This window comes from Proteus terrae, assembly GCF_003144325.1.
GTDB classification, from domain to species: Bacteria; Pseudomonadota; Gammaproteobacteria; order Enterobacterales; family Enterobacteriaceae; genus Proteus; species Proteus terrae.
This window is the reverse complement of sequence record NZ_PENS01000004.1, coordinates 1-57,671: the sequence shown is the minus strand read 5'-3', so window position 1 is coordinate 57,671 and position 57,671 is coordinate 1. Positions and strand designations below refer to the sequence as shown.

Below are 57,671 nucleotides of genomic sequence, written 5' to 3'. Positions count from 1 at the left end.
TATACCAGCTAGACGCTTTTGAACAAGGGGCTGAGAAACCACCGGCACTGTTAGATGACATTGGCGAGAAGAAGGATGCTAGTTTACTCATTGAGTTTGCATTCGATATGCTTGATGTGGCTATTCCTGAATTAGGGATTATGGCTCATCAGGCAATCGTTGACCTGGCTAAAATTGAAGCAAATTGGCCAGAAATTCTTAGGCAAGTAGTTCATAGAATAGACAAAATTGGGTTGACACAGGTAAAAGTAGTATCTTTGTTAAGTAGCTTAGCAAAGGATTTCAAAGGGTTTGTTCTTCAATTTGAGCAGGAAATATCTTCACTCTGTGCGTCGGAAGACTTTAGTGTGAGGATGATTGCCTTGGATTTGTCTAGTAGGCTAGAAATAAAATGTCGGCTACCTCCATATGAACGCTCAAAGTTACCTTTGATATACGGATTGGAGTTACCAGAAATAAGTAATAAAAAGGAAGCTATTCCTTTTTCAGCTATCCGTCCTGGAGAAACACTTCCTGATGTTGATGACCCGATTGAGTTGCTTAGGCCTTTGATGACTGAAGCGAGGCTTGTGGCTGATATGTCAAACGTACCGTTTGAGAATTTAGCCTACAAAGTTTGTGAATTTATGAAAACTTTGATTCCAGAGAGTGAATGGAATAAGCAGGCTGAGGAAATTTATAGAAACTGGTTGGAAGGCGTTGGACTAAAGCTGAGCTATCATCGACTGAGACCAAAAGTGGCCAAGCTAGCTCTCTCATATGCGGTATGCGAGTTATTGGATGCAGGGCGAATACCTCCTCAAGGAGTTGATCTTCTGCGAGCTATTTTCAAACGTAGTGATGAATTGTTATTGGGGCTTGAGCCCGCTATTAGACCTGAGTGCATTGTTGTACCGAAAGCAAAAGATCGAGATGTATCTCATAATCACGATGAATGGTTGGGAAGTATTGAACAAGGTATTACACAATTTGTTGATCGTATAGACACTGGAAAACAAATTATTGGTGAGCTTACAACCTGGAGCTGGTTAGATTGGGATTTGCCGACGGAGGTTCGTATGTCTACAGTCTGTCATCCTGAATGGAATGACGATGTAGAAGTTACCTCACCTTATGCTTTCTTCCCAAGTATGAAGCATTGGTCTACAAGCGATTACCCCAAAATAACTTTTACTGATGAACCATCGTTGGTGATTTATGGTACAGGTGCTTACATTGATCATGGTGGCCTTGAATGGTTAGCGTTAAATCCAGCTATTGGCTTTTATCTAGGTTGGTCTGTTTCTGATGAAGGATTGTTTCGCTGGATTAATGAGAAAGGCGATGTAATGGTTGAAAGCATCTATTGGAAAGATGGTCCTGTTTCTAGACAACCACCTAAAATGGATGATATCTGTTCAAATGGATGGCTTGTCATCGCCTCACACTCGGCAACTGAAAAAATTCGGGAAATTACTGGCGAAGCGACAAAAGTAAATGCAGTTATACGTAGTTATGGTCGAGATACATATAATCCTATAACTCGCGCCATCCAACAGAGATTTAATTGGTAGTTACATTGGCATCATTGTCCATTGTTGTATAGAGATGCTAGGGGTAGCTATTACCCCTAGCCGAATTGTAGAGGCAGAAGTAATTTTGTTATATAAAACGATGAAATCTTTAGCATCCTTATCCTAATCTGATAGAAACGTTTTAGAGCATGCTTTTTTCCCGAAACGTGTTTCATTGGATCGTCAAAACAACCAGCATGATGCATTGTACCTCTCCCACCGGTTAATCCAGTTTTACTTGACCACTAACTTGAAAAACGCCGACTACAGGGGCTACTCCATCAGGCCTAGGATCTAACCTTACAAATATCCCAAAAAACTTTCACATGTGAAAGTTCTAACAGCATTCTCTAATCACAGCAAGCGCTCAAACTGCCCAAATTGGTACATTACAGGCCTTAGGATCTTGATAGCAGTAGCAGATACTGGATGAACCAACAGTTATTACAAAGTTCATCCCGTGGCTTACTTGATCAAATCAGACGACGTTCATATAGGTGGTGAAATCATCATTGAAACGGCCCCTATAGAGTTTCTGAATGGCCGAAATCTAGGGTCATTGCCTACTATTTATGACCAAAACTGGGGATATGTCGCACCAGTAAACCACTGGTTCATTCATCTTAAAGCGAACAAACGACTTGAAAATCTAAGTTCCTACGCAAGAGCGCTTTTGCATTATTGGAATTTTCTAGAATCAGAAAATTTAATCTGGGATGTCTTCCCATTAGCAAAAGGTTTAAAGCCTACATATCGATATAGAAATGACAAACTTCTCAAGAGTGTTAAAGCTGGTGAGCTCGCATACTCAACTGCCAACACGTATATGACACATGTCGTCCAGTTTTATTTATGGGCAGCACATGAACGTTATTACCACATCAACGAGAAACACAAACCCTTCGAAATCGAATTTGTAAGAATACAGAGAAGCGACATGCTGGCTCATATGATGCCTAAATTTCTGGTCCAAACTACAGACTTGCGCATCAGAACGCCGAGGGATGCAACCAGTAAGAATATTCGGGGGCTAAAGCCCTTAACTCAAATTGCACTCACTCATTTAGCTCTACATTTACGTAATGTGCCTTGCGAATTTAGGCTGATCTGTTTGCTCGCAGCTCAATCCGGCTTACGTATCCAAGAAGCGTCAGGATTGACTTTGGCCGCACTAGAACAATCGGTTCAACGCTCAGGTTCTATCACTCATTTCGAGCTAACAATAGGACCAAGTAATGGTGTACCTACAAAATACAATAAAACTCGAACTATTGAGATAACAAGCCGCCTTTTATCAGATTTGAAAACTTATGCCATTAGTGAGCGACGAATGTGCCGACTTGACAAACTTCTTAGCAGAATTGAGTTACACAAAGGCATCAATGACATAAAAAAATCCCACTCTGTTCATCTCTCAAAGGAAAAACTCGACGCCCTGACCACAGCCCAGCGATACGAACCATTATTTATTAGCCAACAAGGTAATCCATACGACCCAAACACAATAGGCTCTCGCTTTGGAGAAGTTCGCCGCTCAATAATTAAGTCAGGAATACAATTTGAGCATAAGTTTCATGATCTTAGATGTAGTTATGCAACCTACCGACTACATAGCCTACTTGAAGCAGGTATTGAGCCTGCGAATGCACTGAGCTTACTGATGGGGTGGATGGGACATAAGAATGAATCCACGACATGGAAGTACTTGCAGTACCTCAAAAGAAAAGAAGCGTTAAAAGAGAAGATATCTGTACTAGACAGCATTATGCACCAAGCATTAGAGGAAGCTAATGAGCAAGACGTTGAAATTAATAGTCCCCTGGGTTGAACATCTTTGTATTCCCATACGAAACGGGGCAAACGCACATACACTCTTAGACTTTAATCGATTCAGGTATCGTGGGGTTCCTAAAACACATGAAATAAAGCAGGGAAATGTTCAGCTATTAGACCGTGATGATATAGCACAGAGAATGTTCATCGCCATTACAGGCAAAGAAGATGCATCACCAGCGACTAAAGGCAACATATTTCTAGCCGCGAGAAGGCACTTTGCATTTTGTGATTCACAAACGCCACCACTTTCGCCGCTATCGGAAATGGCATATGTCAAAGAGTTAGAATATAACTCCATCCGTCAGCGACGAGGAGAAATAAAGGATAGTACTGAAAGCAGACTGCGCTCTGACTTATCTTCCTTATATCAGTGGCAACATCTATCAGTTAAAAATATCGAGCCTTTAAAACCACGACGTTCTAGATGCTCCCAAACAGAGCCGACTCGCGGATATAGTGATGCAGATTTGAAGCAGTTACTTCCTTTGCTAAGAAGTATTTTTAAGCAGTTGTATCAGCAATTTATTATCGATCCTGAGCTTCATATTCAAGCAAGTTCCAACGCTCAGACAATGGTATTCTCCTGGAAGGGAAAAGATTACCCCGTAGCCGGTGGCGCATCAAAAATTTTTTATGCTGCCACATTCCTCTTAAGTTATTACACATGGAGCAATAGCACCATTTTGTACAGCTTAAGACGTCCACAAACTAAAACCAATGCCATATCAAGTAATTGGTATCAAATGCCTGCATTTAAACGAAGGGCATTTAAAACTATTACTGTAGAGCTAGGGGATCATAACAAGCTAGAAATTCCTAAGTATGCAACCCAATTTTTTGACCAGTTAATGACCGCCTCAAAACTGGTCGATCCTAAACCTGATGGTTTGCTGTTACCAGCTTACAGCTACAGAAAAAGAAAAGTTCAGATGATGAGCGGATGTCTACTTAATGACTTCAAAGCTAAATGGTTAGCTAGGTACTTTCCGATGATCGATGAACAAGGAGAAATACTATGGCCTGTACCAAGACGCTTCCGCGCCACAGGCAGTCATTTAACTTTGGCACTAAAAGGTACACTGGAAGCTGCAATTCTTCTGGATAACACTCCTCAGACGGTTGCTCATGCATACTCAAGTGGAAACAAGTATGAAAACGATCTGATGAACCGAGATACAAGCCAAACTTTAGAACAGATCGTGCGTGACAGACAAAGTGTGGAGTCAGCGAAACAAAAGGTTAGAGAAGCACAAAAAGTGGAAGTACTTGCCTATGAAGCATACATCCGACGAGCATCTCCTCCCACTCGTAGCGCTCACGGCAGTTATTGCAAAGAGCCGATGGGAGCAATGGCTGAGAAGTTTACATCAAGAGCACGAGCACATGGGCTCATAACTGAAAGTGAAAATCTAGCATGTGCCGATTTAATCAAATGTTGGAGCTGCGGACATCAAGTGCTTGTCGAATCGGTAACTGATTTATGGTGTACTCTTAGTTTTCGCGAATGCATTGAAGAATCGGCATGCCTGCATATAGATAGTGCTCATTATCAGAAAAATTTTGGCGAAGCCTTAGCAAAGATTGACCTCCGCTTAAAACAATTAAATCCCAAAGTTGTACAGCAAGCCAGAAGAAAATTAGCAGATGAAGGCCGTCATCCCCTGTGGATGGATATAGATAGTGTCAATATTAGCTGAGGACAAAATGAAACCACTATTACATTTTCCAATTGAAACGCCTAGTTCACTCAATCTTTACACCCAAGATGTGGAACGATTAGTCAAAGAGCGTAACTGGGACAAATTGAACCAAGTAACTGTATGCATAGATCAACATCAAATATTAAGAGCGCACTTCGGCCAAAATCGCTGGGATTGTAGCCCATATGCCTCGGATAAAGGCAGTGATAAAAACCAAAGAGAATTTGATTTCTCTTATTTAGTTGACTCGCCTAACTTGCTTCTTGAAGCAAAACTTATAGCCTATGGCTGGCTATACGAACAAGGGCATTGTTTTGGACAAAAATGCAAACTATCCACTTTGACATCTAGGTTTAATATTGGTTTAAAAAGAGCGTTAGTCAGCTTAAAAAATAACGGAGCCAATAGTTTTAGTGAATTAAACAACCATGATATCTGGCAAAAATTTGAAATAGATTTGCAAAATGAGTCATTAAGCAAACGCACTCTTGAACTCGCTTTCACCGCTCTTCAATCTGTGGAAAGGCTGAATCCGTGGCTACCTTTTCAATTAACATTACCGAGCATCAACTATAGACAGTTGGCAAAAAAGCTTGCAGATCAAGAGAAATTAGAACATAAGCAATCACTTGCTATACCACAAGCATTGGTTAACGTATTGTACGGGCAAGCTGTCAGCTACGTGGAAAAAGCATGGCCACATAGAGAAAAACTCGCCCAACTCGAACGTGATTTACAATCAAACTATGATATTGGCCGTGCAGCCGTAGACTATAAGCTAGCCATCGGTAGATGGAAGTGGCTTTATGATGTGGAAGGCAGGCTTAATAGCAAAAAATACGTTGAGGAAATCAACAAAGCAACTCCTCGTTCTCAATCTGAGATCATCACGCAACATCTTAGGGGAACAGGCTTACTACCCAACCATAATGTTGACGGAAATTGGTTATTTACATGGAGAGCGAATCTTCAAGCCGCTTGTTTTATATGTTGCGGCGCATTCAGTGGAATGAGGGTCAGCGAACTATTTGAACTCCATGAGGATAGTTTTCGCACTTACACTATCAACGGACAATTATTTCACTCTGTATCAGCTGCAACACATAAGCTTGCAGCTGGTAGAAAAAAAGAAGAGTGGCTCACCAGCCCTATAGTAGAAAAAGCCATATCGCTCGCAATTTCATTGAGCGCATGTGCCCGTGAACAATTGGTAAAACTTGCAGCGCATAGTAACGATCCTGGACAAGTGGATAAGCTAATGGAAACATCCAGTAACTTGTGGCTTAGCCAAGCGCAAAGGAAAAACTTACCAATTCTCATATCTCGTGCTAAATGGAATGATCGGCTGAAAAACTTCGCGAAAAGTGTTGGTGCAATCGTTGATGAAAAAGCATTGTCTGAATGTCGTCAGCTTAATCCAAGAAATGGAGGAGCAATAGAGGACAAAGTTAAGTTAGGAGAACCTTGGCCTTTTCTCACCCATCAATTTCGACGCACTTTTGCCTGTTTTGCCGTCCGCAATGGACTGGGTCACCCTATATCCATTAAGCAGCAATTCAAACATATCCATGTTCGCATGAGCGAATGGTATGGCAATGGCGCAATCGAATCCCGCCTACAGGATATAAAGGTAGACAGTGAGCTAATTAACTTGCTCAACGAAGTAAAACTTGAACAAACAACGGCGCACTTTAATAAATGGTTCAATGGTGATGAAAAGCTAACGGGAAGCTTTGGTAAGGCTATTGTCGCCATGCGTGACGACAAACCTGTGATCTATAGCAACTGGGATAGCTTGTATCGATTGGTTAAAGAAAAACGATTAACTTTACATGGCACCCTACATAGCTATTGTAAAAATGGCTATGAATGTGACATGGATGGAGTAATAAATGCCGCATTCTGCGTCGATTGCCGTGGCGGCGGTAGCGTCGTGGATGATAAAAAGGCGCCATGGTGGCAAAAGAAACATCAAGCGTTGAGCAGCTATCTGAAGCAGCAATCCGATGTCAGCCATTCAGAGTATGCTCACTGTATTACACAAATTCGAGCTGCCGAGAAAGTATTGAATGATTTTGGACTGAAATTTGAAAAATATCAGCACCCATTACAGGTTATCGATTTATGAAAAAGTCAGAAAATACACTTCTCAAGCTTGAAGCAGCTTTGCAACGAATCATCGAACGAAAAACCAAACGAATACCCGATCACCGCAAATTATCGGTTCGAGCTGTAGAGGAAGAAGCCGGATTGGGAAATGGCAGTTGTTATTACTATCCAGATTTCAAGCTCAGAGTTCAATCAGAAGCACAAAAACTAAAGTGCCTTACGCCTGATACAGCAGTTCAGTCCGACGTCGAGATTTTGAGAGAAAAGCGCAACCAAGAAAGAAAGGTAAAAATTCAGTATCGTGAAAAAGTTGCTGTATTGAACCAAAGATTAACTTCAATGGCAGCAGAACATCATCAACTAAGTCATGCTCTAAGGAGTGCACTTTCACGTATTGAAGATCTTGAACTTCAGATAGTTGAGCTCAAACAGAGCCTGATTGTGAGAATCAAGTGATTGTATACCTGAGCTAGTTTTCCTGCTTAACCTCAAAGGCAGAGAAGATGGGTAGAAAACTTGAAGACATCATTGCAGAGCCAGGGCGAGAGCATGAACAGATCCCGATCACACTTTTGTGAACTTTATGCCGTGGGACATGAGCAATCTAGCTCGTTTAAACATCGTGCCACCTTAATAAATGTGATCTACATTCGTTCGTGATCTTGCCCTGATTGCAGAGCAGCCTCAAGAGGTCGTTTACGCAGCCGAAGAGATAGCGTCGAAGCAGTTGATTCAGCTTCGTCTGATGGAGCTACTCAAGCGTATCGGTGCTGATGCAAGTTACCAAATTGATAGCTGTACTATCGATAGCCTACAGCAGTTGAAACAAATTGTTGAATCAGGCGGAGGAAAAATCCGCCTTCATATTGAACTACAAGACGGCTTAAGTCATGGTGTTAAATTGTGATTATATTATATGTGTGAGTTTTTCAAGTAGATTCAATCATGTTATGAATGACATTAACAAGCTGAAATCAAAGGCTCCAGCATGAATAATTACAACTCATCTGAATTGTATTAATATCCAGTTTAGCGGTGACCATAAGGCTGTAAAAAATAATAGGAATTAAATTTTACCGAAGAAGGATATCAATTATGGGAAGCGTTCAAAGAAAAACAAACAAATATCTCGAGTTGTATCGTAAAAAATTTAGAAAAAAGGTAAGAACTGTTTTGTCATTCACGCCACCGGGAATTAAAAAGAACGATTTTATCAAGTTGTTCTCTGAAATATATCCTGATGACATTATTAGCATGGAGAAACACTTTAGATTTTATCAAGAAAAAAACAAACGACGGAGAAGAGGAAAGCCTCTTTTTTTTCCAAACCCATCAGAGCTATTGTATAGTTTAGCTAAACCCAAGTTAAATGATATTTGTGAGCGAGATTTTGATTTTTCCCAAGCTCAGATGGCAAAAAAAGAAGCTCTGGTAGAAGCCCAATTAGATAGCAATAGAAAGAAAATAAAGTACAGAAACAACAACATATCAACACAATTCGTCACTCCTAACTATATTAGTCTGCTTATTGAAAAATATTGGCACGAAAAAAATAAATTGCGTAGACTTTTAATAGTTATCGAATGCAGCAAGTACAAAAATGAAAGTACTATCTTTTTCTTTAGACAGGTGATGAGTGGCGAAAAGGATTGGTTTATACGAAATTATTGCTTAAGGATACTTCAACGATTTGATGAAGTTGTATATCTTCCACCAAAAGGAAAAGGGGCGCAAGAAAAATACAACACCTTGGTAAAGCATTTCGGTTGCGACTATAAGGAAGATATAGGAAGGACTCCTGAAGATATTGTGAAGGAGCTATATGAGAATGATTACATAGAACATGCAAAATATTTCGATGTATTCATATCTCATGCAGTTTCAAATGCAGACATGGTTGATGAATTTGTTTTTAAGTTAAATTCATTAGGGCTTGTCGCTTTCGTTGACTGGAAAAGCGATAGGCAAGATTTAAATAGGAGTAAATTTAGTCATTATACACCAACAATACTAGAACTTAGAATGAGACAATCACAAAACCTGATTCTAATTCGGACAAAGGAGTCAGATTTATCTAGTTGGGTAACTTGGGAAATTAATTACTTTTCTAAACTAGGAAAAAAAATCGCAGTTCTAAACTTAGACAATGAACATGGTAAATCAAATGAATTAATCAACACCTATCCAGCAGTACGAATTATAGATGGTAATATTCTTGTATTTAACAAAAGTAAACAGCACAAGTTGGTAGACTGGATAAATGAAAGTTAATCATACGCGCAAAATAATGTGTCAACTTATGCCTTAAACTTTATTTGTAGTGCATCTAAAAATCATCAGCACTACAAATTGTTCTCTTAAATTAGAACGATAAGCCTTAGTCAGGTTTCCAGTAGCGATCTTCCATCTCGACTGGTTGAATCTCAGGACTAGCAAATCTTTCTTCTTTTGTTGAGATGCCTAAACTATTATGGAAGAGTCTGACATAATCTAAATCATTATAAAGGTCACTATCTAGTGGTTCATTCATAAGCTCTGCAACTTTTAATGTAGCACCGCCTGTCGAGATAACTGGCACAATATCTTTATTTGGCTGAAGTTTCTGAAACAGGTTAAACTCATCAATAACCCCACCCATTCCACCAATAAAAACAGCAGCTTTGAAATTATTATCTGCGAACATTCGCTCTCTCATGTGAAGCAAGCTTTTCTCAAGATTGTTTTCTATGTTTTTTGTATATACTACATTTTTAAAATTTTTATTATCTTGAGGGAACTGATCTTTAAAATATAAGGACTGATATAGTTTTACCCATCTCTCGTAGTCAAAACCCATTTCCTCCGCTACAATTTTTATCATTGGAGTTATTGCTGGATGACCTCCCCATACCAAAACTCTACGTCCCAAGGTAACATGAATTAATGCTCTAACAGCTGAAGTAATCGCTACAGAATTAGACGAATTTGCAAACTCAGGAGCTCGTTTAGGATCTGGTACACTAGCAGATAAAAAAATAAAATCGTCCATTTTCAAAACTCCCAACCAGCCAGCGACCAAGCTGCCTGAGTAATTTTCAACCCTCGCACAGACTTGATATTCTCATCTAACCATTGCAAATGATCAGACCAAGCTTTTCTAATTCCTATATCGTCATATACAAGAACTGGGAATCCTTTATCTGGATTTGACCGAGCCTTAATTGCAATATCATTTAAAGTCTCAGCGGTTGGAATCCCTACGACAGGATATAACCAGAGTTTTCTATCATCAATTAAACGAATGGCAATTGCTCTATGAGCACCAACACCCTCGAAGCGAGCACCAATACGTTCAACATCAGCCCGAAGACGGCCTGTAATAGACATATATCTAGCCGCTATACTACGACTTCTAACACTTTCTACCTTAAGAGAAATTTCTTCTATTTTTTCAATAGTTAGCGGCCCACTATCGTTTTCTAAGTCTTCATTGTCTAAGTAGATAGTTTCTGACAAATCTGCCATTTTATTTGGCTCATGGTTAGGCCAAACTACGCGCAATACATGAATCTCCTTAGCTCGGGCACGACCGATTTCTTCACGAGTCCATCTACTTTCGAAATAAGTAGGTGTATCTAGCATGATTAACACATCGGAGTCACAAAGCTTGTGCCAAAGAACGTCCTGAAAAGGCTCTCCAGGACGTATATCATGCGTATCAAGGAATACATCAAATCCTTTTCTCATAAGAAGATCGTGTATCTGCAATGCAGCATCACGTGATTCAGTCCTGCGATAACTCACAAAAATTCGCCTTTGACGGCGCAGTAAGCCTACACACTCCATCATTAATGTTGCAAGCTCTTTTATTTCTGTATCTTGTCCATTTAGACAAAATCCATTTGTGGGCTGTAAAAATTCAGGAATACATATTGAAAACTGCTCCAAACTATTAACCACAGGAATTATTGGAACACTTTCAGTGAATATTGAGTTTGCAGCGTCTATATCAACCTGAGGTAGCCCTCCAAAATAAACAGCAGCAAAAGCTGAAGATCTATTTCTTTGTTTTACAGTCTCTGCATCATAGATTATGATTTGATTATCGATGTCAAGTTCAAACTCAGAGGCCATCTGCTGAATTGAATTTATTAAACTTTGTCTTTGCTTAGGAGTAACACTACCTAAAACAGCAAACTCATAAATCCCCATCATATTATCGACCTGCTGCTTTAGCTGCTTTCTCTATCCAAGTAGCGATATTTTTATATCCATCATCATTTACCCAATCATAGGTTTCATACATCTCTGAAAAATATGTTTTATTACCATTATTTTCGATGTACCAATAATCTAGAGGGTTTTTACCCTTGGTATCAGTGCCTTTTTGTGGGTCTTTAACACTATGAATGTCTATTGCCAATATACCTTTCTTTAGTTCATAGCTACGTTTGATTTCATGACGTACCCACTTTCTATCATAAGTCTCAGCGCCAAATAGAACTACTGTAACAGATGTCCCCTTGAGTTGCTCCTCAATCCACTGTTCTATGCCACCTGAACGCCTCTTTGCTTCTTCAAACTCAGCTTTATCATAGAAAGGTTGAGCCTCACCTCCAGGTCGGACAACCCAAGAGTTCCGAACCTGGACAACACGCCTAACATCACGCTCGTAATGAAAACTAAAGAATACTTTTCTAGCCATATATTACTCCCAAAACAATCATCACGTTAAAAGTGCTATTCTGTCATTCCACTTTAACTAAAATGGGAATGTGAGACCTTTATTTACGCACTAATAGCTATCAGGTGATTTACCATTTAACCAGTCTTTCATTGAACAATATCCAGATTTAACGCTATTAACCCAAATAGTAGTACCAACTACGTCTATATATGGATAAAGTCCTAAGTACTCTTGACCAGCAAAAGAGCTTTCATCGGATTTTGCAATGGGAAATATAGCAATTCTCCCATTAATTCCATCGAAATACCCGCACTCCCAAGGCATCCACTTGCTGATAGTAGAGTTCGATGATGTTAAAAAAAGTAAAGACTGGCACTGGGACATACGTTTTCGCAATGTTTCAGCTGTCTCAACATCCACCGAGGAACGGTCTAACTCTTGTTCATCAATCCAGTCCACATATACAGATAAATCATGGTCTTCCAAGTATTTTTTAACAGCAAAAACCAAGTCTTTATCTCGATAGCTATGGGATAAGAAGACATCAAATTTTTCATGATCAAGGCTCCGATTAGAAGCACTTTCACAAGCAAGACTACTTTTGCTTAGGTAAGACCTTAAGTCTGATTCTTTTAATAGAGCCACTGTTATCCTCTAACGGGAACTGTTTAATAAGAAAATATTAACAGCTGACATAACCAACTACACATAATGCAGTATGGTTAGATGCTGGTCAAATAGAAGACCCTAAGAACGCGATGAAAGGTGCATCCATCACTTTAAATGAGAAGCATTTGCTCACGTGAGATTCTGGAAAAATGTATTATAGGATCTACATTTTTAGGAAAAGGAGTGAAAAATCCCCATTTCCTTGGAAAAGGCTACTAAATCTTACCCCACAAGGCTTTCAAGATTTATTTCAGAATCGACTTGTGGGAGTAAGCCAATACGATGAGATAAGCTATATTTATACAGCTTACTTTTATAATCACATGAAAAGCTAGAGTTAATCCTCTGGCTTTTTTTATTGAAAATTTGTCGTTGCCCAGCTTTGTTTCGAACTCAAATATCCTCTTTTCTATGTATTTTCCAAAAAGCATATTCGTCTACTAACTGACCAATAAACCAGTTATTAGGTGAAACTACTCGCCTTGTAAAAAGTTATCACGAATCAGGGGCATCTTTTTATTTTATACAATCGTGCGATGAGTTTTGCTTACTTTGTAAACAAATGTTGACAGAGTTACATGTTGATTTGTATCTAAATGTTAATTAAATAAATAATTATATTTTTTATTAACAATTTTAAATCTTGTTGCTATCTCTTTGTTTATTATTAATTAATAAATAGTTCCTCAAAGAAAGAATGTCTTTAAATGCTATTTTTTTATGAGAAAAATCGATTAAATTGACCATGTTGTATCTGTGGATATTGTTGTTTAGAGAAATGATTAACAAATAATTATAATTATTAACAATATAATGAACTATGCTATTATTCAATTTTAAAGCAATAAACGAATAACATTATAAATATAAATGGTAAATCCATTACTGAGGTAGAAGATGAAAATTTCAAGGAGAAAGCTGCTTTTAGGTGTTGGTGCTGCGGGTGTTTTAGCTGGTGGCGCTACATTAGTTCCAATGATTCGCCGTGATGGCAAATTCGTTGAAACTAAATCTAGAGTATCATTTGTCGAAGGTACAGAGGGTGCTCTGCCTAAAGAGTCTGATGCAGTGATTATCGGTGCTGGTATCCAAGGTATCATGACCGCTATCAACCTTGCAGAACGTGGCATGAGTGTCACTATTTTAGAAAAAGGCGAGATTGGCGGTGAACAATCAGGCCGAGCATACAGCCAAATTATTAGTTATCAGACATCACCAGAAATTTTCCCATTACACCATTACGGGAAAATCTTATGGCGTGGAATGAACGAGAAAATTGGTGCCGATACTAGTTATCGCACACAAGGTCGTGTAGAAGCCCTTGCTGATGAAAAAGCGTTTGATAAAGCTCAAGCATGGATCAAAACAGCTAAAGAAACGGCTGGATTTGATACACCATTAAATACTCGCATTATTAAAGGTGAAGAGTTATCAAACCGTCTTGTTGGTGCCCAAACACCGTGGACTGTTGCCGCTTTTGAAGAAGACTCAGGTTCTGTTGATCCAGAAACAGGAACACCTGCATTAGCTCGTTACGCTAAACAAATTGGCGTAAAAATCTACACCAACTGCGCTGTAAGAGGCATCGAAACTGCGGGTGGTAAAATTTCTGATGTTGTAACAGAAAAAGGCGCAATTAGAACATCTCACGTTGTTCTTGCGGGTGGTATTTGGTCACGTTTATTTATGGGTAACATGGGCATTGATATTCCAACGCTGAATGTTTACTTATCACAGCAACGTGTATCAGGTGTTCCGGGCGCACCTCGTGGCAATGTGCATTTACCAAATGGTATTCACTTCCGTGAACAAGCCGATGGTACTTATGCTGTCGCACCACGTATTTTCACAAGTTCTATCGTGAAAGATAGCTTCTTGTTAGGGCCTAAGTTTATGCATCTGTTAGGTGGTGGTGAGCTGCCATTAGAATTCTCTATTGGTGAAGACTTATTTAATTCATTCAAGATGGCAACATCTTGGAAATTAGATGAAAAAACACCGTTTGAACAATATCGTACTGCAACAGCAACACAAAATACTGAGCATTTAGATGCTGTATTCCAAAGAATGAAAGCGGAATTCCCAGTATTTGAAAAATCACAAGTCGTTGAACGTTGGGGTGCTGTTGTTAGTCCAACATTTGATGAATTACCAATTATTTCTGAGGTCAAAGAATACCCTGGTCTGGTTATTAATACCGCGACAGTATGGGGTATGACCGAGGGCCCAGCAGCAGGTGAAGTTACTGCTGATATCGTAACGGGCAAAAAACCAGTTATTGATCCAACGCCATTTAGTATGGATCGTTTTAAGAAATAAGTAACCCCTTGTTTTACTGTAAATTAAACATATTAAGGAGTTTTCATGCGCTATAAAAGCTTACTTGTTGCCCTACCTTTTATTTTTGGTGTAGCAAGTGCGAATGCGGAGGGTGTTGTGCACCATAAATTAAACGGTATGCCTATTTCGGAGTCTGTTGAAGTTAGTGCAGGTAACAACCTTGTTTTCTTAAGTGGCAAAGTACCCGCTAAGAAATCAGCAGATGCGCCAGAAGGTGTATTGGCTTCTTATGGTAACACTGAAGAACAAACTATCAGTGTATTAGAGCAAATCAAAACTCACCTGAATGAACTTGGCTTAGACATGAAAGACGTTGTTAAAATGCAAGTCTTCTTAGTCGGTGGAGAAGAAACTAAAGGTGAGATGGACTTTAAAGGCTTTATGGACGGTTATTCTAAGTACTTTGATGCTTCGAAAACTGAACAACTGCCAGCTCGTTCAACGTTCCAAATCGCTAAACTGGCAAATCCAGCATGGCGTGTAGAAATTGAAGTTATTGCTGTTCGTCCTGCAAAATAAGAACGATAGCTTTTACTCAATTTCGAAGTAAAATATAATCAAATAAAACGCCAAAGACGGGCAACTTTCTTTGGCGTTTTTTATGGTATCGATATGTTATGTCGATAAAATGTATTTTTATAAACATATGAGTTGGTCTTCTAGAATACCTTATAACAATCTACCTTTATTAGCACCTGATCTATAATTCATTGAAATACGTAAATATTTATAAATTATGTCTTAACTACTTTCACCTTGAATAAACTTCACTGGAATAACAGAGACGTTATCTGCTATTTCTTTATTCTCAATTAATGCACTAATCACTTCTACACTTTTTTCAGCCAGTTGTTCAAAGGGCTGTTCAATACAAGTTAATTGGCGCAGTGTCTGATTTAACCAAGGGCTTCCATCGTAAGCAACGATTTTTAATTGTTCTGGAATGGCAATATTTCGTCTTGTTGCTTCATTAAATAATGCCATTGCGGGAATATCAGCGGCAAAAATGGCATCAATATCTGAATGCAAAGAAAGTATTTTTGTGGCAAAAGAGTGAAAATAATCTTTCTCCTCTTCTTTCCAATTTACTTTGCATAGAATAGGTTTAATACCTGCCTGAATAAGCGTTTTTTTAAAAGCTAAACAGCTTTGATATGAAGGTGTTGATGATAAATAACTTGAATTATCTTCAATGTAGAGGATTTTTTTGCAACCCTTTTGAATAAGGTGTTCCGCAGCTAATCGACCGCCAGTATGGTGATCCGAGCAAACTAATGGAATATCACGAAGATGACGATCTAGTGTTACCACAGGCTTTTGAATATGTTGATACTCACTATCATCCAATAATAGATATTCTGCAATAATACCGTCGATCTGACCACGTTTAAGCATATCAAAAAATATACGTTCGCGTACTTTGCTATTTTGTGTTGCACATAACATCATGCTATAGCCATTTTTAGCGAGCTTATTTTCAATAAAACGTGTCACTGTCGCAAAATAAGGGTATTCAAGGCTATTAATAATGACACCAACAACTGCACTTTTCTGTTGATATAAATTTCTTAGCCAAGTATCAGGAATATAATCTAATTCCTCTACCGCTTTCTTTATTTTTTCTCGTGCAGCTTGAGATACATAACCACTGTTATTTAATGCTCTAGAAACAGTACTTGCTGCGACATTGGCTTTTTTTGCGACATCACGGATCCCGGCCATTGAATATGCTGTTGCTCCTTTCAATTAGTTGATGACCTAATATATCTTAATATGATTATGACAAACCCATCTTTATTGAGGTAATTGTGTTTTTTTAGTATGAGCTATTTCACATTTTAGTATGTTAATTACCTTACCCTCTCTTTTAATGCTTATAGTATCTTATATTAATTATGGAACTGTTCCATATATACTAATTACCTTAGTGAGGCGAATATGTCTAATACTTGGTGGAAAGAAGCGGTGGTCTATCAAATTTATCCTAAGAGTTATTTTGATAGTAACGGGGATGGTGTTGGGGATTTAGCAGGGATCACAGAGAAATTAGATTATATTCAGTCACTCGGTACAAATGTTATTTGGTTATGCCCCATTTTTAAATCGCCAATGAAAGACAATGGTTATGATATTGCTGATTATTCTGTTGTCGATCCTATCTTTGGGGATAATAACGCGTTAGATAAGCTAATTAGCGAAGCTAAAAAACGTGATATTAAAATTCTATTAGATTTAGTATTAAATCACTCTTCTGATGAGCATCCATGGTTTAAAGCCGCAATTGAAGATCCTAATAGCCCATATGCCGATTATTATATATTTAAACAATGGGATAAGCCGACTCCTCCTAATAATTTACGCACTTATTTTGACTGCTCTGTTTGGAGTCGTGTTGGAAAAACAAATCGTTGGTATTTCAATTCATTTGGCCCTGAACAGCCGGACTTAAATTGGGAAAATCCACAATTACGTAAAGACATTATCAATATGATTAATGTCTGGATCAAAAAAGGTGTTGCTGGATTTCGTATTGATGCGATTGGTAATTTAAAAAAATCTCCTGAAGCCTTATCTGAACATCAATTTGAACCCGACAAAGATGATGGTTCTGCATCTTTAGTACCTTGGGTTTTAAATCAACCTGGCATTGATAAGTTCTTAACTGAATTAGCTGAGAACACTTTTAAGCCAGCAAATAGTATGACAGTTGCAGAAATTGACGTACCTGAAAAAGATTTATGTGCTTATGTTGGTGATAATGGTTATTTCTCGATGGTATTTGATTTTAGTATTGCTGATTTAGATATCCGCAATGAAAAGCCATTTACCATTAACCCTATTACAGGTGAAAGATTAAAACCGGTATTTATTAAAAGTCAATTAGATACTCAACGAGTAGGCTGGGGAGCGCCTTATTTAGAAAATCACGATCAACCTCGTTCATTAAATAAATTTCTCCCTAAAGGAGGCATTAACCCTATTAGTGCCAAAATGCTAGCGACATTTTTATTAACTCAACGAGGAACGCCTTTTATTTACCAAGGGCAAGAAATTGGCATGACAAATTGTCCGATGACATTAGAGGAACATGATGATTTACATGTTTTTAAATTGTATGAATGGGGCAATAAATTAGGTTATAGCGACGAGCAAATTATTGAGTACTTTAATGACCGTAGTCGTGATAATTCACGAACACCTTTCCAATGGAATAGCGAAATAAATGGTGGTTTTAGTACAGGTAAACCTTGGTTAAAAGTTAACCCTAACTATGTCGATATTAATGCGCAACAAGAAACGCAAGATAAGCACTCTCTTTTCGCTTATTACCAACAATTAATTGCATTAAGACGACATTCAGAGATCAGTGATATTCTGATTTACGGTGAGTTTTTGCCATTAGATTCACCAGAAAATGTGATTGCTTTTAAGCGTACTTATGAAGGCAACTCAGTCAATATTTACTGTAATTTTAGTGGTGAAGAAAAAACACTAACTATTAACGCTAAGAATATTTATTTGCATAACAGTCCAATAGTGGAAGATGGACAAGGCAACCTAATTCTTCAGCCTTATCAAGCAATTATTTTGAAATAAGAATAACTGATTTAATAGATAGGTTCTGATCTTTATTGGAACCTATTTTTATTAATCTCTCCATTAGCTACATTTTATTGGTGATATTGTTTAAATTAGAAATTAATATTAGACATAAACTAAATTACCTTATTTTTATTACTAGAAAAAAAATGGATATTTCCCCAGTTATTGTTCATAAAGTAATCCAGCGTATTACGACAGAACGAAAATCTTATGACAAAGCGAAAAAGCGCTACTATAAAAAGCTAAGTCCAGATTTTTCACCTTTATCTCTATTCAAGATAAATGAAAACACGATTTCAAAATGCTTAGCATTTCTTCTTGATCCAACGGAAACGCATGCTCAAGGTAAATTATTTACTCAAAATTTTTATCAACATTTTATTAAAAATAATAAATATCAGTCTGTAAAATCGGTTTGCCTTGAACAAGCAGTTGAGCAAGATGATAGCTATCGACGTTTAGATATTTTCGTTGAAACATCTGATTTATTGATTGGTATTGAAAATAAACCATGGGCTGAAGATGAAGAAAACCAGTTATATGATTATGGCTGCTGGTTGAAAAAAAGAGCAGGAAGAAGTCGAAAAAAATGGATCTTATTTTATTTAAGTAACACCGAATATAGTGAGTATTCTTTATCTAACGATGCAGATAAAGATATAAAAGATAATGTTCATCATATTACTTATTATGAAATTATTAAGTGGTTAGAAGAGTGTACCTATAAAATAGAATCAATTCAGGTAAAAATATTTATTGAATCTATTATGAAATTTATTAACTCAGAGATTAATTACGAGCTAAATATGGAATTGCAAGACGAAATAGTAGAAAAAATATTAGAAGATAATGATGCAATTAGCTCTGCTCTTTTAATTTCTAAAAGTATTGAAAATATTAAATTGTCAATAATGAATGAGTTTATAACTCATATTATAAATAAGACGGAAGACCTCTCTATAGAGTTTTATTTTGATGAGGAAAGCTTTAGAAAAGGGAAAAAAGATACTGGATTTTATGTCGATTTTAACGATGACTGCCTCTATTATCTGGTATTTCAATTTGAGAGCTCAAATTTAAGAAATTTCTTCTGGGGTTTTGAAAGAAAAGATGAAGCGCCAAAAAGAGATAAATATAAAAATCATAAAGAAATTGGAAATGAGATTGAAAGAATATTTCCTGATTTTTATATAGCAACGGAATATAAAAACGAAACCTACCCTTGGAGTGCATATTCAGAAGAGAGCCTAAATATTCCACATAATTGGAATGTTGATGATAATATTTGGCTAATGCTGAGAGATTTTGGAGAAGATAGTTTTGCAGAAACTGTGGTGACTATTATTAAAACAATCAGTGAAGAGTTTGATTTAGAATTATTAGAATAATATTTAAGAAACTGTTATTTAATGTGGGCTAATTTTATAGCCCACAACGATCATTTACTATTTTTCAGCCAATCTACAATAAATTCTGCAATAGCCTCGGGGGCGTTGATATCGAGTAATGGAAAATCGACGCTTAAATCACAATCACTGGCGACGGCAATAACGTGCTCATCAAGTAAATCATTAAAATCACGGTCGTTGATATGGCGATAAAGGGCAATTTTAGGAATAGTTTCGCCTTTAAATCCTTCCACTAAGATTAAATCCAGCTTACTCGCATCAAAGCGAGAAGCGAGGTAATACAAATTTAATTCTGGGAGTTCTGGAGTTTCTGTCATTAATGCCCAACGTTGTTGGCTTGCGACTAATGTTTGATCTGCTCCTGCTTTTCTAAGCTCGTAGCTGTCTTTTCCAGGTTTATCCACATCCATATCATGATGAGTGTGTTTGATCATACCTACACGAATTTCTCTTTTGCGTAATTGTGGAATAAGTTGTTTTAGGAGTGTCGTTTTACCTGTTCCACTCCACGCGGTTATCCCTAAAAGGGGTAAATCTACTTGTGCCATATTTTTCATTCCTATTTTTCTAATTTGTTGGCTTTTTCAATATCGTCAGGGGTATTTAAATTAATAAAAGCATTTGCTTGATTTGCAAACAAAACCGGGTGCGCATTTATCTGCTTCATAAACAACATTAATTTTCGATCACCTTGTGCTAAATAAGCTTCTAGCATAGGAATAATACGTCGATTTAACAGTGCTAAGGTAGGATGCTCTCTTTCACCATCATCAACATAAACGGCTAATGCATCTCCTCTTTGTTTATAGAGTTTTTCAACTAAATTAAGAGGAAAGTAGGGGACATCACAGGGTACAAAGGCAACCCAAGGTGTTGAGGCTTGTTTTAATAACGTAAGCATGCCAGCTAAAGGCCCTGAAAACCCCTCTATTTCATCGGTAATAACGGGATATTGGCTTTGGCGATATTGTTCTAAATTTCGGTTAGCACTAATCAGTATGCTATCAACTTGAGGTGCTAGTTTTTGGGCTATATGGTGGTATAAAGGCTGTCCATGTAGAATTTGAAGCCCTTTATCAGCACCTCCCATTCGTGTTGCTTGGCCACCCGCAAGTATACCACCTGTAATATTCTTCATTTTCATATTCAATATTTGTGAATAAATTGGCTAAAATTTCCGAACGATTTTTATCAAGTAAAGACGATATACTAATAAAGAATATCGACTTAATGAGATTTCATGTAAAGCGACAGCAATTTTTATCAAAAAAGCGTAATCTTTACGCATATTGACAGAGGTTTCCTTTTTCTATCAGATAATAATTGGTACTTTGTTGTTGTAATTAATAATAAGGATTTTTTGTATGAAATGTCACCGTCTTAATGAAGTTATGGAATTACTGCACCCAGTTTGGGAAGAAAATTCTGATTTAAACTTAGTTCAATTATTGCAGAAACTGGCTGATGAAGCGGGTTTTAAAGGTCAATTATCTGATCTGACTGATGATATTTTGATTTACCATCTGAAAATGCGCGGTTCAGCACCGACAGATGTGATACCAGGACTGAAAAAAGATTACGAAGAAGATTTTAAAACCGCCATTTTACGTGCTCGTGGCGTGATTAAAGATTAAGTTCAGGATAGAAAATGGAAATGTCTGCCTCATTTAATTTTCAGGGACTTTCACCTGATAACATTTGGGATGCGTTAGTTAAAATCGGTTTTTATCCTGAATCAGGGTTAACGGAATTAAATAGCTATGAAAATCGTGTTTTTCAATTTATGGATGAACATCGACAACGTTATGTGGTGAAATTTTATCGCCCACAACGTTGGTCGTATGAACAAATAAAAGAAGAACATGAATTTGTTTTAGCATTAAAGGAGGCAGAGGTATCCGTAGCTGCCCCTTTAATCATTAATAATGAGACAGTTCATCTTTCTGATGATGGCTTTTATTTTGCAATATTCCCCAGCATAGGGGGAAGAGCATATGAAACTGATAATTTATTTCAGCTAGAAGAAGTAGGACGCACATTAGGGCGCATTCATCAAATAGGCAGAAAAAAGAGTTATGAGTATCGACCAACAGTTTCTATTGCAGAATATCTGATAGCACCAAAATTGGAATTTGAAAGTAGTGCGTTAATTCCTAATAACCTCAAACCTAAATTTATAGAGGTTATAGATAAACTTATTTATGATGTGCATCCTAGAATTGAGGACTCTGCATGGCAAATATTACGGCTACATGGTGATTGCCATCCCGGTAATATATTGTGGCGTGATGAAGTTGTAATGGTTGATTTTGATGATTCCCGAATGGGACCTGCGGTACAAGACTTTTGGATGCTATTAAATGGCTCACGGCAAGAGCAGGTTATACAATTAGATACGATCCTTGAGTCTTATTATGAATACCAAGATTTTGATTTACGTGAATTGTCATTAATTGAACCACTAAGAGCGATGAGAATGGTGCATTACCTCGCATGGGTATTAAAACGCTGGAATGATCCTGCTTTCCCACGCGCTTTTGTTTGGTTTAAAGAGCAAGATTTTTGGTTTAAACAATTAGCCTTATTCAAGGGACAAGTGGAGCAATTAAATGAGCCTCCTTTACAGCTTAGTCCAATGTATTAATTCTTAGGAGACGATGAGAAATGAAAAAGATTTGGCTGGCGTTAGCAAGTATGGTATTGGCATTCAGTGTTTCTGCTGCTGATATTTCTGAAGGAAAACAGTACACTAACCTTTCTAAACCTGTTGCTTCGGCGCCTGATGTTGTTGAGTTTTTCTCTTTTTATTGCCCACACTGCTATCAATTCTCTGAAGTGTATAAAGTTAATAGCACTGTTGAAAAGAATGCGCCAGAAAATACCAACATTGTCCGCTATCACGTTGATTTCTTAGGACCTTTAGGTAAAGATTTAACACGTTCTTGGGCTGTTGCAATGGCATTAGGTGTTGAAGATCAAGTTTCTCCAGTTTTATTTAAAGGAATTCAAGAAACTCAATCTATCCGTTCTGTTGACGATATCCGTAATGCCTTTATTAACTCTGGTGTTAAAGGCGAAGATTATGATGCTGCAATGAATAGCTTTGTGGTGAATTCTTTAGTTAGCCAACAACAAAATGCTGTCGCTGATTTTCAAATCAATGGTGTTCCAGCTATGATAATTGGCGGTAAATATAAAATGAAAAATGATGGTATCAGCGCAAAATCACCAGAAGAGTATGCAAAAACATATTCTGATATTGTGAATCAGTTATTGCTGAAAAAATAATATAGGCTTAATCTTTTCCTATATGGACTAAGTAAAAGTATATAGATTTTTATATGAAAAATAGCACTCAAGAAATAGGAGTGCTATTTTTTTACTTTCATATTTTTGTCATAATATAACTATCCACATTAATAAAAAATACTACGATTAATTTATAATATCTTAATAAATTCTCTAAGTGATTGATTTTTTAATTGTGTTAATAAATTGAAAAGAAGCCTAACTTATTAATATAGAGAGGGTTACAAAACTACTCACAGAGTTATCCACAGGTTATTTTGATGTTGGTTAGAAAATAAAGTCTTAGTAGAAAAAGATGACACTAATATGACCGTTAATATTAATGATGAGTCAATGGCTTTATCTTAAATGCTTTCTAAATAAAGTCGTCAGTTTGCTGTTTAGTCTTTATTTCTAATTAGGATCAGATTAATGGGAGTAGTGTCTGGTAAAAAAGTACTTTAATTAATATTAATTTATTACTCATACTTATTTTTTCTGTTAAGTTCGGCTAATAATAGATAATTGAGTATTTAAGCCGAATTTCTACATTTAAGAACAGGTAATATTCGTCTATTGGGCTGTGATGTGGCATTCTAGTCATATCAACGAACCTCAGAACAATGATGAACAGATTATGGTCCAGATAGCAGAAAACCCCTTTATCCTTGTAGATGGCTCCTCATATCTTTACCGCGCCTATCATGCATTTCCACCGTTAACCAATAGCCAAGGTGAGCCAACGGGTGCGATGTATGGTGTGTTGAACATGTTACGTAGCCTGATAATACAGTATAAACCAAGCCATGTTGCGGTTGTGTTTGACGCTAAAGGTAAAACATTCCGTGATGAGTTGTATGAGGAATATAAATCTAATCGTCCTCCAATGCCGGATGATTTACGTGAGCAGATAGCGCCTTTACATGAGATGGTGCAAGCAATGGGTTTACCCTTGTTATCTATTTCAGGCGTGGAAGCAGATGACGTTATTGGAACATTGGCACTAAAAGCGGCGGCTGATGGACGTGATGTTTTAATAAGCACAGGTGATAAAGACATGGCGCAATTAGTGACGCCAAAGATCACGCTTATTAACACCATGACTAACGTTATTTTAGGTCCCGATGAAGTTAAAGAAAAATATGGTGTTCCTCCTGAACTGATTATTGATTTCCTCGCATTAATGGGTGATTCATCAGATAACATTCCTGGTGTTCCGGGCGTGGGTGAGAAAACCGCATTAGGCCTTTTACAGGGACTTGGTAGTTTAGATGATATCTATCAACAGCTTGATAATATCGCAACCTTGAGTTTCCGTGGTGCCAAAACACTTGGCGCAAAAATGGCGGAGCATGAGAAAGTGGCAAAACTTTCTTATAAGCTGGCAACGATTAAAACGGATGTTGAACTCGATAAAACGTTTGATGATTTAGTGGTTAATGAGCCAAATTTAGATCAACTATTAGATATGTTCACGCGTTATGAATTTAAACGCTGGATAAGTGATCTTCAGAATGGTGGATGGTTAGCACAACGTAGTACACACAAAATCGCAGTGCCTTACACCTCCGATGCTGTAAAATCCAAGGAAGTACCAACGTCAGCTAATTTCCCTGTTATTACACAGGAGAATTATGAAGCTGTCTTAACGCACGAAAGCTTAGCGCGATGGGTTGAACTTCTCAAAAAGGCATCAGCATTTGCATTCGATACAGAAACTGACAGCTTAAATAATATTGATGCTCGCTTAGTAGGATTATCATTTGCTATTGAGCCGGGTAAAGCCGCTTATATTCCACTGCGTCATGAGTATTTAGATGCACCAGATCAGCTTCCGGTTAATGATGTGCTCACGGCATTAAAACCCATTTTAGAAGATAAAAATATTTTAAAAATTGGGCAAAACTTGAAGTTTGACCGTGGCATTATGGAAAATGAAGGTATCGCATTAAACGGTATTCATTTTGATACGATGTTGGAATCTTACGTATTAAATAGCGTAGGTAATCGACATGATATGGATACGTTGGCTGAAAAACATTTAAACCATAAAACCACAACATTTGAAGAAATAGCGGGTAAAGGTAAAGGTCAACTGACTTTTAACCAAATTGAGGTTGAGCAAGCAACGTTATATGCTGCTGAAGATGCGGATATCACTTTATTACTTCATCAAGCGTTGTATCCTCAAATAGAAGCCATTGAGCCTCTTAAACATGTTTACCGCGATATCGAAATGCCGCTAGTTCCTGTGCTTTCTAGAATGGAACGCAAAGGGGTATTAATTGATGCTCAAGTGTTAGCGGTTCAATCTCAAGAGATTACACAACGTTTAGCTGAAATCGAAAAAGAGACATTTGCGTTAGCGGGGCAAGAGTTTAATCTCTCTTCACCTAAACAGTTACAAGAAATCTTATTTGATAAGCTGCAATTACCCGTTATCAAGAAAACCCCGAAAGGGGCACCGTCCACCAATGAAGAAGTATTGGAAGAATTAGCACACAGCCATGAATTACCTCGCTTAATTTTAGAGCATCGTGGCCTTGCGAAACTAAAATCAACCTATACTGATAAGTTGCCATTGATGGTGAATAGTAAGACGAAGCGTGTACATACTTCATATCATCAAGCGGTAACGGCAACGGGCCGTTTATCTTCTCGCGATCCGAATCTTCAAAATATTCCAGTGAGAAATGAAGAAGGACGTCGAATTCGCCAAGCATTTATTGCGCGTGAAGGTTTTAAAATTGTAGCTGCCGACTATTCACAAATTGAATTACGGATCATGGCGCATTTATCGCAAGATAAGGGTTTGTTAGATGCCTTTGCTCAAGGTAAAGATATTCACCGTGCAACTGCATCTGAAGTATTTGGCATACCTTTAGAGGAAGTGACCTCTGAACAACGTCGTAGTGCGAAAGCGATAAACTTTGGTCTTATTTATGGCATGAGTGCCTTTGGCTTATCTCAACAAATTGGTGTTGAGAGAAGAGAAGCTCAGCGTTATATGGATCTCTATTTTGAACGTTATCCGGGTGTTTTGGACTATATGGAGCGCACACGTAAGCAAGCTTCTGAACAAGGCTATGTTGAAACGTTAGATGGTCGTCGTCTCTATTTACCAGAAATTAATTCAAAGAATGCTATTCGTCGTAAAGCTTCAGAGCGTGAGGCAATCAATGCCCCAATGCAAGGTACTGCTGCTGATATCATCAAAAAAGCGATGATTGCTGTAGATAATTGGATTTGCAATGAATGCCCTGATGATGTGCATATGATTATGCAAGTACACGATGAATTGGTATTTGAAGTACGAGAGTCTTATTTGGAGAATGCAAATATCATGATCCACAAATTAATGGAAAGTAGTATGGAATTAGCTATTCCGTTAAAAGTTGAAGTGGGTGTCGGCAATAATTGGGATGAAGCACACTAGTTTTTAAATACTATTTTTAACTAGAAAAGGGCACAGGATTGTGCCCTTTTTGTTTATGCTTTGCTGTTTAGAGCAAGTTCAGACTCTTCAAATTCAAGAAAGTCTTCATGCAAACCTTGGATTAACCTATCTGTTGTGGTGCCTTCGTTATCGAGTTCCATCAAAGACCAACCCACATTACCATTCACGTCATAAAGATAGCCTTGATCAAGCATATCAATTACTTTTCCAATAATTGATTTACCATAGAAATGCAGTAATTTCTTAAGTTCTTGCTCATCAAATTGGGAAGCTAGCTTTTGATGTACTTCGGGTGCTTCATCAGAGTAAATATCCATTTCACTGAGATTTCCTTCAACATCACGATAGATATCGGTGAGCCCTTTTAACACAAGGAAGCGTGCAAATTGTGGAATGTTTTCTTGTAATTCACTATTTGCCCATGATTTTGGGTTCGTTGCGCCGGCGGCTTTGAGTTGTTCACATAAATCCTTAAATCGACTATTTTCCATTTTTTCCTCAAGTGATTTACTGATGAAATTTTAAATCTATTGTATAAGGGATGGAGAGAAAGACAGTGAGAATTTATCTGTATTAGGATAGAAAAAAGAAAAGCTCGGTTAATTGCCGAGCTTTTTTATGTCAAAACTTATCAAAATGTGAAAAAGAGATAAGTGAATAATTAAGCAACTTGTGAGTCGATCAGTTTGCTCAATTTCTTCTGTTTTTTCTCAATACGTTGACGTTTTAACGGAGATAAATGGTCAATAAAGAGTTTGCCATCAAGATGGTCTAACTCATGCTGAATGCAGCCTGCAAACAAATCAGAGGCTTCAAGTTCAATTTCATCACCATTTCTATCCAATGCCTTAACCTTTAAGAAGCGATAACGCTCTGTTGGGGCAAAAGAATCTGGAATAGATAGACACCCATCCATCATATCCATCACTTCATCTTCAGTGCTGATAATTTCAGGATTGATAAGTGCAATCGGTTGATCTCGGTTTTCAGAAACATCAATTACAACAATGCGTTTAGATACATTAACCTGAGGTGCCGCTAAGCCAATACCTCGTTCTGCATACATGGTTTCAATCATGTCATCGATTAATGTGCGTATTTCGTCATCTACTTTTTCCACTGGTACTGCGACTCTGCGCAGACGCTCATCTGGAAAACGCAGGAGCGTTAATACAGCCATGGATACCTCATTTTATCGCTAATTACATATTTACTACGGTCTCGCGATAAGCGTATCACAAAATCATTAAGGATAAACCGCACCTTTTGTGTGATTTGTTCTATTTTTAATCATATTCACGTGAGTGATTAAAGTCTCATAATTATGTAATTAAACTACATTTATTTATGGTTTGAATACATAAATACATTGCTGAATCGTGTCTGCATGTGAAAAAAAATTACAAAAGGGCTTTTATTAACCAATAAAATAGAGTACATTATCTCTTGTAGGGTACAGAGGTAAGATGTTCTATCTTTCAGACCTTTTACTTCACGTAATCGGATTTAGCTGAATATTAGCTGCCCCAGTCGACTTTATTTCGACTGGGGCATTTTTTTGCCTAAAATTCACAGGAGTGGTCTGTGCGAGAAGTGAAAGGGAAAAGTGATTTCCCCTTTTATCAATAGAAGAGCAGAACGCTATCGTTGAGAAAAAAGAAGATAATTAAGCGTTATGATCATTTGTAGGTTGTTCTTCTGAACCTGAAAACCATTCATTAAGTGTGTTACGTAGCTTATCAATGCCAATTTTTTTCAATGATGAAAAATATTCTACGCGGATATCGCCTACTTTATTTGCTAGCTCTTCACGCACGCTCATTAACTGCTTTTTACGCGCACCTGATGCGAGTTTATCTGCTTTAGTCAGTAAAACGAGAGTAGGAAGCTCTGAGCCTACAGCCCAGTCAATCATTTGCATATCGAGATCTTTTAATGGATGACGAATATCCATTAAAATAACGACACCTTTTAGGCATTCTCTTTTTTGTAGGTATTCACCTAAAGAGCGTTGCCATTTACGTTTCATTTCTTCAGGAACTTGAGCATAGCCGTAGCCGGGTAAATCGACTAAGCGTAAACCTTCTTCAATTTGGAAAAGGTTGATTAATTGAGTACGGCCAGGTGTTTTACTGGTTCTGGCTAATCCATTTTGTTGGGTTAATGCATTTAAAGCACTGGATTTACCGGCATTAGAGCGACCCGCAAAGGCAATTTCAATTCCTGTATCTAGTGGTAAATGACGGATATCAGGCGCACTGATAATGAAATGTGCTTTTTGGTAGTTAAATTGGGTCATTATGGTATAAACCTCTCTGAAATAATGCGGCTTTTCATGCATACTCATTTCGATTTCGCATGAAAATGAATATTTAAAATATTTATTTGCTCTATTTTGGCGCAATTTAATGACTTATAACAGTGCTTAAAAATTAAAATTTACCCTGTTATAACGTAATTAGGCTTATTGAGCGTAAATAAAGGTAAATGATTGGCACTATTTACCTCAGCGAATTAGAATCGCTGCATATTAAGTAAGTTGTAGACTATTAAAGTAAAGGATCCCTGCATGTTAAAACGTTTTCTTGTCACCTTCGTTACCGCTTGCACTTTAACAACAGCGACTTTTGCAATGGCAACGGGAGAAACCTTCGTTAAATTAGTCACCTCTGAAGGCAATATTGAAATATCACTGGATAATAAAAAAGCCCCAATTACAACGAAAAATTTTATTCAGTATGTCGAAGATGGGTACTATAACGGCACCACTTTTCATCGTGTTATTCCTGGTTTTATGGTTCAAGGCGGTGGCTTTACTGCTGATTTACAGCAAAAACAAACCAGAGCGCCAATTAAGAATGAAGCCGACAATGGATTACGCAATATAAAAGGTTCTATTGCCATGGCGCGCACGTCAGATAAAGACAGCGCCACCAGCCAATTCTTTATTAATGTGGCTGACAATGCATTTTTAGATCACGGCCAACGTGATTTTGGCTATGCCGTATTTGGTCAAGTTGTGAAAGGAATGGATGTAGTCGATAAAATTTCACAAACTCCAACTCGTAATATTGGGCCTTATCAAAATGTGCCAGTAAAAACAGTCACAATTTTATCTGCGGAAGTCGTAAAACAATAAACGCATTATTGGGATAGGATATCCACTTATTCTGATAAGATAAAATGCATATAAACCGGAATGAATGTTTTCATTCCGGGATTTTTAGTACGAAAAAAATATTTTTTATCCTTCCTTTTTTTGTGTGATCTCCTGTAATAAGTATTCACTGCGCTATTAATCACTCTATTCATCATCAATTACCGTCATTCTTGTTATTGCGCAATAAATCAGCAGGTCTTCTTGCTTACTATTCATATTTTATACCTGTGCTATGATAATCGGCTTTGTTGTACCCAAGTCGGTTAAACAACGAACTATTTTGGCAAATCTACACTCGCTTTAAAATAGTAATAAAATAGATAATGATAAGAAAATCAGTCGGATAGGCTAATATGCTGTTACTTATTGATAATTACGACTCGTTTACCTACAACCTCTATCAGTATTTCTGTGAATTGGGTGCTGAGGTTGTTGTTAAGCGTAATGATGAGATCGGACTTAAAGAGATAGAAAAGATGATGCCAGCACATCTTGTTATCTCGCCAGGACCTTGTACCCCTGATGAAGCTGGGATCTCTCTTGAGGCTATACAGCGGTTTGCCGGTGAAATTCCTATTCTTGGGGTTTGTCTTGGACATCAAGCGATAGGGCAAGCTTTTGGTGCATCGGTTATCAGAGCACGAGAAGTGATGCATGGTAAAAATTCATTAATACATCATAATCAACAAGGTGTTTTTAAGGGACTTAATCGACCTTTAAGTGTGACGCGTTACCACTCTTTAGTGATTGATGCGACAACATTACCAGTACCTTTTGAAGTGACGGCATGGAGCCAACATGATGGAAATGTTGATGAAATTATGGGAATTCGCCATCGTACACTGCCAATTGAAGGGGTTCAATTTCACCCGGAAAGTATTTTAAGTGAACAAGGGCATGAGCTATTAAATAATTTCCTTAAATATTAAATGGATAGCATTTAAATAGTGAAATAACGTCTTTTTATACAAAACCACATTTGATTTTTTATTCATATTTAGTGATTATATTTTCATATTGAATATGGATAACGATCAGGTGGGGTAATGACAAATCAAAGCATGAACAGGGCAACATACGATCAAGTAATGTTGCCAATTTATTCACCCGCAGAATTTATTCCTGTCAAAGGGATGGGTAGCCGTGTTTGGGATCAGCAAGGGAAATCGTATATCGATTTTGCTGGTGGTATTGCGGTTTTAGCACTAGGACATGCTCATCCAGCTCTAAATCAAGCCTTGAAAGAACAAAGTGAGCAACTTTGGCACGTCAGTAATATTTTTACGAATGAACCTGCATTACGTTTAGCTCAAAAATTAATAGATAACACATTTGCAGAACGTGTCTTTTTTGCCAATTCGGGTGCAGAAGCAAATGAAGCCGCATTTAAATTGGCTCGCCATTATGCCGTTACTCGTCATAGCCCTTATAAAACTAAAATTATTGCCTTTCACAATGCATTTCATGGCAGAACGCTGTTTACAGTATCGGTTGGTGGACAACCTAAATATGCGGATGGTTTTGGTCCTAAGCCTGCCGATATCGTGCATGTACCGTTTAATGATTTAGATGCCGTTAAAGCGGTTATGGATGACCACACTTGTGCCGTTGTTTTAGAGCCAGTTCAAGGTGAAGGTGGGGTAACAGCAGCAACACCTGAGTTTATGCGGGGGCTACGTGAGCTGTGCGATAAGCATCAAGCTCTGCTTGTTCTTGATGAAGTACAAACAGGTATGGGGCGTACAGGTAAACTGTTTGCCTATATGAACTATGATGTGACACCGGACATTATTACAACCGCCAAAGCGCTGGGAAGTGGTTTTCCACTCAGTGCGATGTTAACAACATATGAGATAGCTTCCGCAATGGGTGTTGGAACGCATGGTACAACCTATGGTGGCAATCCATTAGCTTGTGCAGTGGGCAATGTCGCATTTGATTTAATTAATACACCTGAGGTACTTGGGGGTGTAGAAAAGCGCTATCAATGGATTGTGGATGAACTGGCGGCAATCAATCAAACGTACCAGGTCTTTTCGCAAATCCGTGGACAAGGTTTATTGATAGGAGCGCAATTAGCGCCACAATATGAAGGTAAAGCCAAAGAGTTACTCGGTCTTGCTGCTAAACATGGCTTAATGATGTTAAACGCAGGGGCTGACGTGATGCGTTTTACACCGTCGTTAATTATTACTCAAGAAGAACTGCAAGAAGGCATGGTGGCATTGAAAGCGGCTATTGCAGAATTTGTAAAAGGATAGTATCAATTAAAAACCCCATCAATAAGGATGGGGTTTACACAAAAAGTATATCAATAGCCCTGTTATGGGCTATTGTTTGTTTCGAGTGGGGAAACTTAGCGAGTCCCGTAAACGACGATAGTTTTACCGTGTGCGGAGATCAAATTTTGATCTTCTAGCATTTTCAGAATACGACCTACAGTTTCGCGTGAACAACCAACGATTTGACCAATTTCCTGACGTGTAATTTTAATTTGCATGCCATCAGGATGCGTCATTGCATCGGGTTGTTTTGCTAAGTTTAATAAGGTTTGTGCAATACGACCTGTTACATCAAGGAAAGCAAGGTTGCCTACTTTTTCTGATGTTGTTTGTAATCTGTTCGCCATTTGAGCAGAAAGGCGCATCAGAATATCAGGGTTAACCTGAATTAATTGGCGGAATTTTTTATAGGAAATTTCTGCTACTTCACAGGCTGTTTTTGCTCGAACCCATGCACTACGTTCTTGATCTTCTTCAAATAATCCAAGTTCACCGATGAAATCCCCCTGATTTAGGTAGGAGAGGATCATTTCTTTTCCTTCTTCATCTTTAATAAGAACAGCCACGGAACCTTTAACAATATAATAAAGTGTTTCCGCTTTCTCACCTTGGTGGATCAGCGTGCTCTTGGATGGATATTTGTGAATATGGCAGTGTGACAAAAACCATTCAAGAGTCGGGTCTGTTTGCGGCTTGCCGAGAACCATTCGCGTTATCCTCTGTACGTTAAATGCAGCCTTTCAAAACGGATAGGTTCCCTTTTGAGACAGCGTGCTTAAAAATCCTATCTTTACCTATTAACTTCCTGAGAACACGGTAAGTTAATATGGAGTAGATTATAATAAATGAGAAAATAATGCATTGATCTTAACCACTATCATCAAGCAGATATTGTTTTTAACACAATTAGTGCATTAAGTCTCGTTTTACGCAGTCAGCATAATAAACCTATTTGCTAATTGCTAGTTGAATTATGAGAATGTACTCTTTTAGTTTCTGTTATCTTTAGGGGGAAAATAAATGGAAGCGCGAGTTAAGTGGGTTGAAGATTTATCTTTTGTCGGCGAATCTTCATCAGGCCATCAAATGATGATGGATGGGAATTCGGGTGATAAAGCCCCAAGCCCAATGGAAATGGTATTAATTGCTGCGGGTGGATGTAGCGCTATTGATGTCGTGAGTATTTTACGTAAAGGTCGTCACCAAGTGACTGATTGTGAAGTGAAATTAACATCAGAGCGACGCGAAGAAGCACCTCGTTTATTTACTGATATTAATTTACATTTTATTGTTTCAGGTAAAGAATTAACGGATAAAATCGTAGAACGAGCAGTTCAATTATCCGCAGAAAAATATTGTTCTGTTTCTCTAATGTTAGGAAAAGCAGCCAATATTACGCATTCATTTGAAATAAAAGATGCTGACTAAATTTGATATTTTAAAATAAAGTTTAATTTGAAAAATAATATCCCATTAATTAAGGGATATTATTTTTATAGAGATAAATTTTATTTTGGTTAACTTATCTTTTCGCCATTTAATAATTTTTTGACTAATGGTGCCATAATTAATTCCATCGCTAATCCTAATTTACCACCCGGTACAACAATAGTGTTTATTGTTGACATAAACGAGCCATGTAACATCGCAAGTAAATAGGGAAAATCAATATCAGTTAAGCCACGAAAACGAATAACAATAAAGCTTTCATCAAGAGTGGGAATTGCTTTGGCAGAAAAAGGGTTCGAAGTATCAACGGTCGGAACGCGTTGGAAGTTAATGTGAGTGCGTGAGAATTGAGGAATAATATAGTTAATATAATCATCCATTGAACGCACCACTGAATCTCTTACGGCTTCTTGTGAGTGGCCCCGTTCGGTTGTATCTCGGATAAGTTTTTGTATCCACTCAAGGTTAACGATAGGAACAACGCCCACTAATAAATCAACATGCTGTGCGACATCATGTTCATCAGTGACAACACCTCCGTGTAATCCTTCATAAAAGAGTACATCGGTATTATTAGGTAATGATTCCCATGGTGTAAAAGTCCCTGGCAATTGATTGTAGGGAGTTGCTTCATCATAAGAGTGTAAATATTTACGTGATTGGCCTTGTCCTGTTTCGCTATAGTGGCTGAATGTGGAACTCAGTAGGCTAAAATCATTTGCTTCAGGGCCAAAATAGCTAATATGTCGCCCTTGTTCTTTGGCTTTTCTTATCGCCATATCCATTTCAGGGCGAGTATAGCGATGAAAACTATCTCCATCAATTAAAGCAGAATGTGCATTAAGTTGTTGGAATATCTTACGAAAAGCTTGGCTCGTGGTAGTCGTTCCTGCTCCACTTGAGCCAGTAACCGCGATGATAGGATGTTTGACTGACATAGGTTATCCTTTTGCAAAATAAGGTTAGCCCTTATTGGTGGCAATATTGCGCTCTGGAGTGATTAATCAGAGCGAAATTGCGATGCAGGCATAATATTGACGCTTTCATGAAGTTCTGACCAAACTAACACGGCTTCACCAGATTTAAGTTGTTTTTTTACATCGGCGACTTTTTGTTCAAGCGTCTTTTCTTGGATACCATAATCAGTGCCTTCTCGTAAAACGAAACTTTCAATAAGATTGTCTAGGGTTTCTGTGGAAAGTTCGTTCCAAGGTATTATCATTTGGTTTTCTCCAAATAAGCGGATAACCAGTCAGGTATCCGATTTTCAAGCCACATCACGGGCTTAGAAAGCTTGCCACTGACAAAACCCACATGCCCGCCAAATTCAGTAAGTTGATACTCAATATTATTGGGTAGTGTTGTGATATCAGGAATAACATCTGCAGACATAAAAGGATCATCTTTAGCGTGAATGATCAGTGTCGTTTTCTTTATTTTATTTAATAAAGGCAAGGCACTGCATTGGCGATAGTAATCTAGGGCATCTTTAAATCCATGAATTTTAGAGGTAATTAGATCGTCAAATTGGCGTAGTTTTTTGATGGATTTTATTGTCAACAAACTAATTGGCAATGATTCAGGATAGCGGATCAGTTTACGTGTCGCGTTATTTTTTAGTCCTTTTAATAGATACCATTGATAAAAACGGGAAAAACCATGCTCAATTTTAGTTGAACAAGGCTCTAACATTAATGGTGCTGATACAATAACTGCTGCATCTACTACGGCATTTTCACCACTTTCAGCAAGGTAATAAGCGAGCATGTTACCTCCAAGAGAGTAGCCGACAGCAGCTGTTGGTTGTTCACCAAACTCCTTTTTTAGCCAATTTAAAAAGTAGCGAGCATCTTCGGTTTCACCTGAGTGATAGATGCGTTTTTGTCTATTGGGCTCGCCACTACATCCTCTAAAATGCATTACAACACTTAGCCAGCCTCTCTCTTTTGCTGCTGATAACATGCCATGAACATAAGGACTGCTAAAGCTTCCTTCTAAACCATGAAAGATCACTAACCTTGGTTTATCGAGAGCCATTTTAGGATCTTCACTCCATGCCAAATCGACAAAATCATTATCAGGAAGGTTTAGTCGTTGCCAATAAGGCGTTAATAGTGGTGTTCTACGCACTATTCTTGGTAAAAGCGTTTGTAAATGTGGATTTTTAGCCCAACGCATTGGATTAAAGTATTGAGACATATTTCCCGTCTATCAAAATGAATTAACACTTGTTTGCTAAATAACATACTGCTATTTTCGGTGAAAATAAAACATCTGTCACATCTTTGAGCTCTCGCCATGACAATTAGCCTTATTTTTTCTTTAACTATTTTCTTGTTTATTGCCGCTATCACACCTGGACCCAACAACTTATTACTGACTTCATCAGGTGCTAATGTCGGTTTTAAAGGCTCACTAAAGCTTATGGTGGGTATTATGCTGGGAATGCAATGTGTTTTACTTAGCTCGGCATTTGGTGTGGCTGCATTACTGATTATTTATCCTGCATTGCATATAGGATTAAAGATAATCGGGAGTGCATACTTACTTTGGCTTGCTTGGAAAACAGCGACATCATCTTATCAGCGTTTAGATATCCCAGCAAAAACGTCACAAGCAGTAAGTTGGTTTCAAGGCGGATTATTGCAATTTCTCAATCCTAAAGCGTGGATGATGGGATTAGGGGCTGTTGGGAGTTTTAGTTTATCTGGTGATGCCTATTTTAGTTCAATTATTGCGATGAGTATTGTGATGGTGATAGTGAATTTTGTTGCAGGCATTGTTTGGATTTTAGGGGGAACCTTAATCAGCTTATTTTTACAAAGCAGAAGGTCTTGGTTTATTTTTAATATTTCAATGGGATTATTAACGGCGCTCTGCGTCCCTTTGATTTGGATAGAGTAATTTCAGAAAATAGGTATAAATCAATGGTTAACCAAACTTTTTTGATTTAAATGATGTTTTTTTAAGATTTGTTGAAATGATCTCTCTTGATGTGTGTCAAAAAAAGAGTATTCCTCTATAAAAAGAGAGATCTACGACCGTCCACTGATACAATCATTCATGTTAAAGTACTCTCTTGTATAAAGTGATGACTGATTTTTTTAGTCATTATATAGATCTCTTTATTCAACTATTTGATTTTTTATTTCTCATTATTAACACTATTAAAATGGAAAAATAACTATTTTATATAGAAATTATTTATTCTTTTTACTGTTTCTATTAAAGTGATTTTTATTACGTTTATGTTTTTGAATTGTTATTAAATGAATGTAGGTGTTTGAAAATAAAAATTTATTAAGAATAAATAGATTAAGTCTATATCGTTCTATTGACCTAAAAGAATAAATTATTATTTAAAATAAAGAGAGGAATAAATTAAGTATTATAAATATAAGGACTGATGAGCATTGTTCCGATTGAAAAAATAATTATAAAACTATTATAAAAACAAGTATTCCAATAATAAGGTGATTTTTTCTATACTTTATTGTTGTTCATTATCTCTTTTTAATTGATTTTATTCTAAGAAATTAATTTTTTTAGGTATTAAATACTGTACCAAGAATTACTCCATATAACTATATAGTACTCGAAGTGGATATTGTCATTATGCCGACATTAACGAAAATTGCCTGGATAAAGCCGGGCATGGCTACAAATCAGCGAAAAATAGCAGACTACATTTTAGATAATCCAGAAAAAACAATCACTTTATCGTCACAGCAACTTGCTGAAACAATGGGGGTGAGTCAATCTGCTATTGTTAAATTTAGTCAAAAAATAGGATTCAAAGGCTTTCCTTCTTTGAAACTCGCCATTAGTGAAGAGCTAGGTCGAAAGAACGCGAATTCAGGGGCAAATCCTAGCCTATTACATAATCAAATAGGCTCTGAAGATAGCTTAGTGGTTATCGCACAAAAACTTGCTCAAGAGAAAAATAATTCAATTTGCGATACAACTCGCCAAATTAATTACCTCCATTTTGAAAAGGTGATCCAGCTTATTGATGAAGCTCAGCGAGTTCAGATTATTGGTATTGGTGGTTCAGGATTAGTCGCAAGAGATTTAAGCTATAAATTACAAAAAATAGGAATAACCACGCTGATTGAAACAGATCACCATGTTCAGATATCTGTTGCCCAAATGTTAAGTCCAAAAGATTTACAGATAGTTATTTCTTATAGTGGCAAAAGAAAAGATATGTTAGTTGCGGCTTCTGTAGCTAAAAAACAGGGAGCAAAAATCATTGCTATTACAGGAGAAAAACACTCTCCATTAGGAAGAATTTCTGATTATATATTAGAAACAATTGCGGATGAAGGTGAGTGGCGAAGCGCTTCAATCTCTTCACGCACAGCACAAAACACGATTACTGACCTTATTTTTATGGCGTTATTAAAGAAACGTGATGAGTGTGCGAAGACATTAGTGCTAAGCTCACAGGCATTAATTAATAGCCTAGATAATTAAAAAATTTGAACTGATTCAAAAAATTAATATTTAAACATAGGTATTTACACTTATTACTAAAGTTATTCTCCTAACGGCCGAAACGATAGTTATTTAGGCAGTCTTTTTTTGTTGAGATGTTTTAATTTCAATGTCGAGGAGAGTAACTAATGCGTAACAATCAACCGGTGACACAGCGAGAATACCCGGTATCTGAAAACGCAACACTGATGTCGACGACAGATCTTGATGGCAATATTATTTATGCCAACGAGGACTTTGTCGAAGCCAGTGGGTTTTCAGTGGAAGAACTAGTGGGACAACCCCACAATATTGTCCGACATCCAGATATCCCTTCAGCAGTTTTTAAGGATATGTGGAAAACGTTAAAACAAGGAGAGGTTTGGACTGGGATCGTGAAGAATCGGCGTAAAAATGGGGATTACTATTGGGTAAGAGCGAATATCACCCCTATTATACGTCAGGGTAAAATTCAAAGTTTTATGTCGGTAAGGACTTCTGCAAGAAAAGAGGAAATAGCACAAGCCTCAGCGCTTTACGCTGCGTTTAATCAAGGTAAGTATCCTTCACACATGTTTTTAAAAGGCGCTTTTGTTTATAAAGGATGGCAACGTTGGCGCTCATGGAATCAGACAATTTCATTAAAAAAACGGCTCCGTCTTTTAATACTCTTACCTCTACCTTTTATGTTGTTGAGTGCATGGTTTGCTGGTTTATCGGGTTATGCTCTTTTTATGCATATTGCGATTTTGTTGGTATTACTGATGGCAAATGAACGTATTCTCTATTTTCAGATTGTTAAGCCAATTAGACTACTGAATGAGCAAGCGAATCGAGTTGCAACTGGCGATGAGCATAACGTTACATATATAAATCGCATCGATGAAGTGGGTATGACACAGCGTTCAGTTAATCAATTAGGGCGTATGTTTCGTTGGTTAGTCAGTGATGTGAGTCATCAAATACATCAAGTAGACATCTCTTGTGATCAATTAGCAGCAGGTAATCGCGATCTGTATGTAAGAACAGAGCAAACTGCCAGCAATGTTGAAGCAACTGCCTCAACGATGAATGAATTAACGACAGCGGTAAGTAGTAATAGTGAAACGGCAGGGCAAGCAAACAACCTTTCTAATATCACTTGTGAGGCAGCGATAAAAGGAGGTAGTGCAATGGATAATATCGTTAATACAATGAATGATATTGCGAAGAGTTCTGATCGTATTAGTAATATCATTGGTGTTATTGATAGCATTGCCTTTCAAACTAATATCCTTGCACTTAATGCATCCGTAGAAGCTGCCAGAGCAGGGGAACAAGGTCGAGGTTTCTCAGTCGTTGCCACCGAAGTAAGAGAATTGGCGCAGCGCAGTGCAGAGGCTGCGAAAGAGATCAAAACACTGATCAGTGATTCAAGTAGCAATATCAAAGTTGGCTCAAAGCAAGTCAATGAAACTGTCGGAACTATGGAAGATATTGTAGTACATGTTAAAAATGTGACTGATTTAATTGGTGAAATCAGTCTTGCATCATCAGAGCAGAGTGCAGGTTTAAAAGAACTTGGTCGCGCTGTTGAAAAATTGGAATCGATTACGCATGAAAATGCGAATTATGTTTCTAAAGCCTCAATGATTTCAGGTGAAATGAAAGTACAAACTAATTACTTAGTTAGTGCAATCAATGTATTTCATTAATTTATCATTATTGAAGAAGTAAAAGAAAAAGACACCTACTAAAAATAGGTGTCTTTATGTTTATCTAAATCACGCTTTTATCCTGAGCAACTCAATGAGTTAAAAGCTTGTCCAATCATCATCTTCACCGTCATTTACAGTCGCTGTTCCTTTTGCTGATTTTCTCTCTTTCACGTCATCTTTGACTGTGTTTTTTATCTTCTCATCTTTTGTATGCAGTGATTTTTCAGATGAGAATTGTTTTTCTATTACTTTATGTTGTGTCTTTTTATTGAACTGTTCACTTTCAGCCGTTTTAAATTGCTCAACAATTTGTTCAAGATTACCCGCTTCTTCAGTCAATAAGCTGGCAACAGCAGAAGATTGTTCAACCATCGTCGCATTTTGCTGTGTTGCTTTATCCATTTCAGTGACCGCAAGAGAGACTTGGGTGATACCTCGGGTTTGCTCTTCTGACGCAGATAAAATTTCAGTCATTGAATCTTCAACATGTTTTACGGATGTTAGTATTTCGCCCATAGAAATGCTAACTTGCTCAACCAGATCATTGCCATGACGAACACGGCTAATAGAGGCATCAATTAACTCTTTAATTTCCTTTGCAGCTTCGGCACTGCGTTGTGCCAATTCTCTGACTTCGGTGGCAACGACTGAGAAACCTCGACCTTGTTCACCCGCTCTTGCGGCTTCAACCGCAGCATTTAACGAGAGAATATTGGTTTGGAAAGCGATGCTATTGATAACCGCGGTGATTTCACCAATTTTTTGTGAGCTATCGGCAATATCAGTCATCGTTTTCACCATTCTATTGGTGACATCGCCCCCTTTGCTGGCAATATTGGAGGTCTGACTAATCAGGTGTGAAACTTCACGAGCGCTTTCTGTATTATTTCTTACTGTTGCTGTGAGTTGTTCCATACTAGATGCGGTTTCTTCTAATGCGCTAGCTTGTTCTTCAGTACGGCAAGAAAGATCGGTATTGCCTGCTGATAACTCTTGAACACCCGTGTAAATATGATGACTTGTTCCTCGAATAGCATTCACAATTAATGACAGTTCAGTACGCATATATTGAATACCTGTAATTAATTGGTCAATTTCATTATTCCCTTTTGCTGTGATGTTTTTATTTTCTAATAAATTTCCTTGAGAAATATCTGACATATAATCCACGATTTGATTGATACGTAAAACAATATTTCGACGTATCCAAAGCACAACAAGGACAGTAAAAAGAATAAAAATAAACATAAAGACAAAAGTTAAAATCAAGGTACGTTCATAATTACCTTGAGCTGCTTTTATTGCATGAGTAACAACGTTATCACTGAGATAATCTGTTGCTTCATAAAGGGATTGAGTAAAGCGTTCATTGGTATTATGTGCATAAAGAGATTGAAAGCCGTAGTAATCACGAATTTCTAAACATGATACAAGTTGGTCAAGATCATAAAGTACACGTTTAAAGAGCTTTTTCATGCTCTCTATTTTTTCGGGCTCAAAATCTGCTTCTTCGGTAGCTGTGAAATATGCAGTAATAATACGTGTAATTTCTTGTTTTCTTTTTGGATAAGAGGAAATGAAATCAGAAATTTTACTTTCTGCAATATCGGGTGTGAGATGGGCTTCAAACATAACATTTAGCATATCTTCACGTAATTTATTTAACTCAGCATAACCATAATCCATCGTTTTTATCTGTTCAAAGCCATTCGCTAATTGTGAGATCCGCTTATTTGTTAAACTCGCATCACGGATACTCATTGCACCAGAAAAAAGTTGAATGGCGCAAAACAGTATTAAGATAAACATTAAGCCATTAGATATTTTTATTCGTTTCAGCATAGCCTTACCTATTTAATTGGTTTGTAGGACACACAGCAAGGAGCGATAACTATTTATCAATTAAACTTATTCGGCTAAATATTTAAAAACTTTAACTTTGCTACTCTGTTTTATAGTAAAGACGACTTATATTTCTTTTTTTAGCTTTGATTGTCAGCTAATGGCTAAAATTTTCTAATGATTTATAGAAAAACCTATAAGTATATTATCTTACTTATTTTTTGTGTTAATTGTTAAAATATAAATATTAATAATGTTTTGTTGGATATTAAAATAATAATAAGCAATATTTTATTTTTATTTATCTTTTTATCTTATGATAAGACAAATAAAATTGTCGCTTTCATAAACACTCTTAATTTTTCTCAAAAAATGCTTTTGTTTCGTATAAAAAACGATCTGTTTTTTTGTGTTTATGTGCGGTGGGATCAAAAATACTCCCAGAAAAATTACTGGGAGTATGGTAGGTAGAGGTTTTGTTATATGTTTTGGGCTATTTTCTACACAACTCTCTCACACGATATTGTATGAGAGCGTTGTATCATTAAAAGCTTTCCCAATTATCGTCTGTTTCGTGATTATTGGTTTTTATTGTTGGGGTTTTAAGTGTTTCTGTGTCTTGTGATTTAGCTGAGAATGTAGGCAATTCAGTTTTAGTTGGTGCAACTTTTTCGTGCTCAACTTTGAATGTATTCACAATCGTATCCAGCATACTTGCTTGTTCACTTAATGTGGCAGAGGCCGCCGTTGATTGTTCAACCATCGCCGCATTTTGCTGTGTTGCTTTATCCATTTCATTAACAGCAAGGCTGATCTGTGCAATACCGCGGGTTTGTTCTTCTGATGCAGATAAAATTTCTTTCATCGAACCCGAAACATGATTAACAGAAGTGACAATCTCACCCATTGATAAACTCACTTGTTCAACAAGATCATTACCTTGTCTAACACGTAATATTGTCGATTCAATTAGCTCTTTGATCTCTTTCGCCGCTTCCGCACTACGTTGTGCTAAGTTACGAACTTCACTTGCAACCACAGAGAAACCACGGCCTTGTTCGCCCGCTCTAGCCGCTTCAACAGCAGCGTTAAGGGCTAATATATTGGTTTGGAAAGCAATATCATCAATGACCGCAGTGATTTCACCAATTTTTTGTGAGCGATCGGCAATGTCTGTCATTGTCATTACCATCTTATTACTATGCTCACCACCCTGAACGGCAATATCAGCAGTACTCATAACGAGCTCTGTGACTTCACGAGCGCTTTCTGTGTTATTACGAATAGTTGCGGTCATCTGCTCCATGCTGGATGCCGTTTCTTCTAATGCACTGGCTTGCTCTTCAGTTCTACTAGATAAATCATTATTACCTGCAGCAATCTCTTGTACGCCAGTGTAAATAGTTGCACTAGTATTTCGAATTGAGCTTACCATCTCTTTTAATTGAGCACGCATTTGCTGCAAGCCGAGCATGAGTTGATCGATTTCAGTCTTACCTGAAACGTCGCTATCAATACGACTGACTAGATCACCTTTAGCAATTGCCTCTTGATAGATGATCATTTGGTTAATGCGCACAATGATGTATTTGCGGATCCAAATAAGTACTAAGGTGGTAAAGATGAGGAAGATACCCATAAAGAGTGATGCTATCCACAACATGCTGTGGTAGTTACCTTCTGCTTCAATCACTGAAGGATTCACAACTTCATCGGTAATAAAGTCGGTGGCTTCATATAATGAATTGGTGAAGTTAGTGTTTGCTGGGCTTTTTAAAATTAAACGAACTGCGTTAGTGTTACGTTCACTTAAATACTGCGCCAGTAAATCAAGATCAGCTCGGCTCTTTTGATAGAGTTGTTTGATCTGAGCCATACGTTGCTGATCGAAACCTGTTTGTGCTGATAGCTCAACATACTCATTCATCAATGCATCAACTTGTGCTTTACGTGCAGGCATGGTTTGCATAAATGTGGTGATGTTCGCATCCTCAGCTTGAGGATTTGAAATATAACTAAATGCTTGTGCAATAATATCAGTACGTAATGTATTCAACTCCGCATAGGTATTATCCATTGTGCGTAGTTGATCGAAACTGTATGAAATTTTTTTAAGAGTGTTTTGAGTCTGGTAGGCATCGTGAATGCTTTGTACTCCAGAAATGATCTGAATAATACAAAACAGAGTCAGGACACACATTAAACCTTGAGAGATTTTAATTCGTTTTAACATAACCCTACCTATTAGCTTTGCCTTTTCGTTGGTAAGTGGGAGGTCCACTTAGCAGAATGATTAATTCGGCTGGAATGTTAAAAACTTTAGCGTGAAAGAATTTATTTCCCTTACTTAATATAAATAGGTAGAAAATAAACGTTAGATAGTTATTTTTATTGGGTTATTGCTAGATAGAGTGAGATTATGTTTTGTGTAAATCGTGCTATTGTAAAATGATATAAATACCGTAAGTGAAATGAATTGTATAAATTTTCAGAATGAATTGAAGGGCAAAAATAAAGGAACTATTTCACTTTAAATAGTTCCTTTTTTAATGAATTGCCTTGTATTACTGGGCTTCAAATGTGTTTGTCATTTCTTCCAGTGTTTCTTGTAACTCCATCCACTCCATTTCCACTTCTTCTAGTGCGGATTTCGCAACACCTTGTCGGTTTAAGCAATCAGAAAGCTCATTTTTACGGCTAGTATCATAAATACTACTATCAGAAAGAGCTGTTTCGATATCACTAAGCTCTTGGCTTAATTTATCCATCTTACTTTCTAATGTTGTGAGTTTCTTGCGTAGAGGCTGGGTTTGTTGTCTAAACTCCGCTTCTTTGCGTTTTTGCTCTTTTTTATCTTGAGCACTTAAATTGGCGGTTGTTGTGGTATTGTCGTTATCTTGTTGGCTCTTATTTGTCTGTGTCTCTTGACGGTTTTGATCAACTAACCACTGTTGATAATCATCAAGATCACCATCAAATGGCTCAACTTGACCATCGTGCACCAGATAGAGATCGTCAGTGGTCGAGCGTAATAAATGCCTATCATGCGATACGACAACAATTGCGCCTTCAAAGCTAATTAAAGCTTGAGTCAGTGCTTGGCGCATATCTAGATCAAGGTGGTTTGTCGGTTCATCCATTAGTAGCAAGTTAGGACGTTGCCAAACTAAAAGTGATAAGACCAAACGCGCCTTTTCCCCCCCAGAGAATTGACCACAAGCATCTGTGACTTTATCGCCATGAAAGCCGAAACCACCCAAGTAATCACGTAATTTTTGTTCAGTCTCTTTAGGTGCTAAACGAGTTAAATGTTGTAGTGCCGATTCATCTGAGCGTAAAAACTCTAATTGATGCTGGGCAAAATAACCAAGCTTAATACCTTTAGAAAGTGCCAATTTTCCCTGTAACGGTTCAATCTCACCTGCAAGTAATTTAATCAGTGTCGATTTACCTGCACCATTGCGTCCTAATAATCCAATACGCGAGCCGGGAACTAAATTGAGTTTGATATCATTAAGAATAATTTTTTCACCATAACCCGCGCTGACTTTTTCCATTGATAAAAGTGGATTAGGCAAGCTTTCGGGTTGACGGAAACTAAAATGGAATGGGTTATCTGAATGCGCAGGAGCAACCTTTTCCATTCGCTCAAGCATTTTGACACGACTTTGAGCTTGTTTGGCTTTTGTCGCTTTTGCTTTAAATCTATCTATAAAACTCTGTAAGTGTGCAATTTTGGCTTGTTGATTTTCAAACAAAGCTTGTTGTTGTGCGAGTTTGGTGGCACGTTGCATTTCAAACGAAGAGTAGTTGCCTGAATATTCAAAGATTTTTTCTTGCTCGATATGCAAGATTTTATCCACGATAGGATCAAGAAAATCACGGTCATGGGAAATTAAAATAAGTGTGCCTGTGTAGCTTTTTAGCCATTTTTCTAGCCAAATAACGGCATCTAAATCTAAGTGGTTGGTTGGTTCATCGAGTAGCAGTAAATCAGATCGACAAATCAGCGCTTGTGCTAAGTTTAAACGCATTCTCCAGCCACCTGAAAATGATTTTACAGGTTCATTAAGCTGCTGTTGACTAAAACCTAAACCATTCAGTAAGGTTGCTGCACGGGATTGTATTGTCCATGCATTAATTGCATCTAATTGCCCGTGGATCAGTGCGATAGCATGACCGTCATTTATTTCGTTCGCTTTTTGTAATCGTTGTTCTAACTGGCGATATTCTCTATCGCCATCAATAACATAATCAATAGCAGGTACATCAAGTGCAGGTGTTTCTTGGTTAACCCATGCCATTGACCATGTACTAGGATAGGTAACATTGCCTGCTTCAGCTTGAAGTTCACCCTTCAATAAAGCAAGTAATGTGGTTTTGCCACAGCCATTTTTACCGACTAGACCAATCTTTTGCCCTGGATTAATGGTTGCACTGGCATTGTCCAGTAACACTCTGACACCACGGCGAATTTGCAAAGAAGAAAAAACAATCATAAATATCGTCTATTAAGAGTATGTAAATTAATATATAGAGTAAGTTGTTCGTAACAGTTGGTCACAATGCGTGCATGGTAACGGAAAAAACAGTTTCTGACACGTTTTGTAAGGAGGAATGATGTCAAACGCATCAAATGTATTGCTGGTGTATGTTCATCCCGAGCCGCGCCAATCAATCGCCAATAAAGCGTTATTAAAAGCGGTGAGGGATTTAGAGAATATAACTATCCATGATTTATATGCTACTTATCCTGATTTTTTTATTGATATACACCATGAACAATCCTTGTTGTGTAAGCACCAAGTGATCGTTTTTCAATTTCCATTGCAAACATATAGTTGCCCAGCGTTATTAAAAGAGTGGCAAGACAGAGTGTTAACTCGTCCATTTGCTAACAAAGCAGGTAGAGCACAATTAAAGGGTAAGTCATTTCGTTGTGTTATTACAACGGGAGAGCCTGAGCAGGCTTATCAACATGATGGGAAGAACCACTACACACTGACAGAGTTATTACGTCCTTTTGAATTAATGGCAGAAATGTGTGATATGCGCTGGCTATCACCAATGATTGTGTATTCAGCAAGACAACAGTCTAAAACAACACTGACTCATATCGGTGAGGCTTATCGCCATTGGTTAAGTGCGCCACTTGAAGGGGAGCAAGCCTAATGGAAGATAATTGGATGATTAAAGCTGTGCTCTTTTTCTTGTGTGCTGCCGTGATTATGGTGCCGATTGCACAACGCCTTAAAATTGGTGCAGTACTCGGTTATTTGATTGCGGGTATTGCTATTGGTCCTTGGGGATTAGGGCTGTTTAAAGATGTTGATGATATCTTACATTTTGCTGAATTAGGTGTGGTCTTTTTAATGTTTCTTATTGGTTTGGAATTAAATCCAGCCAAGTTATGGGAACTGAGACGTGCCATTTTTGGTGTTGGTTCAATGCAGGTGGTATTAACTGCTTCTATTTTTTCAGGGCTCATCCTCGTTTTTACTTCTTTTTCATGGCAGGCTGCCGTTATTGGAGGTTTAGGTATTGCGATGTCTTCAACGGCAATGGCATTGCAACTTATGAACGAGAAAGGAATGAACCATAATGAAGGCGGACAATTAGGTTTTGCTGTTTTACTTTTCCAAGATATGGCCGTTATTCCTATCCTTGCCGTTATTCCTTTGTTAGCTGGAGAAACGGCAAGCAGTGATTGGTATCGCATTGGCGTGAAAGTGGCTGCTTTTGCTGGATTGCTGATTTGTGGTCGTTATTTATTACGTCCACTCTTGCGCTTAGTGGTGAAATCGGGAGTAAGGGAAGTTTTTACTGCTGCTGCGCTACTTGTTGTGTTAGGTGCCGCTATTTTTATGGAAACTCTTGGCTTTTCAATGGCAATGGGGACCTTTATTGCGGGTGTGTTATTGGCAGATTCAGAGTATCGACATGAATTAGAGATCTCCATTGAGCCCTTTAAAGGCTTACTTTTAGGGCTCTTTTTTATCTCTGTCGGTATGTCTTTAGATATCGGTATCTTATGGCGTTATCTCCCACAAGTATTATTGGGCGTCTTAGTTCTGGTTATTGTAAAAGCATTAATACTTTATAGTATTGCGTGGTTAGCCAGATTACGTTTTTCCACACGATTACAATTCTCAGCTGTGTTAAGCCAAGGCGGGGAATTTGCGTTTGTTGTTTTCTCGACATCGATGGCAATGGGTGTATTAGATAGTCAGCAAATGGCGTTATTGTTGGTTGTTGTCACACTTTCTATGATGACAACGCCTCTTGTGATGCAAATGACAGACGCTGTGTTTGCTCGTCGCTATAATGACGCTAAAACGGACGAACAGCCCTTTGTTGAAAATAACCACCCAGAAGTCATACTTGTCGGATTTGGCCGGATGGGGCAGGTTGTCGGGCGTTTGTTAATGGCGAATAAGATTAACGTCACGGTATTAGAGCATGATGTTGGAAGCATAAGCACCATGCGTAAATATGGCTATAAAGTTTATTATGGTGATGCCACTGACCTCAATTTATTGCGTGCTGCCGGCGCTGAACATGCTAAAACTATTGTTATCACCTGTAATGAACCTGAAGCTACGATGGAAATTGTTCATCTCTGTCAGCATCATTTCCCTAACTTGCATATTATTGCAAGGGCAAGAGGGCGTGTTGAAGCTCATGAATTGCTCAAAGCAGGCGTGACAGATTTTAGCCGTGAAACATTTTCTAGTGCCTTAGAGTTAGGTCGTAAGACATTAATTGAATTAGGAATGCATCCTCACCAAGCTTATCGGGCACAACAGCATTTTCGTCGTCTCGATATCAACTTATTGAGAAAGCTGGTGGATGAATCACCTGAAGAAGTTTCTAACGTTTCACGAGTAAAAGAAGCGAGACGGGAACTTGAGGAGTTATTTAGTGAAGAAATTCGTCAAGAGCACCATCAGCCTGATATTTGGGATGAATCTTTAACAGAAGACATTCCTCAAATACATAAAGAAAAAAAATCTATTGATAAATAGGAGAACTGACCCCATGTCTGCAACCCGTAAACGCTTTATCGCAGGAGCTGTGTGTCCACACTGTCAAGCTCAAGATACACTCAAAATGTGGCGTGAAGATAAAGTGGATATTGTGGAATGTGCGAAATGTGGCCATCAACAACGGCAAACAGAGGGTGAAGTTAATTCCCTTGTTCGTGAAAATGAGCAGGTCATTGGGATCTTTACACCACAATAATTGTAGGTTTTTTGATATAACCCGATACAGAAGATTTATTTTTCGTTACAATCGGGAAAATTTTGCCCACGGGTATGTAGGAGATGTCATGAAAGTAGCAAACGACTTGGTAGTTAGTCTGGCTTATCAAGTAAGATCAGAAGACGGTGTTTTAGTTGATGAGTCCACGGTGAGCGCACCGTTAGACTATCTGCATGGCCGTGGTTCTTTAATCAGTGGTTTAGAAAATGCATTAACAGGTCGCGAAGTCGGTGAAAAATTCGATGTAGAAGTGGCTTCTGACGATGCATATGGTCAATACGACGAAAACTTAGTTCAACGCGTACCGAAAGATGTTTTTGTTGGTGTTGATGAGTTAGAAGTTGGTATGCGTTTTCTTGCTGATACCGATCAAGGTCCAGTACCAGTAGAAATTACAGGTATTGAAGGTGACGAAGTTATCGTTGATGGTAACCACATGTTAGCAGGTCAAAACCTGAAGTTTCATGTTGAAATCGTTGCAATTCGTGAAGCGACTGAAGAAGAATTAGCTCACGGTCACGTACACGGTGAAGAAGAGCACGAATGTTGTGGTGGCCACGGTCACGGTGAAGAAGGCGGATGTTGTGGCGGTGGTCACGGTCACGGTCATTCACACGGTGAAGAAGGTGGATGCTGCGGTGGCGGCGGTCATGGCCACGGTGGTCACGGCCACGGTAATGGCGGTTGTGGTTGCCAGCACTAATCTTTCGTTGAAAATATTAAAAGGAGCGACTAAACGCTCCTTTTTTGTTTTCGGTTTTGATATCAATAACAAACGAGAACTCAGTAGTGAGGTGGAGGTGTTTCGTCCTCAGGTCTAGCAAGTATTGATGTTTGAGAGTTCTTTAGGCGCTCAGAAACAATTTTTAAGGCTTCTTTAAAGCGGCTAATTTCGATTTGCTGCTGTGTGACCACCTGATTTAATTCTTCAATAGTCGCATCTTGGAAAGCAACTTTGCTTTCTAATTGAATGAGCAGTCGCTCTACTTCCTTAATATCCATTGTGTTTTTCCTCCTTTAAAATGTCCTATTACGACGAATATGATTAACAAAATCGCGAAATTTAATCTTATTTACTGATATATACACAGGAAGACATAAATCTGGTTTGAGATAAAAGACTATTTTGCTAATGTGATAGCACTCTGTGCTGACAAAAATCCTAACATTAACTGTTAAGAGTGTCGGCAAATTTTTTAAATTCATATAAAATTGCTACCCGCGGATGAAATCTATACCGCAACGACAGCAAGATGTGATGCAAAACGTTTAAGCAAAGATCTATGATGATCGTTTGCAAAACGTAGCGACTCACTAACATATACTGGAGAATGGGATGAAATCTTTATTAAAAACGACGTTGCTGGCAACCAGTTTAGCTTTCGCATTCAGTGCACCTCATGCATTCGCTGAAGAAGCTACAGCTAAAGTGCCAACATTAAATAGCGCATTTAAAACTCAAAATGAGCAAAATGCCTATGCGTTAGGCGCGTCGATGGGTCGCTATATGGAAGCTGCATTACAAGAACAAAAAAATATTGGTATTACTTTAGATTCCAAACAACTGTTAGCAGGTGTTCAGGATGCATTTAATAGTAAATCAAAATTATCAGACGCTGAAATTGAATTAACATTAGCGGCTTTTGAAGACCAAGTCCGTACTGCTGCAACAGCAAAAATGGAAAAAGAAGCGACTGAGAATAAAGCTGCGGGTGATAAATTCCGTACAGAGTTTGCCGCTGAGAAAGGTGTAGTAAAAACTAAATCAGGCTTACTGTATTTAGTTGAAAACCCAGGTAAAGGTAAAACACCAACAGATGCTGATCGTGTTACTGTAAACTACAAAGGCATGCTGATTGATGGTAAACAATTTGATAGCTCTTACGATCGTAACGAACCTCTGACAATCAGCCTGAAAAGCGTTATTCCTGGCTGGACTGAAGGTATGAAGTACATCAAAGAAGGCGGTAAAATCAAGTTAGTTATTCCACCAGAATTAGGCTACGGACAACGTGCAACAAGTGGTATTCCTGCTAACTCAACATTAGTATTTGAAGTGGAATTACTGAGTGTTGAAAGCGATAAGTAATTCACTTATCTCTAAATTTTACTAAAAAATGCTGACATTAATGTCAGCATTTTTGTTTTTAATATATACACGTCATTTATTAACACAATGCTAGTTTGTTTTCTCTTCAATAATAATCGCTTTGGGTTTTTTAAAAACAAACAATAAGCCAATAATAATTGCCCCCATCCCAATTAAGCTGAGCCAAGACATCTTGTTGCCTAAGAAGATGTAATCCATTAATGCTGTTACGCCAGGTACTAAATAAAATAAGCTAGTGACGTTAACTAAATTACCCGTCGTGAGTAAACGGTATAGTAGCAATTGGGCAACAACAGAAATGATCACAGCAAGCCAAAGTACAGGAATGATAAAGCCAATGTCGAATGAAGCATGAAAAGGCTGGAAGGGTACAAATAACAAACACAACACAAGGCTAACAACATATTGTAGCGGTAAGGCATCCATCGGTGCTAATTGCAGTTTTTTCTGTGAGATTGCACCAAAGCTCATACAGAGTAGTGCGATTAACGCATAAATCATTCCCGTCAATGAGAGAGCCGTATTAAATAAACTTTGGGCAACCACTAACACTAATCCAGCCAAGGCGATTAAAAGCCCTAATAGTCGTGTCGCTGTAAAATTACGTTCTATTATCCATAATGTAATAATTGGCTGAACGCCCATAATTGTGGCTAACATTCCCGGTGTAATGCTATTAGCAAGGGCTAAAAGATAACAGATAGAATAACCACCAATAATAAGTAAACCGATCCATGCTGTTTTTAAACGACTTCCTTTGGGTGGCAAAAAGCGATGGCGCTGAATACATAAAAAAGAGAGAAACGCTAAAGCGATAATAAAACGCCAAGTTAAAATTGCAAATGAGCTACCATTATCTAATCCCCAGCGAGAAAAGATAGCGCCACTACTCCACAATAAAACGAATAACGTTGTTGGGCCGAGCTTTGCCCAATATTGACGTAAGTACATGATGATATACCTGTAAAATAAGCAATAAGAGAGCTTGATTATTTTTAATGATTATTAGCTAATTGATAAAATATCAATGAATAAATGTAAGCAACATATCACTATATAGTGGTGATTAAGTACGTTCTTAAGCTAAGTAAACAAATCAAGCTACGCGAGTTGCAACAACAACCGTTGTATTGACTACAACCACTTTCACAGGCGGAGGTGGTGAAGAGAGAATCTCAATAGGCATAGAAGCAACAGAAATTAATCCTATTATTGATGAAGTTTGCTGAGATTGGCATATCATCAGTGTATTCATGGGATTAATCACTCGTTAAAATAACAATAATTTGGAATATAGGTAATCTATTCAGTAGTGTCAATCTTTATCCTGCCCACTCTGAAAAAGGAAAATTTTCAAAAATAAAAGGTAGGAATGAGTACAAAAGATAAAAAAAATGAAAAAAGCTGTGACCTATCACAAAGCTCTTATTCTAAGTTACTTGACGTAGATCTTCTGGCGATCTAACGTCAGAATCGTTCTTAATTCTGTTTTTATATTTAAATTTTTTTAATATTGAATTGATCCGCAATGACGAATCGTTATAAAAAATAGAACCTCAAGTCATTATCATAATTAAAGCCTTTAAGGATTATATAATCAAATGTCTAGCCCGTTATTTAATGGTGACAGCAGCGAGTTTGAAAAACTAGATAGCCGACCTTTTACTCAAACTGATCACGAAATACTAAAGTCCTATGAAGCAGCCGTGGATGGTTTGGCAATGCTTATCGGCAATCATTGCGAAATCGTATTGCACTCTCTGGAAGATTTGAAATGTTCAGCGGTTAAAATCGCGAATGGAGAACATACTGGTCGAAAGATTGGTTCTCCAATTACCGATTTAGCATTACAAATGTTACATGATATCACAGATGAAGATTCAAGTTTTTCAAAGGCTTATTTTACTAGAGCGAAAAGTGGTGCATTGATGAAGTCAATCACGATTGCTATCCGTAATCGTGAACGTCGTGTCATTGGTTTATTGTGTATTAATATGAACCTTGATGTTCCATTCTCTGAAATAATCAAAACCTTTATTCCTGAAGAAACGCATGAAGTTGCATCCGATGTTAACTTTGCTTCATCTGTCGATGATTTAGTGGCTCAAACATTAGAGTTTACGATTGAAGAAGTAAATAATGATCGCGAAGTTGCGAATAATGCTAAGAATAAACAAGTGGTGTTAAGCCTTTATGAGAAAGGTATTTTTGATATTAAAGATGCCATTAATCAGGTTGCAGATCGCTTAAATATCTCAAAACATACTGTGTATCTCTATATTCGCCAGTTTAAAAATGGAGAATAAGGCAACATTATGAGTTCCTTGACATATTGTTTAGTGGTTACAGGGCCTCATTACGGAACTGAACAAGCTTCAAGTGCCTATTTATTCGCAAATGCCCTTCTTGAAAAAGGGCATAAGATTTCACAAGTCTTCTTCTATCGGGAAGGTGTTGTGAATGCTAACAAATTGGTATCGCCTGCAAATGATGAATTTGATCTCCCTAAAGCGTGGGTTACATTGGCGAAAGAACATCAAATTCCCTTGCATGTTTGTGTTGCTGCCGCATTGCGTAGAGGAATTATCGATGAACAGCAGGCAAAAGAGCAGGAAATGGATAGCCATAACATGGCAACTGAATTTGAGTTAAGTGGATTAGGTTCACTGGCTCAAGCGATGTTAACCTGTTCCCGTGTGGTGCAATTTTAATGAAGAAAATGAATTCAATCGCATTCCTTTTTACTCAAGCGCCTCATGGTAATAGTGCAGGGCGAGAAGGTTTAGATGCTTTACTCGCAACCTCTGCATTAACAGAAGATATTGGTGTTTTTTTTATCTCTGATGGTGTGTTTCAACTTGTTGAAAATCAACAGCCTGAAGGAGTGCTATCACGTCATCATGCTGCAACATTTAAAGTGCTACCCTTGTATGATGTGACAAACGTTTATATATCACAGAAAGACATGGCTCATCGTGGATTATCCTCTCAAACTTCTTTTGTGTTGGATGTACAGGTGATATCCCAAGAAGATATTGCTCAAAAATTGAGTGAATATGATGTGGTATTGCGCTTTTAATAAAGAAGTTAGTCAGGAAGGTTGAACGGTTATGTTGTATACTTATTCTGTCTCTATTTATCAAAGTGATTTAGAGGCTTTTTTATCTTTATTGACAAAAGAAGATGATGTTTTGTTAATACAAGATGGTGTACTGGCAGTTCTTGAAGACAATCCCTTATTAAAATATTGTCTCCAACAGCAAATTTCAGTTTACGCATTAATTGATGATGTTTTGGCAAGAGGCTTAAAAGATCAAGTATCTCATCACATTAAACTTATCAATTATGGTGATTTTGTCGATTTAACGGTAAAACACCCCCAACAAATTCATTGGGGAGCGTAGAATTGCTGTATAATTCTTGACACATGAGCCTGTCAGCAATAAAATTCTGCGTCCTCATGTTTTGTCTTGTTGACAAGACAGAGTTCAAATCCGTGTTTACGAAGCAAAAACCAGGAGCTTTTTTTAAATGGCAACTATTAACCAGCTGGTGCGCAAATCTCGTAGCTCGAAAGTTGTTAAAAGCAACGTTCCAGCTCTGGAAGCTTGCCCGCAAAAACGTGGCGTATGTACTCGTGTATATACTACCACTCCAAAAAAACCAAACTCAGCACTGCGTAAAGTATGCCGTGTGCGTTTGACTAACGGTTTCGAAGTTTCTTCCTACATCGGTGGTGAAGGCCACAACTTGCAGGAACACTCCGTAATCTTAATCCGTGGTGGTCGTGTTAAAGACTTACCAGGTGTGCGTTACCACACTGTTCGCGGCGCGCTGGACTGTTCCGGTGTTAAAGACCGTAAACAAGCTCGTTCTAAGTACGGTGTGAAGAAGCCAAAGGCTTAATGGTTCTCCGTTAAGTAAGGCCAAACATTTTTTCACCATTAATGTCAAAATAAACTCATTGAGTTTTGGACAACCCTGAATTTAAACGGAGTATTTCCATGCCACGTCGTCGTGTAATTGGTCAACGTAAAATTCTGCCAGATCCTAAGTTCGGATCAGAACTGCTGGCCAAATTTGTAAACATTCTGATGGTAGACGGTAAAAAATCTACTGCAGAATCTATCGTATATAATGCGCTTGAGACCCTGGCTCAGCGTTCAGGCAAAACTGAACTGGAAGCGTTCGAAATCGCATTAGATAACGTACGTCCTACTGTGGAAGTTAAATCCCGCCGTGTTGGTGGTTCAACTTACCAAGTTCCAGTTGAAGTACGCCCAGTTCGTCGTAATGCATTAGCAATGCGTTGGATTGTAGAAGCTGCTCGTAAACGCGGTGATAAATCCATGGCTCTTCGCCTGGCAAATGAATTATCTGATGCGGCTGAAAACAAAGGCGCTGCTGTTAAGAAACGTGAAGACGTTCACCGTATGGCAGATGCAAACAAGGCGTTCGCACACTACCGTTGGTAATCCACGGAGTATCGCAACTCTTTTCAGGACAGCTTTGCTGTCCTTTACCTGAATTGAACGCCCACGAGAGAGGAAAAAATGGCTCGTCAAACCCCCATAGCACGCTACCGTAATATCGGTATTAGTGCGCACATCGATGCCGGTAAAACCACTACAAGTGAACGTATTCTGTTTTATACCGGTGTAAACCATAAAATTGGTGAAACTCACGAAGGTTCAGCAACAATGGACTGGATGGAGCAGGAGCAGGAACGTGGTATTACTATCACATCCGCAGCAACTACTGCATTCTGGTCTGGTATGGCTAAACAGTTTGAGCCTCACCGTGTAAACATCATCGACACCCCAGGACACGTTGACTTCACAATCGAAGTAGAACGTTCTATGCGTGTTCTTGATGGCGCGGTTATGGTTTACTGTGCAGTTGGTGGTGTTCAGCCTCAGTCAGAAACAGTATGGCGCCAGGCTAACAAATATCATGTACCACGTATTGCGTTCGTTAACAAAATGGACCGTATGGGTGCAAACTTCCTGCGTGTTGTTGAACAAATCAAAACACGTCTGGCAGCAAACCCAGTTCCACTGCAAATCCCAGTAGGCGCTGAAGAAAATTTCACCGGTGTTGTTGATTTAATTAAAATGAAATCAATCCGTTGGAATGAAGAAGACCAAGGTGTTACCTTCGAATACGAAGACATTCCTGCAAATCTGCAAGATTTAGCTGAAGAATGGCACAACAACCTGGTTGAATCTGCTGCTGAAGCATCAGAAGACCTGATGGACAAATATCTGGGCGGTGAAGAACTGACAGAAGCAGAAATCAAAGCTGCTCTGCGTAAACGCGTTCTAGATAACGAAATTATCCTGGTTACCTGTGGTTCTGCATTTAAGAACAAAGGTGTTCAGGCAATGCTGGATGCGGTAATTGAATACCTGCCAGCACCAACAGATGTTCCTGCTATCAATGGTATGTTACCAGACGGTAAAGATACTCCAGCAGAACGTCATTCAAGCGACGACGAGCCATTCTCATCTCTGGCATTCAAAATCGCTACTGACCCATTTGTTGGTAACTTAACATTCTTCCGTGTGTACTCTGGTGTTGTAAACTCAGGTGACACAGTTCTGAACCCGGTTAAAGACAAAAAAGAACGTTTTGGCCGTATTGTTCAGATGCATGCTAACAAGCGTGAAGAAATTAAAGAAGTTCGTGCGGGCGACATCGCTGCTGCTATCGGTCTGAAAGACGTAACTACAGGTGATACTTTATGTGCAATTGATGCACCAATCATCTTAGAACGTATGGAATTCCCAGAGCCAGTAATCTCTGTTGCTATCGAACCTAAGACTAAAGCTGACCAAGAAAAAATGGGTATCGCTCTGAACCGTCTGGCTCAAGAAGATCCATCTTTCCGCGTATCAAGCGACGAAGAAACTGGTCAGACTATCATTGCTGGTATGGGTGAGCTGCACTTAGACGTGTTAGTTGACCGTATGCGTCGTGAATTTAAAGTTGAAGCGAACGTAGGTAAACCACAGGTTGCTTACCGTGAAACTATTCGTGATACAGTAACTGATATCGAAGGTAAGCACGCGAAACAATCTGGTGGTCGTGGTCAGTACGGTCATGTTGTTATGGACCTGTCTCCATTACCAGCAGGTGGTGAAGAGAACTACGTATTTATCAACGACATCGTTGGTGGTGTAATTCCTAAAGAATTCATCCCAGCAGTTGATAAAGGTATTCAAGAACAGCTGAAATCTGGTCCATTAGCAGGTTACCCTGTTGTGGATATTCAGGCTCGTTTACATTACGGTTCTTACCATGATGTTGACTCCTCAGAAATCGCGTTTAAAATTGCCGCATCAATGGCATTTAAAGACGGCTTCATGAAAGCTAAGCCAATTCTGCTTGAGCCAGTCATGAAAGTTGAGATTGAAACGCCAGAAGATTACATGGGCGACGTTATCGGTGACTTAAACCGTCGTCGTGGTATGGTTGAAGGTATGGACGATCTGCCTACCGGTAAGATCATCCGTGCTCAAGTACCACTGGCTGAAATGTTCGGTTATGCAACTGACCTGCGTTCACAAACTCAGGGTCGTGCTTCTTACTCTATGGAGTTCTTGAAGTACAACGAAGCGCCTAGCAACGTCGCTCAGGCTATTATCGAAGCTCGTAAAGCGAAATAAGATCCTTTCGAGTTCAATTTAGTTTACGCTCCCTCTATTTGAGGGAGCGATATTAAGGAATATAGTCGTGTCTAAAGAAAAATTTGAACGTTCC

The 57,671-nt window shown here is 38.1% G+C and carries 55 protein-coding genes (1 of these 55 running past the window's edge); 35 read left to right on the top strand and 20 right to left on the bottom strand.

Annotation, left to right across the window (positions count from 1 at the left end; translation table 11 throughout):
• The 7 genes from DK857_RS19195 to DK857_RS03680 all read left to right on the top strand — a co-directional run.
• Window positions 1-1,553 carry the 3' portion of an NACHT domain-containing protein gene (locus DK857_RS19195; protein ID WP_167394830.1) on the top strand. It extends 4,594 nt beyond the left edge of the window, so 1,553 of the gene's 6,147 nt are visible here — the last part of the coding sequence; the start codon falls outside the window, past its left edge; it ends in the stop codon at window positions 1,551-1,553.
• Between the two features lie 460 nt (window positions 1,554-2,013).
• On the top strand, window positions 2,014-3,381 hold the full coding sequence (locus tag DK857_RS03705; RefSeq protein ID WP_109401578.1) for a site-specific integrase: 1,368 nt from the start codon (window positions 2,014-2,016) through the stop codon (window positions 3,379-3,381).
• Entirely contained in the window at window positions 3,344-5,086 is a 1,743-nt protein-coding gene (locus tag DK857_RS03700; protein WP_109401577.1) for a hypothetical protein, read from the top strand. Before DK857_RS03705 ends, DK857_RS03700 begins: the two co-directional genes overlap by 38 nt.
• A 7-nt stretch (window positions 5,087-5,093) precedes the next feature.
• Window positions 5,094-7,217 carry a hypothetical protein gene (locus DK857_RS03695; RefSeq protein WP_109401685.1) on the top strand — a complete coding sequence of 708 codons (2,124 nt, stop codon included), beginning with the start codon at window positions 5,094-5,096 and terminating at the stop codon, window positions 7,215-7,217.
• A complete protein-coding gene (locus DK857_RS03690) occupies window positions 7,214-7,654 on the top strand; it encodes a hypothetical protein (protein WP_109401576.1) in 441 nt (146 codons plus the stop codon). The genes DK857_RS03695 and DK857_RS03690 overlap by 4 nt, the downstream gene beginning before the upstream one ends.
• 271 nt (window positions 7,655-7,925) lie before the next feature.
• The gene (locus DK857_RS03685; protein WP_227003113.1) at window positions 7,926-8,105 is read left to right on the top strand and encodes a hypothetical protein; all 180 of its coding nucleotides are present in this window, start codon (window positions 7,926-7,928) and stop codon (window positions 8,103-8,105) included.
• 188 nt (window positions 8,106-8,293) lie between these two features.
• Window positions 8,294-9,469 (top strand): TIR domain-containing protein, encoded by a 1,176-nt coding sequence (locus DK857_RS03680; RefSeq protein WP_227003112.1) that lies wholly within the window; start codon window positions 8,294-8,296, stop codon window positions 9,467-9,469.
• A 106-nt stretch (window positions 9,470-9,575) separates the two neighbouring features.
• Here the strand turns inward: DK857_RS03680 and DK857_RS03675 are convergent, their stop codons facing one another.
• From DK857_RS03675 to DK857_RS03660, 4 genes are all read right to left on the bottom strand, one after another.
• Entirely contained in the window at window positions 9,576-10,226 is a 651-nt protein-coding gene (locus DK857_RS03675; RefSeq protein WP_109401574.1) for an SLOG domain-containing protein, read from the bottom strand.
• Between the two features lie 2 nt (window positions 10,227-10,228).
• Window positions 10,229-11,392 (bottom strand): toll/interleukin-1 receptor domain-containing protein, encoded by a 1,164-nt coding sequence (locus DK857_RS03670; RefSeq protein ID WP_109401573.1) that lies wholly within the window; start codon window positions 11,390-11,392, stop codon window positions 10,229-10,231.
• Window position 11,393: 1 nt separating this feature from the next.
• Window positions 11,394-11,882 (bottom strand): TIR domain-containing protein, encoded by a 489-nt coding sequence (locus DK857_RS03665; RefSeq protein ID WP_109401572.1) that lies wholly within the window; start codon window positions 11,880-11,882, stop codon window positions 11,394-11,396.
• A gap of 90 nt (window positions 11,883-11,972) precedes the next feature.
• Entirely contained in the window at window positions 11,973-12,509 is a 537-nt protein-coding gene (locus DK857_RS03660) for a toll/interleukin-1 receptor domain-containing protein (protein ID WP_109401571.1), read from the bottom strand.
• Window positions 12,510-13,430: 921 nt separating this feature from the next.
• On the opposite strand from DK857_RS03660, the gene DK857_RS03655 reads away from it, so the two are divergent.
• Window positions 13,431-14,852: an NAD(P)/FAD-dependent oxidoreductase gene (locus tag DK857_RS03655; protein ID WP_109395019.1), complete on the top strand. Its 1,422-nt coding sequence runs from the start codon at window positions 13,431-13,433 to the stop codon at window positions 14,850-14,852.
• A gap of 45 nt (window positions 14,853-14,897) precedes the next feature.
• Window positions 14,898-15,392 (top strand): RidA family protein, encoded by a 495-nt coding sequence (locus tag DK857_RS03650; protein WP_069369589.1) that lies wholly within the window; start codon window positions 14,898-14,900, stop codon window positions 15,390-15,392.
• Between the two features lie 222 nt (window positions 15,393-15,614).
• Here DK857_RS03650 and DK857_RS03645 read toward each other — a convergent pair whose 3' ends face one another.
• On the bottom strand, window positions 15,615-16,595 hold the full coding sequence (locus DK857_RS03645) for a LacI family DNA-binding transcriptional regulator (RefSeq protein ID WP_109401570.1): 981 nt from the start codon (window positions 16,593-16,595) through the stop codon (window positions 15,615-15,617).
• 216 nt (window positions 16,596-16,811) lie between these two features.
• Here DK857_RS03645 and DK857_RS03640 point away from each other — a divergent pair, with 216 nt between their 5' ends.
• Both DK857_RS03640 and DK857_RS03635 read left to right on the top strand, forming a co-directional pair.
• Complete coding sequence (locus tag DK857_RS03640; RefSeq protein ID WP_109401569.1) at window positions 16,812-18,470, top strand: glycoside hydrolase family 13 protein; 1,659 nt, start codon at window positions 16,812-16,814, stop codon at window positions 18,468-18,470.
• A gap of 152 nt (window positions 18,471-18,622) precedes the next feature.
• Window positions 18,623-19,864, top strand: a complete 1,242-nt coding sequence (locus DK857_RS03635; RefSeq protein ID WP_109401568.1) for a PDDEXK-like family protein — start codon at window positions 18,623-18,625, stop codon at window positions 19,862-19,864.
• Between the two features lie 50 nt (window positions 19,865-19,914).
• Here the strand turns inward: DK857_RS03635 and mobB are convergent, their stop codons facing one another.
• Window positions 19,915-20,433, bottom strand: coding sequence for a molybdopterin-guanine dinucleotide biosynthesis protein MobB (gene mobB, locus DK857_RS03630; RefSeq protein ID WP_109401683.1), 519 nt, complete (start codon window positions 20,431-20,433; stop codon window positions 19,915-19,917).
• Between the two features lie 11 nt (window positions 20,434-20,444).
• Window positions 20,445-21,029 (bottom strand): molybdenum cofactor guanylyltransferase MobA, encoded by a 585-nt coding sequence (gene mobA, locus DK857_RS03625; RefSeq protein WP_109395016.1) that lies wholly within the window; start codon window positions 21,027-21,029, stop codon window positions 20,445-20,447.
• A gap of 220 nt (window positions 21,030-21,249) precedes the next feature.
• On the opposite strand from mobA, the gene DK857_RS03620 reads away from it, so the two are divergent.
• From DK857_RS03620 to polA, 4 genes are all read left to right on the top strand, one after another.
• Window positions 21,250-21,519 carry a YihD family protein gene (locus DK857_RS03620; protein ID WP_075673332.1) on the top strand — a complete coding sequence of 90 codons (270 nt, stop codon included), beginning with the start codon at window positions 21,250-21,252 and terminating at the stop codon, window positions 21,517-21,519.
• 14 nt (window positions 21,520-21,533) lie between these two features.
• Window positions 21,534-22,529, top strand: a complete 996-nt coding sequence (locus DK857_RS03615) for a serine/threonine protein kinase (protein WP_109395015.1) — start codon at window positions 21,534-21,536, stop codon at window positions 22,527-22,529.
• Between the two features lie 20 nt (window positions 22,530-22,549).
• Window positions 22,550-23,173, top strand: coding sequence for a thiol:disulfide interchange protein DsbA (gene dsbA, locus DK857_RS03610; RefSeq protein ID WP_109395014.1), 624 nt, complete (start codon window positions 22,550-22,552; stop codon window positions 23,171-23,173).
• Between the two features lie 637 nt (window positions 23,174-23,810).
• Complete coding sequence (gene polA / locus DK857_RS03605; RefSeq protein ID WP_109401682.1) at window positions 23,811-26,609, top strand: DNA polymerase I; 2,799 nt, start codon at window positions 23,811-23,813, stop codon at window positions 26,607-26,609.
• A 53-nt stretch (window positions 26,610-26,662) separates the two neighbouring features.
• Here polA and DK857_RS03600 read toward each other — a convergent pair whose 3' ends face one another.
• A complete protein-coding gene (locus DK857_RS03600) occupies window positions 26,663-27,121 on the bottom strand; it encodes a hypothetical protein (RefSeq protein WP_109395013.1) in 459 nt (152 codons plus the stop codon).
• Between the two features lie 170 nt (window positions 27,122-27,291).
• Window positions 27,292-27,810, bottom strand: a complete 519-nt coding sequence (gene def / locus DK857_RS03595) for a peptide deformylase (protein WP_075673328.1) — start codon at window positions 27,808-27,810, stop codon at window positions 27,292-27,294.
• A gap of 286 nt (window positions 27,811-28,096) precedes the next feature.
• Here def and DK857_RS19635 point away from each other — a divergent pair, with 286 nt between their 5' ends.
• Window positions 28,097-28,144, top strand: coding sequence for a hypothetical protein (locus DK857_RS19635; protein ID WP_438361642.1), 48 nt, complete (start codon window positions 28,097-28,099; stop codon window positions 28,142-28,144).
• A 152-nt stretch (window positions 28,145-28,296) separates the two neighbouring features.
• Here the strand turns inward: DK857_RS19635 and yihA are convergent, their stop codons facing one another.
• Window positions 28,297-28,929 carry a ribosome biogenesis GTP-binding protein YihA/YsxC gene (yihA, locus tag DK857_RS03590; protein WP_109401567.1) on the bottom strand — a complete coding sequence of 211 codons (633 nt, stop codon included), beginning with the start codon at window positions 28,927-28,929 and terminating at the stop codon, window positions 28,297-28,299.
• A gap of 270 nt (window positions 28,930-29,199) precedes the next feature.
• Between yihA and ppiA the strand changes: the two genes are divergently transcribed.
• From ppiA to argD, 3 genes are all read left to right on the top strand, one after another.
• Window positions 29,200-29,769: a peptidylprolyl isomerase A gene (gene ppiA, locus DK857_RS03585; protein ID WP_109395011.1), complete on the top strand. Its 570-nt coding sequence runs from the start codon at window positions 29,200-29,202 to the stop codon at window positions 29,767-29,769.
• Between the two features lie 374 nt (window positions 29,770-30,143).
• A complete protein-coding gene (locus DK857_RS03580) occupies window positions 30,144-30,719 on the top strand; it encodes an aminodeoxychorismate synthase component II (protein WP_036933913.1) in 576 nt (191 codons plus the stop codon).
• A gap of 117 nt (window positions 30,720-30,836) precedes the next feature.
• Complete coding sequence (gene argD, locus DK857_RS03575) at window positions 30,837-32,051, top strand: bifunctional acetylornithine/succinyldiaminopimelate transaminase (RefSeq protein WP_109395010.1); 1,215 nt, start codon at window positions 30,837-30,839, stop codon at window positions 32,049-32,051.
• A gap of 95 nt (window positions 32,052-32,146) precedes the next feature.
• On the opposite strand, the gene crp is transcribed toward argD, so the two are convergent.
• Window positions 32,147-32,779: a cAMP-activated global transcriptional regulator CRP gene (gene crp / locus DK857_RS03570; RefSeq protein ID WP_004246872.1), complete on the bottom strand. Its 633-nt coding sequence runs from the start codon at window positions 32,777-32,779 to the stop codon at window positions 32,147-32,149.
• Between the two features lie 313 nt (window positions 32,780-33,092).
• Here crp and DK857_RS03565 point away from each other — a divergent pair, with 313 nt between their 5' ends.
• Complete coding sequence (locus DK857_RS03565; protein WP_109395009.1) at window positions 33,093-33,500, top strand: OsmC family protein; 408 nt, start codon at window positions 33,093-33,095, stop codon at window positions 33,498-33,500.
• Between the two features lie 89 nt (window positions 33,501-33,589).
• On the opposite strand, the gene DK857_RS03560 is transcribed toward DK857_RS03565, so the two are convergent.
• The 3 genes from DK857_RS03560 to DK857_RS03550 form a co-directional block, all read right to left on the bottom strand.
• Window positions 33,590-34,459, bottom strand: a complete 870-nt coding sequence (locus DK857_RS03560; protein WP_072068774.1) for a phosphoribulokinase — start codon at window positions 34,457-34,459, stop codon at window positions 33,590-33,592.
• 62 nt (window positions 34,460-34,521) lie between these two features.
• Window positions 34,522-34,743, bottom strand: coding sequence for a YheU family protein (locus DK857_RS03555; RefSeq protein WP_036933921.1), 222 nt, complete (start codon window positions 34,741-34,743; stop codon window positions 34,522-34,524).
• Window positions 34,740-35,720 (bottom strand): hydrolase, encoded by a 981-nt coding sequence (locus DK857_RS03550; protein WP_109395008.1) that lies wholly within the window; start codon window positions 35,718-35,720, stop codon window positions 34,740-34,742. The genes DK857_RS03555 and DK857_RS03550 overlap by 4 nt, the downstream gene beginning before the upstream one ends.
• 99 nt (window positions 35,721-35,819) lie before the next feature.
• On the opposite strand from DK857_RS03550, the gene DK857_RS03545 reads away from it, so the two are divergent.
• From DK857_RS03545 to DK857_RS03535, 3 genes are all read left to right on the top strand, one after another.
• Window positions 35,820-36,425 (top strand): LysE family translocator, encoded by a 606-nt coding sequence (locus tag DK857_RS03545; RefSeq protein ID WP_109395007.1) that lies wholly within the window; start codon window positions 35,820-35,822, stop codon window positions 36,423-36,425.
• Between the two features lie 711 nt (window positions 36,426-37,136).
• On the top strand, window positions 37,137-37,997 hold the full coding sequence (locus DK857_RS03540) for an SIS domain-containing protein (RefSeq protein WP_109395006.1): 861 nt from the start codon (window positions 37,137-37,139) through the stop codon (window positions 37,995-37,997).
• Window positions 37,998-38,146: 149 nt separating this feature from the next.
• A complete protein-coding gene (locus DK857_RS03535) occupies window positions 38,147-39,691 on the top strand; it encodes a methyl-accepting chemotaxis protein (RefSeq protein WP_109395005.1) in 1,545 nt (514 codons plus the stop codon).
• Between the two features lie 99 nt (window positions 39,692-39,790).
• On the opposite strand, the gene DK857_RS03530 is transcribed toward DK857_RS03535, so the two are convergent.
• The 3 genes from DK857_RS03530 to DK857_RS03520 all read right to left on the bottom strand — a co-directional run bounded on the left by DK857_RS03530 (window position 39,791) and on the right by DK857_RS03520 (window position 46,035).
• Window positions 39,791-41,536 (bottom strand): methyl-accepting chemotaxis protein, encoded by a 1,746-nt coding sequence (locus DK857_RS03530; protein WP_109401566.1) that lies wholly within the window; start codon window positions 41,534-41,536, stop codon window positions 39,791-39,793.
• Window positions 41,537-42,080: 544 nt separating this feature from the next.
• Window positions 42,081-43,769, bottom strand: coding sequence for a methyl-accepting chemotaxis protein (locus tag DK857_RS03525; RefSeq protein ID WP_109401565.1), 1,689 nt, complete (start codon window positions 43,767-43,769; stop codon window positions 42,081-42,083).
• 331 nt (window positions 43,770-44,100) lie between these two features.
• On the bottom strand, window positions 44,101-46,035 hold the full coding sequence (locus DK857_RS03520; protein ID WP_109401564.1) for an ABC transporter ATP-binding protein: 1,935 nt from the start codon (window positions 46,033-46,035) through the stop codon (window positions 44,101-44,103).
• A 121-nt stretch (window positions 46,036-46,156) separates the two neighbouring features.
• Here DK857_RS03520 and kefG point away from each other — a divergent pair, with 121 nt between their 5' ends.
• The 4 genes from kefG to slyD all read left to right on the top strand — a co-directional run bounded on the left by kefG (window position 46,157) and on the right by slyD (window position 49,502).
• A complete protein-coding gene (gene kefG, locus DK857_RS03515; RefSeq protein ID WP_109401563.1) occupies window positions 46,157-46,708 on the top strand; it encodes a glutathione-regulated potassium-efflux system ancillary protein KefG in 552 nt (183 codons plus the stop codon).
• Complete coding sequence (kefB, locus tag DK857_RS03510) at window positions 46,708-48,561, top strand: glutathione-regulated potassium-efflux system protein KefB (RefSeq protein WP_109401562.1); 1,854 nt, start codon at window positions 46,708-46,710, stop codon at window positions 48,559-48,561. Before kefG ends, kefB begins: the two co-directional genes overlap by 1 nt.
• Window positions 48,562-48,574: 13 nt before the next feature.
• Window positions 48,575-48,778, top strand: a complete 204-nt coding sequence (locus tag DK857_RS03505) for a YheV family putative zinc ribbon protein (protein ID WP_036914399.1) — start codon at window positions 48,575-48,577, stop codon at window positions 48,776-48,778.
• Window positions 48,779-48,866: 88 nt separating this feature from the next.
• On the top strand, window positions 48,867-49,502 hold the full coding sequence (slyD, locus tag DK857_RS03500; RefSeq protein ID WP_109401561.1) for a peptidylprolyl isomerase: 636 nt from the start codon (window positions 48,867-48,869) through the stop codon (window positions 49,500-49,502).
• Window positions 49,503-49,582: 80 nt separating this feature from the next.
• On the opposite strand, the gene DK857_RS03495 is transcribed toward slyD, so the two are convergent.
• Complete coding sequence (locus DK857_RS03495) at window positions 49,583-49,801, bottom strand: SlyX family protein (RefSeq protein WP_023583298.1); 219 nt, start codon at window positions 49,799-49,801, stop codon at window positions 49,583-49,585.
• A gap of 334 nt (window positions 49,802-50,135) precedes the next feature.
• Here DK857_RS03495 and fkpA point away from each other — a divergent pair, with 334 nt between their 5' ends.
• Window positions 50,136-50,888, top strand: coding sequence for an FKBP-type peptidyl-prolyl cis-trans isomerase (gene fkpA / locus DK857_RS03490; protein WP_075674195.1), 753 nt, complete (start codon window positions 50,136-50,138; stop codon window positions 50,886-50,888).
• Between the two features lie 90 nt (window positions 50,889-50,978).
• Here the strand turns inward: fkpA and DK857_RS03485 are convergent, their stop codons facing one another.
• Complete coding sequence (locus tag DK857_RS03485) at window positions 50,979-51,860, bottom strand: DMT family transporter (protein ID WP_109401560.1); 882 nt, start codon at window positions 51,858-51,860, stop codon at window positions 50,979-50,981.
• Between the two features lie 145 nt (window positions 51,861-52,005).
• Entirely contained in the window at window positions 52,006-52,164 is a 159-nt protein-coding gene (locus DK857_RS19120; protein ID WP_157957594.1) for a hypothetical protein, read from the bottom strand.
• Window positions 52,165-52,510: 346 nt separating this feature from the next.
• Between DK857_RS19120 and DK857_RS03480 the strand changes: the two genes are divergently transcribed.
• The 7 genes from DK857_RS03480 (at window position 52,511) to fusA (ending at window position 57,577) form a co-directional block, all read left to right on the top strand.
• Window positions 52,511-53,215: a helix-turn-helix transcriptional regulator gene (locus DK857_RS03480; RefSeq protein ID WP_023583301.1), complete on the top strand. Its 705-nt coding sequence runs from the start codon at window positions 52,511-52,513 to the stop codon at window positions 53,213-53,215.
• A 9-nt stretch (window positions 53,216-53,224) separates the two neighbouring features.
• Window positions 53,225-53,620: a sulfurtransferase complex subunit TusD gene (gene tusD / locus DK857_RS03475; protein WP_109394996.1), complete on the top strand. Its 396-nt coding sequence runs from the start codon at window positions 53,225-53,227 to the stop codon at window positions 53,618-53,620.
• A complete protein-coding gene (tusC, locus tag DK857_RS03470; RefSeq protein WP_109401559.1) occupies window positions 53,620-53,988 on the top strand; it encodes a sulfurtransferase complex subunit TusC in 369 nt (122 codons plus the stop codon). Before tusD ends, tusC begins: the two co-directional genes overlap by 1 nt.
• Before the next feature lie 31 nt (window positions 53,989-54,019).
• Window positions 54,020-54,313 carry a sulfurtransferase complex subunit TusB gene (gene tusB / locus DK857_RS03465; RefSeq protein ID WP_098941725.1) on the top strand — a complete coding sequence of 98 codons (294 nt, stop codon included), beginning with the start codon at window positions 54,020-54,022 and terminating at the stop codon, window positions 54,311-54,313.
• 127 nt (window positions 54,314-54,440) lie between these two features.
• Window positions 54,441-54,815, top strand: a complete 375-nt coding sequence (gene rpsL, locus DK857_RS03460) for a 30S ribosomal protein S12 (RefSeq protein ID WP_004236497.1) — start codon at window positions 54,441-54,443, stop codon at window positions 54,813-54,815.
• Window positions 54,816-54,913: 98 nt separating this feature from the next.
• A complete protein-coding gene (gene rpsG / locus DK857_RS03455; protein ID WP_004246897.1) occupies window positions 54,914-55,384 on the top strand; it encodes a 30S ribosomal protein S7 in 471 nt (156 codons plus the stop codon).
• Window positions 55,385-55,462: 78 nt separating this feature from the next.
• Entirely contained in the window at window positions 55,463-57,577 is a 2,115-nt protein-coding gene (gene fusA, locus DK857_RS03450; RefSeq protein ID WP_109394995.1) for an elongation factor G, read from the top strand.
• Window positions 57,578-57,671 lie beyond the last annotated feature (94 nt).

Coding starts and splice junctions, on each gene's coding strand:
- fusA (WP_109394995.1), top strand. CDS start 55,463: ATGGCTCGTCAAACCCCCATAGCACGCTACCGTAATATCGGTATTAGT.
- DK857_RS03565 (WP_109395009.1), top strand. CDS start 33,093: ATGGAAGCGCGAGTTAAGTGGGTTGAAGATTTATCTTTTGTCGGCGAA.
- DK857_RS03700 (WP_109401577.1), top strand. CDS start 3,344: ATGAGCAAGACGTTGAAATTAATAGTCCCCTGGGTTGAACATCTTTGT.
- DK857_RS03555 (WP_036933921.1), bottom strand. CDS start 34,743: ATGATAATACCTTGGAACGAACTTTCCACAGAAACCCTAGACAATCTT.
- DK857_RS03665 (WP_109401572.1), bottom strand. CDS start 11,882: ATGGCTAGAAAAGTATTCTTTAGTTTTCATTACGAGCGTGATGTTAGG.
- DK857_RS03520 (WP_109401564.1), bottom strand. CDS start 46,035: ATGATTGTTTTTTCTTCTTTGCAAATTCGCCGTGGTGTCAGAGTGTTA.
- kefB (WP_109401562.1), top strand. CDS start 46,708: ATGGAAGATAATTGGATGATTAAAGCTGTGCTCTTTTTCTTGTGTGCT.
- DK857_RS03645 (WP_109401570.1), bottom strand. CDS start 16,595: ATGGCCGGGATCCGTGATGTCGCAAAAAAAGCCAATGTCGCAGCAAGT.
- polA (WP_109401682.1), top strand. CDS start 23,811: ATGGTCCAGATAGCAGAAAACCCCTTTATCCTTGTAGATGGCTCCTCA.
- DK857_RS03540 (WP_109395006.1), top strand. CDS start 37,137: ATGCCGACATTAACGAAAATTGCCTGGATAAAGCCGGGCATGGCTACA.
- DK857_RS03695 (WP_109401685.1), top strand. CDS start 5,094: ATGAAACCACTATTACATTTTCCAATTGAAACGCCTAGTTCACTCAAT.
- DK857_RS03495 (WP_023583298.1), bottom strand. CDS start 49,801: ATGGATATTAAGGAAGTAGAGCGACTGCTCATTCAATTAGAAAGCAAA.
- DK857_RS03535 (WP_109395005.1), top strand. CDS start 38,147: ATGCGTAACAATCAACCGGTGACACAGCGAGAATACCCGGTATCTGAA.
- DK857_RS03680 (WP_227003112.1), top strand. CDS start 8,294: ATGGGAAGCGTTCAAAGAAAAACAAACAAATATCTCGAGTTGTATCGT.
- rpsL (WP_004236497.1), top strand. CDS start 54,441: ATGGCAACTATTAACCAGCTGGTGCGCAAATCTCGTAGCTCGAAAGTT.
- DK857_RS03675 (WP_109401574.1), bottom strand. CDS start 10,226: ATGGACGATTTTATTTTTTTATCTGCTAGTGTACCAGATCCTAAACGA.
- fkpA (WP_075674195.1), top strand. CDS start 50,136: ATGAAATCTTTATTAAAAACGACGTTGCTGGCAACCAGTTTAGCTTTC.
- DK857_RS03655 (WP_109395019.1), top strand. CDS start 13,431: ATGAAAATTTCAAGGAGAAAGCTGCTTTTAGGTGTTGGTGCTGCGGGT.
- ppiA (WP_109395011.1), top strand. CDS start 29,200: ATGTTAAAACGTTTTCTTGTCACCTTCGTTACCGCTTGCACTTTAACA.
- DK857_RS03550 (WP_109395008.1), bottom strand. CDS start 35,720: ATGTCTCAATACTTTAATCCAATGCGTTGGGCTAAAAATCCACATTTA.
- kefG (WP_109401563.1), top strand. CDS start 46,157: ATGTCAAACGCATCAAATGTATTGCTGGTGTATGTTCATCCCGAGCCG.
- DK857_RS03485 (WP_109401560.1), bottom strand. CDS start 51,860: ATGTACTTACGTCAATATTGGGCAAAGCTCGGCCCAACAACGTTATTC.
- DK857_RS03505 (WP_036914399.1), top strand. CDS start 48,575: ATGTCTGCAACCCGTAAACGCTTTATCGCAGGAGCTGTGTGTCCACAC.
- DK857_RS03670 (WP_109401573.1), bottom strand. CDS start 11,392: ATGATGGGGATTTATGAGTTTGCTGTTTTAGGTAGTGTTACTCCTAAG.
- tusB (WP_098941725.1), top strand. CDS start 54,020: ATGTTGTATACTTATTCTGTCTCTATTTATCAAAGTGATTTAGAGGCT.
- DK857_RS03480 (WP_023583301.1), top strand. CDS start 52,511: ATGTCTAGCCCGTTATTTAATGGTGACAGCAGCGAGTTTGAAAAACTA.
- DK857_RS03615 (WP_109395015.1), top strand. CDS start 21,534: ATGGAAATGTCTGCCTCATTTAATTTTCAGGGACTTTCACCTGATAAC.
- tusD (WP_109394996.1), top strand. CDS start 53,225: ATGAGTTCCTTGACATATTGTTTAGTGGTTACAGGGCCTCATTACGGA.
- rpsG (WP_004246897.1), top strand. CDS start 54,914: ATGCCACGTCGTCGTGTAATTGGTCAACGTAAAATTCTGCCAGATCCT.
- DK857_RS03690 (WP_109401576.1), top strand. CDS start 7,214: ATGAAAAAGTCAGAAAATACACTTCTCAAGCTTGAAGCAGCTTTGCAA.
- DK857_RS03640 (WP_109401569.1), top strand. CDS start 16,812: ATGTCTAATACTTGGTGGAAAGAAGCGGTGGTCTATCAAATTTATCCT.
- yihA (WP_109401567.1), bottom strand. CDS start 28,929: ATGACCCAATTTAACTACCAAAAAGCACATTTCATTATCAGTGCGCCT.
- def (WP_075673328.1), bottom strand. CDS start 27,810: ATGGCTGTATTAACGCTCCTGCGTTTTCCAGATGAGCGTCTGCGCAGA.
- crp (WP_004246872.1), bottom strand. CDS start 32,779: ATGGTTCTCGGCAAGCCGCAAACAGACCCGACTCTTGAATGGTTTTTG.
- DK857_RS03620 (WP_075673332.1), top strand. CDS start 21,250: ATGAAATGTCACCGTCTTAATGAAGTTATGGAATTACTGCACCCAGTT.
- mobB (WP_109401683.1), bottom strand. CDS start 20,433: ATGGCACAAGTAGATTTACCCCTTTTAGGGATAACCGCGTGGAGTGGA.
- DK857_RS03635 (WP_109401568.1), top strand. CDS start 18,623: ATGGATATTTCCCCAGTTATTGTTCATAAAGTAATCCAGCGTATTACG.
- DK857_RS19120 (WP_157957594.1), bottom strand. CDS start 52,164: ATGAATACACTGATGATATGCCAATCTCAGCAAACTTCATCAATAATA.
- dsbA (WP_109395014.1), top strand. CDS start 22,550: ATGAAAAAGATTTGGCTGGCGTTAGCAAGTATGGTATTGGCATTCAGT.
- tusC (WP_109401559.1), top strand. CDS start 53,620: ATGAAGAAAATGAATTCAATCGCATTCCTTTTTACTCAAGCGCCTCAT.
- argD (WP_109395010.1), top strand. CDS start 30,837: ATGACAAATCAAAGCATGAACAGGGCAACATACGATCAAGTAATGTTG.
- DK857_RS03525 (WP_109401565.1), bottom strand. CDS start 43,769: ATGTTAAAACGAATTAAAATCTCTCAAGGTTTAATGTGTGTCCTGACT.
- DK857_RS03580 (WP_036933913.1), top strand. CDS start 30,144: ATGCTGTTACTTATTGATAATTACGACTCGTTTACCTACAACCTCTAT.
- DK857_RS03545 (WP_109395007.1), top strand. CDS start 35,820: ATGACAATTAGCCTTATTTTTTCTTTAACTATTTTCTTGTTTATTGCC.
- slyD (WP_109401561.1), top strand. CDS start 48,867: ATGAAAGTAGCAAACGACTTGGTAGTTAGTCTGGCTTATCAAGTAAGA.
- DK857_RS03650 (WP_069369589.1), top strand. CDS start 14,898: ATGCGCTATAAAAGCTTACTTGTTGCCCTACCTTTTATTTTTGGTGTA.
- mobA (WP_109395016.1), bottom strand. CDS start 21,029: ATGAAAATGAAGAATATTACAGGTGGTATACTTGCGGGTGGCCAAGCA.
- DK857_RS03530 (WP_109401566.1), bottom strand. CDS start 41,536: ATGCTGAAACGAATAAAAATATCTAATGGCTTAATGTTTATCTTAATA.
- DK857_RS03560 (WP_072068774.1), bottom strand. CDS start 34,459: ATGTCAGTCAAACATCCTATCATCGCGGTTACTGGCTCAAGTGGAGCA.
- DK857_RS03600 (WP_109395013.1), bottom strand. CDS start 27,121: ATGGAAAATAGTCGATTTAAGGATTTATGTGAACAACTCAAAGCCGCC.